Below are 57,671 nucleotides of genomic sequence, written 5' to 3' on the forward strand. Positions count from 1 at the left end.
TTGTGCATGGGGCAGTGAGAGATGTCGAATCAATTCGCTCAACAAACTATCCTGTTTTTTGTACGGGAATTTATATGTGCTCTGGTAAGAATCGCGTTTACAAAGCCAATGAACAATGCCCTTTATCCATTAATGGAGTTACAATAAATCCTGGCGACATTATCTTTGCTGATGACAATGGAGTCTTGGTGATCCCAAATGATCGCCTTCAGGAGGTAGTGAATAAAACAATTGCCATAAGATTAACTGAGGAACGCATTAAGACCGCTATTGCATCAGGTTCGACACTTGAGCAAGCTCGAGAAGATTATTGCTATGAACAACCCTGGTTAGGTATTAATAAAAAAAGAGAGTCGTAGTGTTTTCGCCTGAAAAATTGAAATTCATAGACATACACCACCATGCGGCCCCTGATCTTTATATTCGTCGCAGAAATGCAATTGAAGCGGGAAAATTGTATCACTCTTTATATGGTGCAGTCGTTTTAAAAAGTCATATTGGCAGTACTGGTGTTCAGGCAACTATTGCGCAAGAAATGGGTTTGCCCGTTTTTCCTTCCGTTGTGTTAAATCATATCAATGGAGGAATAAATTATAGAGTAGTCATTCGCGCCTTGAGTGAATATCAACCTCTTTTTTCAGGTAAAATGATTGTTGATTTCCCAACTATCACAGGTCGTAAACTTCAATCAAAACTATCAAGAGAATTAACTCATGATAATTTAAAACAAGATACTCAAAAGGGTGAAACACTGTTTGGATCAAAACAACAACTACGCAAAGAAGTGATTGATATTTTAAAAATGACCCGGGACTACCCTATTGTTTTAACTTCAGGACTTGCCTCGAGAGATGAGATTTATAGATTGATTGATGCCTGTAATCAATATGATGTTCCTTCATTATTATTAAGCCAACCATCTAATCCTTTAATCGGATTAAAATTCACCGAACTCAATGAGTTGATTAAAAATGAATGGTTATGGGTGGAACAGACTGCCTTAACTTTTATCCTTGGGTACCAGGAAAAACAAGATTTTTCTCAAATATTAACTCATCTCCCTCGAGTCATTTACAGCTCGGACTTAGGACAGCTCGGTCAAATGGATATTCCAGAGTGGCTGCATTTCTCAAAAAAAATATTTAATGAATTGGATTTATCTGCAAAGCGCATGGAGGAGCTGACTCTCTCCAATGCCATCAAATTACTCAACTTATAAAGTTCCAATCAATCTATTGCCTAAGCTGCCTCTTTCGTTTTATTGCTGCTTTGCAAACGTTTCTATGGTGCTCATTTTCTGCAGATAACCTCTTCTCCTCAAAACGTTTGCGTCTTGCTCCAAAACAAAATAACCAGCTGATGTAAAAGTCTAATATCAATAAATCATGCAAATAACTCTTGCAAAAACAATTGAGTGCTTTGCCAGGAACGTTGATCCGCTAATTTATTGTAATGCAGTCCCATTTCATCATCATTCGCACCAGGGTCAGTAAACGAATGAGCTGTTTGGCCATAAACATGGACCTGCCAGTCCACTTTCCTTTCTGTCATTTCAATAGCGAACTGGTTAACTTGCTCAATTGGTACTAAGGGATCATCATAACCATGTAATATCAATACTTTCGCATTTAATGACTTATTACTCTCACCCTCTAAAGGTAATAATACCCCATGAAAACTGACAACTCCTTTAAGCGGTGCCCCGGAACGTATCAAGTCCAATACGCACAAACCACCGAAACAATAACCAATAGCAGCCACTTTCTCACTATCCACTTCAGGCAACTGCACCACTTTGTTGAAGGCCGCATTTATACGAGTGATTAACTTCCCTCTATTTTCTCTGAAAGGAGTCATTAAAGCTCTTTTCTCTGCCTTATCCTTACCTAGCTTGGCATTTCCATACATGTCTATAGCGAATCCAATATACCCCATGCCAGCAAGCTGTCTCGCTTTGTTACAAGCTCCCTCTCCACGCCCCCCCCAATCATGAGCAACCATGACACAAGGTAATGGTTTTGAGGCACTGGAATGATAGGCAATAAAACCTTTGCATACAGTATCACCATCCTCATATTCCACTTCCTTCGTGACTAACATATTAATCCTCCTTTTTAAAAGGCTGTCCAAACAGCATTAATAGCTACCTGTCAAAGTTTTAATAAAATGAACTACCCATATATAATAAGAAGGGCTCCTGCGAGCCCTTCTTATTATATTGTTTTTGAATGTTATTCGGGAGGTGGGGTACTGGTTGGGGTACCACTATCAGAACCGCCCAGTTGTTGACCTGTATCAGGTTTCGAGCTTGGTCCAGTCTGGCTGCCTCCACTGTTCTTACCTTTCCCTGAAACATCACCCGCATTTTCCGAAATCTTTTTAGCTTGAGGCCCCAATTTGCCAAGCATCTCTTGCCCTTTAGCCCCCAATTTGTCACCAATAGCTTTCTCAGCCCCATAAGTAGCTTCGCCTGCTTTCTCTACTCTACCTTTGGCTTCCTCACCCCATTGCATTGTTTCTTGACCAAAAGATTCCGGACTACCACCTATCCATCTCAGCACTTTATCTGGCAGGTGAGCAATCAGTGTAAAGGCTTTTTGTACAATAATTAAATACATACTGGTATAAATTAAGATGGAGAAGAAGAAAGCATACACTCCTGCCCAGCCTGTATACCCACCTTCTAATGCAGTTGATTGATAATCACCTGTCAACTTATCCTTAAAATTATCCCATTGCGATGTATCCATCTTTGCTCCAGTCCAGTTCCCGGCGCTCTGGAAAAACCTCTTCGCATCATTCGAACTGGTGCCTTTTTCCCATGTTTCTATTCCTTGATCCGATTGGATGTAGGAAATGGCATGATCAAATCCGGCATTCAAAATCCACACGCCAACATAAGACAAGGCAATCGCTGCAATATATCCTATTATCATCAGAGAAGGTCTTAAAAAGACATTAACCAAAATCATAATGGCAAATTCACCTTTACCAAAAGCCTCATTACCTTCTGGATGCGTAACACCCAAGGCGACAATAGGTGCAGCCACCATAGCCTCGATAACGGCTATCAGCCAGGCAAATGATCCAAAAGTGAAAATCATATAAGGTAAAACAGGTATATAATATGCTGTAACAAATCCTATGGATACCATGGTCCCTATCCATGCCATCAACAAAGGCATAGCCATCATAATCAAGGCAAAGATAAAGATACCAAAAAGTGGTATTAGTGAACTGACCACTGCCATATTCAACAGCGTTAGCCACAAAGTACCAGAAAAATTAATATACATCGTTCCCATATTAGCCAATGCGACAATGGGGTTTATTCCAGGCTGTGTCAGCGTTTGCACTCCCACTATGAAAATATCTTTCATGCCTTGTAAAGGAATCATTAAAAAGGCCATGACGATGGAATTAATCATTTCTCCGAATATGGCTAAAAAGAAGTTGTACACATACCTGAAAACATAGTTATAAAATAAGTCACCCATCATACGGCCAAGGCAAAACGAGAAGAACAAAATCTTCACCCTGCCGCAATCAAAATCCTGGTGCTTCATATAATAAAGCGACGTATCTACTTTAAAATTAATCAGATTGGCAAAGGTCAACGGTTTTATTCCTGGTTGACCTGGCAATTGAACCATCATGGAATTGTTGACAAATCCATAGACTGTTGAGGACAATGGCCCACTCACAGACTGTCGTTGAGGATTATCACTAAGATCAGGTTGCTTGACGCCATCCTGACCTAAAGCAGGTACGCCATCGATTAGTGACTGGATTTGAATCAGCTTATCACTCTTGTTTTGAAACCAGGTACACAATAATGAATAGGGATCCTGACACGTTTTTCCAAAGGGTTTGGTAAGCTGTGTGGGATCAAAACTACTCTTATCTAGGCCTGTTCCCGTATCAAATTGGTCTGCAAACTCAGTTGCGCTTCCATTGAGTTTCACCAAATCAAAAAAGTAAGAGCCAGCCATGATCCATCCTTTGGCATTGGCTTCTGCAATAAAATCACGGGATTTCTTATCAAATTCTTTAGACGTAGCTTGTCTTATCAGATTGAGAGTTGGCATCATAATGCCATTATAATCATTAATTGCACCTAAAAATTCGGTGCCATTAAACAATACTCCTGTAGTAGATCCGGTGGAACTGGGTACCGACCCCCATGTTTGGCAAACTTGTTGATACTCAGTGCAAACCTCACCGGATGACTTATAAGGAACTCCAAACTGCTGTTTGGCAATAGCGGAAAAATCATTTTTTGAGTTTCCGGTAGACGTGGTTGTTGAAAACGCCGGATCATTATTAACCATGACCTGTGCCACAGTAGACAAAGTCACATACATTTGCTGTATGGCAATCGCGCGAGACAATCGGGCTGTTTGCAATTGAGAAGAAGTTATATTTAAGCTGTTAGCGCCCATGGATGAATTGGATCCAGCCCCTCCTACTGTCACAAGCCCTTTATTATCACTTTGATTCGTTGAGTTCAAAGCGGAAATATTATTCCATTTGACTGTGCCGCAAATCCCGTTTAAGAAATAAAATGGTGAACTTTTATCGAAATTTGGCATGTCCAGTTCAAAAGAAGCGGGCTGGTTTGCCGTTAGATCTTTAGGCGTATCATCATTTTGTTTCTTGACAAAATTTACCGTACTGATGAAATCAGGAATCGCTGTGCGGCAAAAAGTATTCATTTCAGGAGTAGGATTACCCCCACAAGGTGGACTCTTACTTTGACTCAAATAAAGATCTCTTTGTGCTTGTAATTGTTTTTGTAAACCCAACATGCAGATTTGGCCACCCAATATAGTTAACGCTCCCTTTGCAACACCGGAAGACGAAGATCCGGCTGCTTGCAAGCTCTTGGTTGGATCGGCCTGAGCCTGTATTATCACGCCACCCCGGTTGAGATAACTCAAGGCGGCTTCCCATATTTTATCGGCTGCACCAACGCCTTGCACGATAACCCACATAAAGAATACCTGCATCATACAATAACCAGATGCCTTGGGTATTAACAAAGCCAAGCCGAAGGTGGAGCGAAGAGGAATCCAGATTGAAGACCATTTTTGCCCGAGCATTTGCCCTTCATGGGCCGTGTTCATGGTGGAAACCATAAGGGTGTACATTATAATGATACCGCCCAGCGCAAGGACAGCGGAGTTAAAAACACCAAACATATTGCCCATTATCTGGCTTCCAGTGCCGTGCAATACACCATCGACTACACCAAATAGGTTACCTAAAAAAACAACGGACAAATCGCTTGCCGGAGGAGCGAAACTCAAGGCTCCATTTTCAGCCAGTGCAAGCGCAGGAAAAAAGCAAAGGAGGACCGTAATAGCTAATTTATTCATTCTTTCTCACCCAATAACCCTTGCCTGTACCATTCTTTAACAGTACATCCCAATTTACGTTGTTTAATTTGGTAGTACCAAAAATGATAACGAAAGGCTAGTACCAATGCGATCATAACCACAACCAAGCTTATTATTGTAGCTTTCCATGAACCATATAAAAATTGATAACCCGTATAAATAAGTATCATAAAAGCAGCGACAACCATAATTATGCTTAGTCTGAACAAGGCTTTTTGTTTGATTACCAAGTCAGCCTCACTCAATTTTAATTTCCTGGCTGCTTCATCAAATGATTCGATATGGGTTGGTTCCTGAGGTATGAATAACCGTTTAATGCCATTCACCAAATACAAGGTGAGTGACTTCATTCTGTCCCAATCGAACCATTTACGAACATTGATAATCCTTGTAAAAACTCTTACGATCCTTGATCCTGATTTCTTTTTCATATTTTTTACTTTTTCACAATTTTAAGTAATGGACTTTTATATATCATAATATACTATAGTATTAAGTAGTTGTTTCGTCTATCAACGTATCTCAGTAAAAAAAGAGTAAATAATGCCTGATTTAAGCCATGAAGCCTCCGCAAAGTACTGGTTTGAGTACCTTGACCCCATGATTTACAGGGTTATCACTTTTATGGAAAGTGTTGAAAACTGGACTCTTGATGGGAATCCTGAACTGGAAGAAGCAATGAAACAGCTAGGGCAAGAACTTGATGATATTGAAAAAATTGACTTAGGCTTATTAGCAGAAGAAGATAAATTTATTCGTATCGTTGGGAATATTAAATCAGGAAGAGGCTTACGTTTGCTCCAAGCAATAGACACAGTCCATCCTGGAAGCGCCTCCCGGGTGTTAATCCATGCGGAAGAAACCAGTTTAAGCAGCAGTGACCCGGCAGGTTTTTTTCTAAAACGCAATATTGTATTTGAAAGACTAAGGTTATTATCGCGAGTTTTTTGCCAATACCGTCTAAAACTCGTTTTACGAGCACTCGAAGGGGATGAATAATGAAAGTATTACCTAAACTGGCCTTGGCCAATCTGGTTTGTTTTACCACTTTATCTGTTTTTGCTCAACCTGCTGACCCATCTGGACAACAGACAAGCACCAACACCTCCAATCTGGTGACCTACCTGACGAACCTGGGAAAATATTTAGGCTATGATATCACTCAATCCAGCAAAGCCCCTAACCCGCCTTATTCGCAATTATTCAATTCCAATGTAGTTCAACTCGTTCAAAATTACGCCTATAATACCTTTTTGGGCGCTATTCCTGTCGATGCCATGTCGCAGAGCTTAATGAATTTTGTTACCGATAAGGTACAAGGAAATTCATTAATTAATAATTTGGCAAATACTACTTTTAAATATCAAAATTTCAGCGCCCCATCCTCCGGCGCAGATGGGAAAATTACAGCGAACGGCTTAATAGATCAATCAACAGCTAGTGCCCAAACACCCACAACACCTGGCATTTTTTCAGCGCCTCAAATCACAACCTCCGGGACATACTTAAATGACCCAGTCAGTCAGGCAGTATTCAATATTCTGGGCACCCCGGATTACAGTTTTTGTATGGACAATGAACAAAAGAACTGGTTACCCAATTGTAACCTCATGTATCAAAATCTGGTCATGCAAAATGTAATTGGCACTTTGCCGCCAGCACAAACCTCTGGTTCAACGCCTGCTTTTTATTCCTACAAATACAATCAACCGCTTATAAGTCAACTGAACAGTAACTCTTTGATTGCCCCCTTACTGATGGATACCTCTGCGTCACAATCTGGGCAAGATTCTGGATTAACGGCAAAAAGCCAAGCCCAGCAAGCGCTTAATTTTATCAGATACGCAAGCGCTCAAGTCACCCCTCCTTCCTTACCCAAGTTGAGTGCATACAGTGAGTTATGGAATCAAGCCACTGCAAAACCCAATTCTGCAGGCTATAATGAAGTCCAACAAAAACAAGCAGCCGCAACATTAAGCAGTTATTTTAATAATTTGCGTGTTTATGCAGCGCAAACTTCTGTTGGCGTGAGCAACCTCTACTATATTTTATCCAAAAGGTTACCTCAAAATATGAGTGCAGACCAAAGTAACGCTAATATCACAAGCCAAGCGCTGAATGAATTTAACATGGCTACTCGACGATTATTTGATCCTACCGCCTCCAACACTCCTGGACAACCAAACCAACAATGGATTAAACAAATTAATGACGCATCCCCTGCTACAGTTCAAAAAGAAATAGCGATATTGCTGGCTGAAATTAATTATCAAATGTATTTGGACAGACAAATACAAGAACGAATATTATTAACCAATAGCATTATGCTATTGCAAAATTTAAAAGCCGCTCAACCCACTGCTGATTTTTCAAGTCAAGGCTCTCCTTCTGAGCAATAATGGTCATCACTTTGGCTCCTGGGATTCTAATTCCAGGGGCTTATTGTACGCCCGCTTAAAAATTTGATAAACAAAATCAATCATCTTTTTCCCTTGCGGTTGATTTTGGTTTAAATAAAAGCCCGAGCTTAATGTACTAGCTAAATGATAGTTTTTAAAAAAATTTTTCGCATCTAACAAATCTGTCAAATAATCACCATGTGATTCCATAGGATAGTAATTGGTAATTACCCAGTCAGGCCTCACTTTAGAATTGAGATAATCGGCGTAAAGACTTAAATCGTTTTTAAATGGTTTTTGGGTTAAATCGCTATTATTCAAACATTGCGCGTCTATGAATCGAATGTCTTCTCGAGAAAAAAACGGAATAATCCCACAATCATCTAACAGAACGCTGTCGCCCTTTTTTGCTTTCCGGTTGAGTAAATCAGCAATAGTCATTCTATTTTGAGCACGTTCATTATATTCTATAACTGATTTTGATAAATGGTTTAAATCATTCCCCGGCACAAAAAACCAGGTAATAAACAACATTAATCCCGCAATTGGATATTCAGGATCCCATCTAAAGGGTTTAAAATATTGTATAAATTGATTAAGTCCTAAAACAGGTAATATGGAAAAAAGAGCGAATGGACTTAAAAACAATCTTAAACCATAGGTAACCACAGGATTTGCTTTCCAAAGCAACAGACTATACAAAACAGAGGGCAACCAAAGTAAAGAATGGCGACAATCTTTCTTAGCAGATAATAAATAGGGTACCGATAATATAAGTAAAGGTGTTATAAAAAGAAAATAATCCAAATCTACTGCCAAAAACTGCCCATAAGCTAACGCTTTGCAACGATAGCTATTAGGAATCCAATGACCGAAATAAATTAATCTCCAAATAAAATACACAAGATAAGGTAATGTAAAGCAAACAAAAGTAATTGAAACCCATAAGAACAATCTCTTATGATCTTTAAAAACCAGCTCCCTGTGATCTCTCAAATATTGACATCCTATAAAAACAGCCAAAGGAATTATCCAAATGATTCCCTCAAATCGTGTTAAGCTCAATAATAACAAGAGCACATTGGTTATTATCCAATGATTGGTTGAGTCAAGGGAAAATCGATTGATCCAGTGACTGTCATTAACAGTGTGATAACCGAATGCCAAGGTACATTGCCATATCAATGCCAAAGATAGGGCACAGTAAAATAAGGTTTCCAATCCACTGACCGTCCACCAAGCCACTCCTGTATAATGGCTAAATAAAAAAACGGGTAATATGGATAATAGAGGGCTACAAAAAAGTCTTGCCAATCGATATAAAAACAGTAATGACAATCCCAAGCTACAACAGGAAATAACCTTCATACTGCTAACCAGAGGTAATTGCAATTTAATGACCGATGCAGCAATGATGATCCATAAAAAATTGGAATACCCCTCTACTGGAGGCAGAGTCGCATGCCACAATAGTCCTTTCCCACTCGCTAACTGTCGCGCATAATACCAGCTGATATAAGCATCATCCGTTGTGAAATCCCAAGCTGTATACAATGCAACCATCAGGTCGTAAGCGCAATAAATGGCTATCAATAGCACGAGAATGGTTTTTCTTCTTGGCAATAGGAGGGCACGCAAAATGTGTTCTGCTCCAAAAATTATTTATAACCCAATTCACAATAGCAATATCACAAAATATCAACAAGCTCTAAAATCAAGATGCAAAAAAAATAATGGGTATGATATGATTTTAACCTAATTTAAAAATGCTGTATCCTCAATGGAATAATACGGGACTTACAACAAACACCAAAAGTCCAGGTTATTGGTATAAGGGAATATCACAATATCATTTCAATGACAGTGATGCACATCCTCTGGACTAAAAATGATAGACCTGGCATTAAAATGCAATTTTTGCTCGATGGTTGGTGTTGATTGATAAATCCGGTACAAAGTTCTCAGGATGAGTTAACCATTTAACTCAGCGAGCGATTATGTCCAAGCCTTATTTTTTTTATGTCAGCGGAATGAATTGCACCAGTTGCAGTAATGCCATAGAGTCCTTTTTAAGAAATTCCAATTTAATCAAAATCAATACATTTCATGCAGACATGAGCACCCCAGACCCCAAAAAAATTGTGATATCTCTTTCTGAAGAAAGAGAAAATGAACATGAAAGCAACTGGAAAATCATTAAAAAACTAATTGATGACACAGGGTTTACTTGTGAAAACCATGAATTCCCTCCAATTAAAGATGAGAAACCTACTCTCCTCCCCGAGAAAAAACAGACAGCAGCTCAACAAGAAGCCAGCACATTATCCACAATATTTAGCAGCGCAAAAAAAATAATCACTTCCCATTGGTTGCTTGGAGGGCTAGGTTGTGTCACTGGTGCTAGCTTAATGATCCTGACGATGGCTATAGGCGGTTTACCTCTTGCTGTAATGATTCCCCTAGCGGGTCTCAGCATTTTATTAACCATTGCGCTTGGTGCCCAATCTTATTACGAGGCTTGGAAAAAGTTAGTCCAATCTCGCACACTCACAATGGACACATTGTTTTCAATTAGCACTGTTTCTGTTCTTATTGTGTCGCTTGCTTCATTCTTTGTACCGTGGTTACCTATGATGTTTGAGGCAGGATTACTTATTTATGGATTCAGGCATATTGGTATCGCTATTGAGGACACTATCAAAGACAAAATAAGCTCAACCAAGTTTCAAGACAGAACCCCACAAAAAGTCAGATTATATCGCCATTCTGATTTTAAAAAAACGAGGATTGAAGAAATTCAACCCAATGACATTATACAAGTGAAACCAGGTGAGCTTATACCATTGGATAGCGTTTGTGAGCAAGACACCCTCATTTATCCCACCATCATTACCGGTGCTGTCATACCTAAACAATTTCGTAGTGGTGAAAAAATACTTGCCGGAATGCGTCTGGCAAATGATGCAAAACCACTCACCCTCCGCGTTCTAAAAACTGCAAAAGAGTCATACCTTGCCCGTCTTGATGAAAGCATAGCTCAATCTGTACTTGAAAAGGCACCGATAGAGATAAAAACAGGGCAGCTTCTTAGCTATTTTATCCCATCCATTATTGCTCTCTCCATCCTTTCAGGGATCATTGTCGGCTTGATTGCTACACCAGCACTTGCGATACAATGCGCTATTTCAGTATTGGTTTCTGCTTGCCCTTGTACTCTTGGTTTAATTATTCCTCTAGCAGTAAAAACTGGAATTCATAAAGGAGCCGAACACGGTGTGCAGTTTAAAAATTCCAGGGTATTACAATTAGCAGAACAAATTGATGTAGTCATTTTTGACTTGAATGGCACTTTAACAACCGGCGTTCCTGTGGTTAAAGAATATGCGGTATTAAATGATGCCGATCTTTCTTCTGAGCATTTTCTGAGTATTTGCAATGTATTGGAGGGGCAATCAAAACATCCTTTCGGAAAAGCAATACAATCGTTTACTCAAGGAATCAATAAACAAAAATTCAATATTGCTAATTTGGATCATTCAAACCATTCAGGCATTTCAGCAGAGATTAATGGTATTCAATATACTATTGGCAGTAAAACCTTAATGCAGGAAATAGGGATTTCTACATCTTCGCTTGAAAACCAAATGAATCTGGTTGCGGGCGATAGCCTGGTATTTCTAGCCAGAAACAAACAACTATTAGGTTATCTGGTCATCACCGACCCCTTACGAAAAGATGCAAAGCAAACAGTTGATGCATTAATTAAAATGGGAAAAGAAGTGCATCTATGCACTGGTGCAGATGAAAAAACCGCCTATCGCTATGCGCAAGCTCTTGGCATTAAGAAAGTACATGCTAATTGTGTCGCTACAACTATCAATACAGAAGATAGATCCAAACCAGTTTATATTAAATCATTACAAAATCAGGGACTAAAAGTAGCTATGATTGGAGATGCGGCTAATGACGCAAACGCTCTTGCTGCGAGCGACTTCGGTATAGCAGTACTGTCTCAAGACAGCGATGAAATCACCCAGCAACACGCCTCAGCCATTATACAAAGTGGAACTATATTGCCTATAGCCAATGCCTTTGCCATATCAAAACAAACAGTAAACAATATCAACCAGAATTTGTTAATTAGCTTAGGGTACAATTTGACAACAGTATTAATAGCCGGCGGTCTGCTAGTCGCCCTTGGTTTTGCGCTAAACCCTGCTATTGGTGTGGCATTAATGGTAACCCAGGCTTGTTTTGTCTTGCTCAATGTATACCGCTTTAAAGAGCAACCCTTGCAACATTTGCAAGACAAAGTTCAGGAAAAACCAGAACCGGCTCCTTCTTCTTATGAGGCCATGAAAAAGCATTCACCCAATTTCCATACAGCTCCCGAGATTAATCATAAACCAGCCATTCAATCTGGAAAGCAGCCGACCAATAAAAATAAATCACCTTCCTTTTGGAGTGATTATTTTCCTGAATTATTTGAGGAAGAAAAGGACACAAGCACCGAACACCTAATGAATAACAAAATAGGATAAGCCCTAAATAAAGCTTGGCTGAATTTGAAATGAGGAAGGCCAATCACCTTCCTCAATCATAACAATCAATTTTGATTTATTATGCTCTAAAGGATCAAGAATGTGATGTCTCTTACCAATATATGATGACTCATAAAAATCGCATGTGAAATGAGGTAATCAGCAGTATATACCGCATCATTATATAGACAATAAATAAATTATATGGTCAAATTGGCAAAATTAATTAACTTACATTTTAAGAAAACTCATGCCAACAACCTTTGAAGATAAATCATCCAAAGTCCCCAGTTTAAAATCCCTGGCTGCTAATGTCATTCAAAAAACCAATGCAAATCTCTTTTTCAGGTTGCACTCGCTTGAAACTCCCCCTGAGATAAAAAAAGGGTTTATTGACAAGGAGCTAGAGGCATTAACCCACGAATTAACTGAGGACTATCAAACCAAGGTGGAAGCCAGGAACGAAAAAATTGAGGAATGCAGTTCCAATCTTAGTTCTAATGAATGTTTTGTAAAATGCTCTGCTTTTACCCTCACTACATTGATGGCTGGAGTGCACGTTGGTATTTATTACATCCTGAAAGCAGCAGCTGTCGATCCATCAACGCAAATAGCATATATTTCGAGTATTCCCGCTACTATTTGTTTCTCTATGTGCGTTGGAGTCTGCTTGAATCGACAAATTACCAAATGCTTGAGTTCTTGTTTTACGCCCAGTGTCCCCGATAAAATTACTGTCGATTTGGATGAGTTGGGTAGACAATCCCATGTTAGTCCATAAGCGGTTTTCTGGATTCCTTGAAAGAAAAAAGCCGACTTATTCGCTAAAATATAATTTAATTACAATGATTCTTCACTCCCTGGTAATTGTTAAAAAATAGGGAGTGGTTTCATACACCCATTTTCCACCGTATTTTTTTTTGCAGTACTCATCAAAAAACTGCACCATGCCGTTTACAATATCTTGATACATTTTACCGGGGAGATCCTTGAATAATGGGGCACCGTGTATAAAGTTTTCAAATAACCCGAGATCAGGTAATTCCACTTGGCAATGTTCTACAACAAAAGAAATGCTTTTAAATGGCAAATTATCCAATGCCCTTCGGCATTGAACAGAATAATTCTCCCGCATCATTTTAGATTGCACGACATTTTTAGCGACATCAGGGTAAAGATTTTGAAATTGCAGGCTGTTTAACACTTCAAACAAAGTGCTTTGTTTGCCAGAAGAAAAAATTGCACAAATTTTACCTCCTGGTTTCAAGACATGATATAAATTGGATAATGATTTTTCCAAATCAGTCCAGTGAAGACACCAAAATGATAAAATATTATCAAATGGCCCGTAAATTATAGGTTCTTGAATGTCCCCTATATCAAAACGAACGTTGATACTCCTACAATGTTTGTTTGCATAATCAATCATTGTTTTTGATCGATCCAAGCCAAGAACATATCCATCAGGGACTAAATTGGCTAGCATTTGAGTGAAACTGCCATCACCACAACCAGCATCGAGTAAGTAATCATTACTATCGATAGATATCTTTGCAAGAAACTTGCTGGAGATTTCTCTTAGGATATAGTTACCTTTTGCATAATTGGTTGCAGACCAATTATTCAATATGGCAAGCAAACTTTCATTATCCATTCGGGATTTCTTCCAAAATGATTTACCAAGAGCCTCTTGTAAATTATAGAGTTCTCCAACACAATTTTCTAAAAATTGGAAGCTTTTGATGTTGTATTCTCTGAGATCTCTAAACTAGTGATGTTATAAACAAGGAATCCCATTAGGCCATTGCAACCAATTTTTCTCAGGATAAGGTAATGAAATATCAACCAAATGCAAAGTATAGGCATGTCTGGATTGATTAGAAAAATTAGCCTGGCTTTTATGTGGAACTCTGCCATGTAGTATAATTAAAGCGCCTTTTTTAACAGGTAAAGGGACACTGTTTTCTTCTGGCCAAGGACTTGAATCGAAATTTTCAAAATAAATTTCGTTTTCTCGACGAAACATCCTCTGCTTTAAGGGTGTGGTACACGGGCTTGGAATCACTTCCAAACAGCCATTTTCCAAAGTAGCATCTTCTATTGCAAACCAAAACCCTAAAGCATCACTATCCTCACCAAAAATATAGGTACTATCCTGATGGCAAAGTACTTCAGCCCCTATTCCCGGCTGTTTGAATATGTACATCGATTGGACCAATCCAAGTGTTTTCAACCCAAGCTGATGTGCTATCTTCTTAATTCGATCATCTCGGGAATATTGCCTAAAAACAGGATCCAATTCATGTAAAGCATGTCCAATTTTATTAATTGATTGATTAAAAGGACGTAGCCAATCACCGGCTTCATCAAAAGCACCCGGCTCAAAAAAATAATGAATTTTATCTCCAGAATCAAGGAAATATTGTTTTTTTGCATGTTCGTTGGTTTGCGTGGAAAAAATTGTTTTAGGTATCTCTGCCTGATTATTTTCAAGCAATGTTTCAATGCGTTGCTTTAATAGATCGCATACAGATTCTGAAAAGAAATTATTTATTACCAAATATCCATTTGTGAAAAAAAAATCACATTGCTCAGAAGAAAGTTGCATCCTATGCTCCTCAAAAATCAAAATCAGTACTTGGGGAAATCACCAGGGTAAGGGCAAACAGCTTTTAATGAGCATAAGCGAAATGCTCTCATTAAAAGCCTTTCCCGCACAAAGATTAGGTATTGTTCATAAGTCCTGAAAATATTTCAGTTAATTTTTCCATTACATCATCTACGGTAATTAATTTCATGGCTTCATATCCATGGACCTGCGTACCCCAAACACTCTTCTCTGGACTCACTCCTAATACAGTTTGGATAGCTTGCGAATACCTGTTAACTACCAAATGTTGAAAAGTATACGGGCCAGAAATAGAGGGATTGGTAACAGCATGCAAAGCCACAACAGGCGTGCCTACCGCTGCCGCCATATGAGAAGGTCCTGTATCAGGACACAAGACTGCTTTTGCTTTACTGATCACAGCCAACAATTGCTTAGGTTTTGTCTTTCCAACTAAATTAACCACTGGAATTTCTTTCGCTATTTCCTCTGCCAATGATTTATCATGATCGCCTGGCCCTCCGGTTAAAACAACTTTGACATCCCATTTAACTTGCGCCTGTTTCAGAACCTCAATGTATCGCTCCGCCAACCAACTGCGCTCAGGTTTGCTGGCTGCGGGATTAACAACTAAAATTGGCCTTTCTTGTTCCGGCAAATGATTTTGAGCCCATTCATAATCTGCCTTGGTAATCGGTAAATCCCAGTGGATTATTTTTTCAGTGACACCTAAAGGCTCAGCAAATTTTAAAAAGCCCTCAAGTGTGTGCTCCAATCCAGGAGAAATGCTTTCCCTTATAAACAGACGATGGCCATCATTCGCTCTGTGAGAATCATAGCCAACTTTGCGTTTAGCTTTAATAAATGGAATAAGCCAATTAGTTCTAAAACTGGCTTGAGGCGCTAACAACACATCAAACTGGCGAGGCAACATTTGTTTCCTAAACCGCCAATAGTCAGCAAGCGTTTTAGGTTTATCAATAACAATAAACTCCACGCCTTCCATTCCTTCCACCAAATAAAAGGCAGGTTTTGAAATAATCCAGGTCAATTGAGCATTAGGCAATTTATTTTGCAAGGTCCTTATCAGTGGGACCAACATCAAAACATCCCCTAAAGCTGAAAGCCTTATAACACAAACCGATTTAATCATTCTGCAATACAAAACGAGAGCCACAATAAGGGCAAACCTCCACCCCGGTTTTCTCTATAGGCAAATAAACCTTGGGATGAGCATTCCATAACTCCATCTCATCTGTTGGGCAACTCAATGGTAATTGATGTCTATGTACGACATAATTTTTTTTAGCACTTGCAGGTTCTTTTGTTGTTTTCCTCATGTTGTTCCTTTGCGGCATGATGTCAATTAGAGACAGTATTATCTAATATTTCCCTTATTTTCGCTATAATATCTGTATTAAATCCCACATTTTGCGAATCATAAAATAAAGCCCCCTCCCAATGCCTCAACCAGGTTAATTGCCGTTTGGCCAGCTGCCTTGTTGCTGCTATACCTTTTTCTCGCATAGTTTCATAATCATAGTGGCCTGCAAGGTGCTGGAGTATTTGCCTATATCCAACACATCGCATGGAGGGCAAGTTGATTTGAATAGGCCATTTTGCTTGCAATTGTTGAACTTCTTCTATGAATCCCTCACTAAGCATCGCATCAAACCGTTGCGCGATACGTTCATGCAACCAGGATCTTTGCTCAGGAAAAAGAGCAAGATTAACAAAATAATAATCAGGCCGTTCATGGGGTCCGGTCAAATAGGTTGATAACGTTGAACCAGTTAAGTAATAAACTTCCAGCGCTCTTTGAATTCTTTGCGTATCATGAGCATGAATGCGAGCTGCTGTTACCGGATCTAATTGACTTAGCTTTTGATAAAGAAAATCCCAACCCTGTGATAAGGCTTCCTCCTCCAGTCGTTTACGAACAGCTTCATCGGCTTCAGGCAAAGTGGCTAACCCTTTTTGCAGGGCATTAAAATACATCATAGTTCCACCTACTAACAAAGGAATATTCCCTCTTTTGATGATTTCAGCACACAAAGACAAAGCGTCTGTACAAAACTGAGCTGCCGAATAGGATTCAACCGGATCTTTAATATCAATTAAATAATGAGGCGCTCTCTGTAATTCGTGGATTGAAGGTTTTGCTGTCCCAATATTCATATCTCTATAAATCATGGCGGAATCAACACTAATAATTTCAAAAGGGAAATGAGTTAGCAACTCGCATGCTAATCCTGTCTTTCCTGAAGCAGTTGGTCCCATTAAACAAAACACTAGCTTATTCATGCAATAACATCCGACAATCATCAATGGTTAACGCTTTACATGTATTACATTTCTCTTCTTGAAGAGAGAGTTCCAGCAACAATTGATTCATTTCAATACGCTCTTCAACTGTTAATTGTTTTGGGTCAAACATTTGAGAACGGCTAATTAACGCTATCAATTGCTCAGTATCAAAAAAATCCAGTTCGCAGAGAACATTAAAAAAACGACGAACATCTAAATAGGGCGCATTCAAAGGGATGCTGCGAATTAACAAGTCATCAGCATTAGGGTACTCAATCTGTATTCCAACACGAGTCAACTCATGCTTTAAGTGATCCAGCTTATGTATCCATTGGTTTGGTAATGGATAACGAATTGAGATCAATAAAGGCCGGCTCTCCAAGGGCAATGCCTTTTGCATTAGCTGCTTTTCTATCCATTCTTGAAACAATGTTACGATGTCTACAAGGTAAGGCTGTTGCTTTATCAAAACCAAAATAAACCGCTCATTTAAGATAACCCACTGGAACTCTGTTTCTGGATGATATACAGAGCTGGTTTTTTTATACCCTTTGCAGGTTATAGATGATGATAATGAATTGTCACTCCAGCTTGGGGATAAAGCTCTTGCCCCTTCATAGGACTCTCTGTCATTGCAGATATGGGAAGGTTCCGAAACTGTATTTTGCTGCTCATTACAAGAGGAAGCAGCATATGCGTATTCCATTGTTTCTGAATGGTCAAGAGTCGATTGCAACGCTTTCGTCAATTGGGAAGTAAAAAAATCATGTACCAGGCGGGGCTGTTGGAATCTCACTTCATGCTTTGTAGGATGTACATTCACATCCACTTCAGAAGCAGGTAAAGTAAAATACAACAAACAAATTGGAAATCTGCCTGCATGCAATAAGCCATCATACGCTTGTTTCACTGCATGTTGGAGTAATTTATCCTTTACCATGCGTTGATTCACATAAATCCACTGCCTATCATTCTGGCTGCGTTGCAAGCGATGGTTGCTTATCCAGCCATAAAGACGCATACCACTGTGCTCCACATCAAGAAAAATAGCTTCTCTCATGAAAGTATTGCCCAAAATTCGACCCATACGAATGGCTTTGGCTTGCTCACTTAAGGCTGGCGGTAATGAAAAAATCAGTTTCTTATTATGCTTAAGCGTTAATGCAATCTGAGGAGCGCTTAATGCAAACCGTTTCACAACCATTTCAATAGCTTGAAATTCCAGTTTTTCATTTTTTAAAAACCGCTTACGAACTGGGGCATTATAGAACAAATCAGAAACATCAATGGTAGTGCCAATATTGCGCGCACAAGGAGAGAGAGTCCTGTTCTCCCCCTCTACTCGCAACATCATTGCATTGTCCTGCTCCTCAGGCTTTGAAATGATAGTCACTTTGGCAACAGAGGCAATACTTGCCAATGCCTCCCCTCTAAAGCCCATACTATCAATGGAATATAAATCATCAAGCGTTCTGATTTTACTGGTTGCATGAGCTGCAATAGCTAAAGGCAAGTCGTCTCCAACGATTCCTGAACCATTATCACTAACCGTAATCTGCAGCAATCCCCCATAATTGACATCGACACCAATCACACTGGCACCAGCATCCAAAGAGTTTTCCAGCAGCTCCTTGACTACCGAAGCAGGTCTTTCTATAACTTCTCCTGCTGCAATCTGATTGGCTATTGCTGGCGAAAGTTGATGTATCCTTAAGACCATGTGCCAGGTATCACTAATTTTTGCCCGGGCATAAGTCTTGCCCTTGCCTGAAGGCGGTTAATTGATTGTAATGCGTTCACAGATACCCTATATCGAGCAGCGATAGCAGGAAGAGTTTCACCCTTTTTAACGATATGAAAATTTGGAGAAATCATAGCCTCAATTCGAGTCCCATGAGGAGGATGATCCCAAAAATAATTTTTTAGTCCTTGAAATATTGCCTGACTCAATCGCTCCTGATAGGCAGGGTTGGTTAAATTTCTTTCCTCACGGGGATTTGAGATAAAACCGGTTTCAACCAAAATAGAAGGAATATCTGGAGATTTCAGAACAACAAAACGGGCTTGCTCCACTTTGTTATTATGCAAATTGGTAAAATTATCCAATTGACCTAATACTTTTCCCCCCATTTCCAAACCAGCATTTATTGTTGCAGTTTGTGATAAATCGATCAAAACAGAACGTACTACCCCATTACTATCATCCAATTCACCTAAATTCACTCCACCTAGTTCAGAGTAATTCTCCTTTTCTGCTAACCAGCGTGCTGCTTCACTGGTGGCCCCCCTTTGTGACAAGGCAAATACCGAGGCTCCATTAGAGTGAGGATTATTGAATGCATCGGCATGGATAGAAATGAATACATCACCATTATATTTTCTGGCAATATCCAGGCGTTGTCTAAGTCCAACGTAATAATCTCCCGAGCGTGTCAGGACTGCGCGCATACCTGGTTGTCTGTCTATCAATCGTTTAAGTTTTAAAGTAATGGCCAGCACAACATCCTTCTCGTTACTACGACGCGGACCTCTTGCACCAGGATCTTTGCCCCCATGCCCTGCATCCAACACTACAACAACATCACGCAAAGGTTTTTTTGATGGGTTATGAGGAACCTGAACAGGTGTTTTATGCACAGTTATTCGTTGTTCTGATGGCTGGCTGGATATTTTTGATTGGGTTTGCTGGACTGGAGCTTTAATCGTTTTAACAGGCGAACTCAACTGCCTGCGATTATTTATGACTAAAGGAGTATCATTAACAAGATCAATTCTGATCCCATTCAATTCTCCTTTCGGTTTCCATGAAGATGAGCGCACCTTGACTGGTTGTTTTACATCCATGACAAGCCTGAGCGTGTTTTTGGAGGGACTACCGCTTCTTACCTGCTGAATAAGCGAATTGATTAAACCCAATTGACTGATATTGACGGCTAATTGTGTATCACTTAAGTCTAAAACCACACGATTGGGCTGACTTAAGGTAAATAGCTTATGGGTAAATGAACCTTGTATAGAAAGATAAAGAGACGTCATGGTTGGTTGCTGAGAAACTGTAATATTCTTTAATTGTGCAGAAAATACAGCAAAAGAACTTGGTAGATATAATAACAGACTTAAGACCCACGCTCTCATCATCATTCACCCGCCAGGCAAGCTAAAATTCTTTTACCCGCGACACTTAATGCAGCTATTTGTATTAAGCGCCCAGTCCCTTTAATTATTAAATTAAACTGAATATCGACTGGAGGCAATGTTTTTCCACCATGTTCAGGCCATTCAATACAACAAACGCTCTGATTGGAAAAATAGTCTCTAAAACCTAAATACTCCAGTTCTTCTTCCTGGTGAATACGGTATAAATCAAAGTGATGAATATGAAATTGACCACAATTATAACTTTCAACTAATGAAAAAGTTGGACTCTTGATGGCTGAAATTACCCCGAGTGATTTTAGCATTGCGCGAATAATGGTTGTCTTTCCGGCCCCTATATCACCACTTAAAGTAATCACCAAAGGCGCTGAGATACAAAACGCCAATTTTTCTGCAAATCTTTTGCTCTCTTGTTCACTAACCAAATCCAAAGTTATGAAATTATCATTATCTTCAATAGCCATATCGAGAACACTACATAATGTATCTGTTTAGAAAAAGCCTGTCAGCCAAACCGTTATACACAAGTATTGAAACAGAGTTTGTTACCTCAGTAACACTCAGGTTACCTTCTTAATAAATCATCGCACTAGATACAATTCAAAATGCTTGGAATTTCATCAAGTAAGTCGCTCGCCAATACCCCAACTTCTCCTGATTTTTCAGCAACCTTGTCTCCAGCAACAGCATGGACCCACACCCCTAACTTTGCAGCATCGGATAAGGTAAAACCCTGGGCGCAAAAAGCGGCAATAATCCCACTCAAAATATCCCCCATGCCTGCGGTAGCCATACCTGGATTGCCTTGAGGGCAGACAAAAATATTCTTTTCCGCGGTCTGAATAACCGTGCCTGCTCCTTTCAATACCACAACACCACCATATTGTTTTTGTATAGCAGATGCCGCATGGTATCTATCCATTTGAACATCTCTTGCAGTACATGAAAGCAAACTGGCAGCTTCACCAGGATGAGGTGTTAAAATCCAATTGTCATCCATTTGGGGATGTTGAGAAAGTAATCTCAGCGCTGAAGCATCAATAATCATGGGTAATTGGGTTGTAATGGCAGTTAAAAACAAGGTTTTAGCCCAATCACTATCACCAAGCCCAGGCCCAATAACACAAACCGTAGCTTTTGCTAATAAAGGCATTAACTCCCCTGCTGTTTTGACACCCCAGATCATCGCTTCAGGAATTAAGGGTAAAGCGCTCTTCGCATAATCCGGCCAGGTTGCAACAGTAACTACTCCTGCTCCCGTCTTGAGTGCTGCCTTGGCTGCCAAGCTCACTGCTCCAGGCATTCCTGGGCCTCCGCCTATCACTAAAACATGTCCATAATCACCTTTATGAGAGTTCTTTTTTCTAGCTGCGAGAGGCAATGGCAAGGTAGAATCCCTCAGCAGGGAAGCAAATCGGGTTAATTTAGTTGTACATGCCTCCAGGTTTAAATGAGCACAATGAATCACACCACAATAATCTGGTCCATCCAAAGTATACATTCCTGTTTTAAGTCCGATAAAAGTAATTGTGGCAGTCGCATTGACGCAAATATTCTCTACTAATCCTGTATCCGCATTAAGACCAGATGGAATATCGATTGATAATACCGGTAACCCACTGGCATTGATTTGATGAATCGCGTTGGCTATTACCCCATACACGGCTCCTTGTAATCCAATACCCAATAATGCATCAACAATTAATTCGGCATCGCCATCTAAAGGTTCATCTGCGGATTGACAATGTACTCCAGATGCCAATGCCTGGCGTGCGGCATTCCTGGCAGCGGAAGGTAAATCTTCTATTGATTTACATTGATATACAGTAACTGAGAATCCTTGTTCATGAGCTAATCTGGCCAAGACATAACCATCACCTGCATTATTGCCAGCGCCGCAGAAGACGGCTATATGCCTTACATGCGGGTAGAGTTTCTGTAAGAAAGAAAATGCCTCTGCGCCAGCCAGAGCCATCAAGGCATTTTCGTCTTTTTGATACAAAGTTGCAGCTTGCTGCTCACAAGCTTTAATTTGATCACAACGATACAGAGCATTTTCTAGCTTGTTCACCTCTTGGCTCCAAATTAACGTAAATTTGATATAACGACCACAAAATATTTTTATATCGCTATGCCAAGATCATGCTGTAAAAATCAGTGCTTCTTGGCTACGATTCGCTTAAAAGAAACCATGCCGTCTACTTTACCAATTTTAGTGATGGCTTATTTTTTGTAGCACTTTCAGAGGAAGAAGAAGTTTTAGGTGGCGGCTCATCATCTTCGTCAACTGAAAAAGCAATCCCTCTGCCATTTTCTTTTGCATAAATCTCTAGTACAGCATTGGGAGCAACAAAAATTTGCTCTGTTTGCCCAGAAAAGCGTGCCGTAAACACAATGCGATCATTTTCCAATAAAAGTCCTCGGGTCGCTGAGGGAGAAATGTTTAATACAATTCTATCATGCTGGACATGCTCCCTTGGAACCTGCACATTGGGATTTGATGCATCTACGAGAATGTAGGGTGTTAAATCATTATCAACAATCCAATCGTAGAAAGCACGAATCAAGTAGGGTTTGTTTGATGTCATTGCCATAATTATGCTGCTCTTATTTGTCTCTCAGCGTCCGTCAAACTTGTTTGAAAAGAATCACGTTTAAACACACGCTGCATATAGGAAATTATTCCTTTAAAATTAGGCGCAATTTCCAAACCTAATTTAGGTAACCGCCATAATAAAGGAGCCAATGCACAATCCAAAAGCGAAAACTCATCACTTAAAAAATAAGGTTTATCTGCAAAGACAGGATCTAAACTGGTTAAACTTTCAAGTAAATTAGCTCTGGCTTGCTCTACAGATTCCTCCCGCAAAATAGCGTTCATTAAATAATACCAATCCTGTTCAATTCTATGCATCATTTTGCGAGCTTCCGCACGGGCTACTGGATAAACTGGTAATAATGGAGGATGAGGGAAACGTTCGTCCAAATATTCCATAATGATTCTTGCTTCATATAATACAAGTTCCCTATCAATTAATGTTGGAACGGTTCCATAAGGATTAATAGACAATAGGTCAGCTCCAGGCTCATCTTGCTTTACTGCAAGAATTTCAACATTAACTCCTTTTTCTGCCAGAACGATACGAACTTGGTGACTATAAACATCATCTACATCAGAAAATAAAGACATTATGGTGCGCTTTGCAACGATTGCCATTACCTTACTCCTATCAATTCATTTAAGCCTGTTAAAATGGCTTTTTATATTCTAGTGCACAAAGGTTGCTATTCTATCACATTTTTAATCTTCTGGGTTACTTTGAGCAAATCTTCTTATTTTAGCGTGAACTCGATACAAGAAACCAGATATATTTTCTGATTCTGAAGACAACCATTTGAGATTGAACTCTGTATAAAAGGCAAAAATGTAGTACTTTTTACAAAACTGAGGAGTAAGCAGCCTATTCCTATTTTAATTGTTTCCAATAAGCTTTCTTCAGTGAATAAGCTGCTATAAGGAAAATACAGAAGAACAAAAGAACAAAAACTCCTAATTTATAACGAATTAGCTTGGCAGGCTCACCTACATAAACCAAAAAATTGACTAAATCCCTTAATGCGCTGTCAAACTGGCCTTCAAACATCTCACCTCGTTTTACCACTAATAAACTATTTGCATGCGAATTTTTATCTTTGACTAAAATGACTTTTCCAATCAAGGGTTCCAAAACATTAGGCATAGCAACATCAGGCATTAGTAAATTATTAGCACCAAAAGGTCTGGAAGGGTCGCTGTAAAAACTTTTCAAATAATTATATATCCAAACAGGCCCTCTATCTCGCGCACTTAAAGACAAATCAGGAGGCACCATACCAAACCATTGCTTGGCATCTTCAGGTGACATAGCTATTTGAATGGGATCATAAATATTGGCCTGAGTAAAAATTAAGTTATTTTTTAATAAATCTTCAGCAATCTGACCATCAAAAGTAGTTAATCCAAGATCCTGAGCCATGCGGTTATAACGCATGTATTTGAGAGAATGGCATCCTGAGCAATAATTCATAAACATCTTTGCCCCTCTTTGCAAACTCTCTTTATCGTTTATATCAACCGGTACATAATCCATTGTTAAATTTTCTGTAAAAGCAGCGTTTGACATTAAAAATGCCAATGCAGCAACTAATAACACCTTTATTTTCATCATTTTTCACCTATCCGTGTAGGTACTGGCCGGGTTTTCTCAAAACGACTATAAATAGGCATCAAGATAAAGTAAGAAAAATAAATAACAGCGGCAATTCGAGCTAAAAACAACCTTACTGGTGTAACCGGAGTTGTGCCCAAATATCCTAAAAGTAGAAAGCTAAACGCAAACAAGGTAATGCTTATTCTGGAATACATTCCTTTATATCTTACAGAGCGCACATTGCTTTTATCGAGCCAGGGCAAAAAGAAAAGCAATAATATGGCAGCAGCCATGCACACCACCCCAATTAGCTTATCAGGAATAGCCCTTAAAATGGCATAAAAAGGCGCGAGATACCAAACAGGAGCAATATGATCTGGAGTCACCATTGGATTAGCGGGCACAAAATTAGCATGCTCTAAAAAATACCCCCCCATTTCAGGGGCAAAAAAGACAACCGCAAAAAATAAAATTGAAAAGACTATGATACCTACAAAATCTTTCACAGTGTAATAAGGATGGAAGGGTATTCCATCCAAAGGCTTTCCATCCTTATCCAGGGCCTTCTTGATATCAATCCCTTCCGGATTGTTTGAGCCTACTTTATGCAATGCAACAATATGCAAAAACACGAGGATGATCATTAAAATGGGTATTCCTATGACATGCAAGGCAAAAAATCGCTGCAACGTCGGATTTGCAACAGAGTAATCTCCCCTCAACCATACAGCAAGACCTTTGCCAATATAAGGTATCGCTCCAAATAAGGAAGTAATCACTTCAGCACCCCAGTAAGACATTTGTCCCCAGGGTAATAAATAACCAAAGAATGCTTCTGCCATTAACAAGAGGTATAAAAACATTCCCAGTAACCAAACTAACTCCCGTGGTTTCTGATAAGAACCATAAAGCAAGCCTCTAAACATATGCAAATAGATAACAACAAAAAAAGCAGAAGCTCCTGTGGAATGCATATAACGGAGTAGCCAGCCAAAATTGATGTCCCGCATAATGAATTCAACTGAAGAAAATGCCTGCTCCGCGTTTGGCGTATAAAACATGGTTAGCCATAAACCAGTAATGATTTGATTGACTAAAACTATCAGTGCTAAAGATCCAAAAAAATAAAGAAAATTAAAATTTTTAGGTGCATAATAATTACTGAAATGCGCTTTCCAAGTGCTAACAAGAGGGAAACGTTCATCTAACCAATTGACTAACCCATTCATGCCTTAATCCTTATTTTGCATCCTCACCTATCACAATGGTGTGTTCATCTAAAAAGTGATAAGGTGGTACTTCCAAATTGATAGGGGCAGGAACGCCCTTAAATACTCTGCCTGAAAGATCAAACATTGACCCATGACATGGGCAAAAAAAGCCACCTGGCCAATCGGGGCCTAACTCACCAAGACTAGGTTTGTATTTTGGAGAGCAACCCAAATGAGTACAAATCCCGATTAAAACCAAAAACTCGGGATTAATGGAGCGAAACTTGTTTTGCGCATACTCCGGCTGTTGATCCACCAAAGAATCGGGATCCCTCAGTTGAGACTCATCTTCTTTTTGTAACTGGTTAAGCATGTCCTTGCTTCGTTTAATTATCCATACTGGTTTGCCACGCCATTCAATAATAGCCTGTTCACCAGGCTCCATTCTACTGACATCAACTTTGACTGGAGCACCTGCTGCTTGTGCTTTAGAGCTTGGTAACCAGGAAGTAATAAAAGGAGTTAAGGCGCATGCAGCGCCTACCCCGCCTAAGACACAGGTAGTATGCAACAAAAAACGACGCCGCTCTTCATCCAATTGTTCGTCTTGATTATGATTACTTACATCCTGATTGAGATCAGTCATTTCGCTCACTGCTTAATCATCCTGATTATGGTCTATGAACTGGAGCCAGTTCGCCTAATATAACTCCCGTTAGTTATAACAAAGAATAACAATTTTTCAAACGGTTGGATAACTTATTTCTTAGAAAATAAAAAAGCCTCGTATAAAACGAGGCTTGGAAAAAAGTAATAGAATTAGCGCTTGGAGTACTGAGTAGCTCGGCGTGCTTTGTGCAGCCCCACTTTCTTTCGTTCCACACGTCTTGAATCGCGAGTTAATAACCCACGCGCTCTTAGCTTGCGACGGAACGAATCGGGACTTGGCTCAGCGCCTTCGGCCAAACCATCTTCATCATAAGCAACCAATGCTCTGGCTATTCCCAAACGAACAGCTCCTGCTTGGCCAGATATACCACCACCAGTTACAGTAATGTAGACATCAAACTTATTAAGAAGATCTACTGTTTCCAAAGGTTGCATTACAATCATGCATGATGTTTCTCGACAGAAATATTCCTGCAAAGTTCTGTCGTTTACTTTAATATCACCTTTCCCAGGACGTAAAAATACACGTGCAATTGAACTTTTTCTACGGCCGGTGCCATAATATTGCTTCATTTCAGCCATTATACTTATTCCTCAATCTCAAGTTGCTTCGGTTGCTGCGCAGTATGTGGATGTTCGCTGCCAGCATATACTTTCAACTTGCGATACATCTCTCTACCTAACGGGTTTTTGGGCAACATGCCTTTTACAGCAAGCTCAATAATTTTTGTTGGATTTTTATCCTGTAATTTTTCAAAGGATGCCGATTTGATCCCTCCAGGAAACCCTGTATGATGATGATACATTTTGTTTTTAAACTTGCGACCAGTCACAATAACCTTTTCTGCATTAGTGACTATAATGTAATCGCCTGTATCAACATGGGGAGTATACTCAGCTTTATGCTTGCCACGTAAACGACGAGCAATCTCTGTAGCTAAGCGACCCAAAACTTTTTCACTGGCATCGACAACAAACCAGTCACGCTTGACTTCATTGCCTTTTGCACTAAATGTCTTCATTAAATAAACTCCGAACCGCCTCAATTGGTAATCTTTCTATCATGGACGGGCGATTTTAACCAAAACAGAAACAACCTACAAGTAAAATGGATAAAAAAATATATACAATTAATCAAATCTCAATAAAAACATCAGATTAATGACTAAATGTGAAGTATTTTTTATCTTATTGACGTAAGTTCATACTGAATCAACAGAAAACCCCGATACTAATTTTCATCTCTTTGTTTCATTAGAAGAGACTGGGCCTGACTACTCGCTCAGAATTAACCAACGCTTAATTTTATCAAAAGCCTTTTCGTGCCAGGAAAGCACAAAAAGTTTATTTCCCTAAATAATTATCTGTCTAGCAGAAGTGGCGCTACTATCTTACCATCAATTAAGTGGTACTTGATGATTTGTTCAATATCTTCAAAGGAAGAATAAGTATACCAAACTCCTTCTGGATAAATAACGATGCAAGGACCAGAGCCACATCGTCCAAGGCATCCTGATTTGCTGACCCGGATTTTTCCAGGGCCATGCAAATCAAATTCTAACAATTTTGATTTCATAAAATCAAAAAATTCTTCTCCACCGGAATTAGCACAACATTGCTTACCCGGTGCTTTCTGATTTGTGCATATGAATACATGCTTGGTGTAATGAGACAACAAACTACTTTCCTATTTTTTCAATTTTCGTTTTTAATTTTAAACCTGGCTTAAAGGTAACAACCCTTCTGGCTTCCACAGGAATTTCTTCACCTGTTTTTGGATTGCGGCCTGGCCTTTGTGGTTTATCTCTCAAAGTAAAATTACCAAAACCGGATAATTTCACATGCTGACCATTTTCAAGAGCATGGCGTAATTCTTCAAAAAAATTTTCAACCATTTCTTTAGCAACTGGTTTATTTAATTTTAATTCGTCACACAACGTTTCTGCCATTATTGCTTTGCTTAGTGCGTTCACGATCATTCCCTCAAAAGGATTGAAAATTCATTTTCCAGTTTCTTGATTATAGCACTAATTGTTAAATTGATCTCGGCATCAACTAAAGTTCGAGTATCGTCTTGTAGTGTCATAGCCACAGCAATACTTTTTTTATCTTCTGGAATACCTTTACCCATATACACGTCAAAGACGTCAAACGATTTTAACCAATCCTCTTTAACTGTATTTCTGATTACTCGCTCAATCTGCATGGCACTTATCTGCCTATCAACCAGGAAAGACAAATCGCGCCTTATTTGTGGATATTTGGAAATAGGCTTATACAGAGGAATAGTCGGATTGATTAATGATTCAAGATTCAACTCAAACAAAACCACATCCTGGTCAAGATCAAAGGCATCCGACAAGCGAGGATGCAGCACACCGATCCAGCCTGAATGCTTGCCGTTAATCACAATCTGAGCTGACTGGCCGGGGTGAAGCGCATGATGAGATGATTGAATAAATTCAACATCATCCAGCTTCAATGAAGCAAACAAGGATTGTAAATCCCCTTTTAAATCATAAAAATCAAATAAACGGGCAGATTCACTCCAATTCAAATTGCCTTGCTCCCCCATTAACAAGCCAGCAATACATGAACGCTCCTTTAATTGCCCTCCGTCCAGATCAAAAACCACGCCTATTTCAAAAAATTTCACTGCGGTTTGTTGTCTGTGGCTATTATAAATCATAGATGCAATTAAGCCTGGCCACATTCCCGCACGCATTTGCGATAATTCAGAGGAAATTGGATTAAGCAGTTCCATAAACTCTTTTTGTGGGTAAAGCGCTTCCTGCAACTCAGGATCGACAAAACTATAACTGATGGTTTCATGGTAGCCTTTGGCACTAAACCACGATGAAACGTGTGTCGCAATTTTTTCCTTGGCACTGATTAAACCAGCTTGTACTGATGTTTGCATTGGCTGAGCTTGTAACTTGTCATAGCCATATAAACGAATAATTTCTTCAACCAAATCAGCATCTTGTTGCAAATCGACTCGATGAGAGGGAATGGTGACCTCAAAAAAATGATTAGTTTCTTTGATGATGACAACACCTAGACCTTCCAGTAAATTTTTCATTTCGTTTAGAGGGATAGACAGCCCGGTTAACTTTTTCACTTTTGTTGTATCAAATAAAAAGGAAACCGTACCTGGCAAAAACTTTTTGTCAAAAGACTCTATCACTGGCCCAGCTTCGCCACCTGAGATAGATAAAATCAATTCCGTCGCTCTTTCAAGAGCTTTTGATTGCAAACAAGGGTCCACTCCCCGCTCGAATCGTTGTGACGAATCACTGAATAAGCCATATTTTCTGGCAACTCCGGCAATTGTCACCGGATTAAAATAGGCGCTTTCCAGGAAAACATGCTGTGTCTGCTCTTGAACTGCGCTATTAGCTCCTCCCATTATTCCGGCCATAGCCAAAGGCTTTTCTTTATCGGCGATTACCAACACATTGTCGTTTAATACAACTTCTTGACCATCCAATAATTCTAATTGCTCGCCCGAAACGCCATAACGTACATTAATTTCACCATTAATTTTTGCTAAATCAAAAGCATGCATGGGTTGTCCAAGCTCGAGCATGACATAATTCATCACATCGACTACAGGGTGCAACGTTCTAATGCCGCCTCTACGTAAGCGCTCAGCCATCCATAATGGTGTTTTCGCTTCAAGATTTAAATTACGGATAATTCGACCGCAATATCGGGGGCATGCCTCGGAATGAATTAAATTCACTCGAAGACCATCATCGATGGCTGGCGGCACTGTAACTATGGGTTGCTCTATTAAGGGTAATTTATTGAGAACAGCCACTTCCCGCGCGACACCCAAAATACTAAAGCAATCTGCGCGATTCGGAGTCAAATCAATATCAAATACATGGTCATCAAGGGCAAGATACTCGCGTAAATCCATTCCAATTGGTGCCTCATCACTCAGTTCCATTATCCCCTCGGAATGTTCTGCCAGTCCCAGTTCTGTCGCAGAACACAACATGCCCTGAGACAATTCTCCACGCAATTTGGATTCCTTAATTTGCAAACCGCCAGGCAAGTGTGCCCCAATCATGGCCAGGGCAACTCTCAAACCAGGCCTCACATTAGCCGCACCACAAACAATTTTCAACGGCTTGTCTTTATTGATATTCACTTCACATAAGGTTAATTTATCAGCATCTGGATGAGGCTTGGTATCTAGGACTTCAGCAACAATGACATGAGTGAATTGGCCAGCTACAGGATTCACTGCGTCGACTTCCAAGCCAGCCATGGTCAATTGCTCAGCCAGTTCTTGTTCAGTTAATGAGAAGTTTACCCATTCTCGTAACCATAACTTACTTACTTTCATTTAAAGTCCTCATCTCTGTAACTGTTCATTTGGCTCAAAGTTTCCATCCGTTAATTTTGCTCTCTTTATGATAATAGAGATAAAATTACTGATAACTATTTGCCTGTATCAACTACATAATAAAATATTATTTTCAGTATTCATGGGAATTATCCCGGACTACAATTTGGTCTAATCTGTATCATTTATGTACCATATGAAAGACAATCATAAAGAAACATAAAAATAAAATCCGGGACTCATTATTTTTATAATGGTTAAAACTGCCGTAAAAAAGTTAAATCATTTTCAAATAACATACGCAAATCATCTATGCCATAATAAAGCATTGCCAATCTGTCCATACCCATGCCAAAAGCCCATCCATGATACTCATTCGGATCAATGTTCACTGCGATTAAAACGTTAGGGTGGACCATACCACAACCCAATACCTCAAGCCAGCCTGTAAACTTGCAAGAGCGGCAACCCTTACCATTACATTGAGTACATTCTATATCCACTTCTGCGGAAGGTTCGGTAAAAGGGAAATAGGAAGGTCTGAATCTTAATGCCAATTCCCGACCAAAAAAATAAGCGAAGAAATCTTGCAACAAACCCTTTAACCCGGCCAAAGTGGCTTGCTTATCAATGAGTAATCCCTCCACTTGATGAAACATAGGGGTATGGGTTACATCCGAATCACAACGATAAACTCGGCCAGGAGCAATTAAACGAAAAGGTGGCTTACGCTGCTCCATTGTCCTGATTTGTACAGGAGAGGTGTGTGTCCTCAACAAGCGTCCGTCTCCAAAATAAAACGTATCGTGCATCGCACGTGCAGGATGATGGCCAGGGATATTTAATGCTTCAAAATTATAAAATTCTGTTTCAATTTCAGGACCTTCAACAATATCAAATCCTAAACGACTAAAATAATCATTAATTCTATGCTTTACCTGAGTAACAGGATGTAGGGAACCTGTGGAATGATTGCGACCGGGAAGAGTAACGTCGATTTGCTCTGCTGCCAGCTTGGCTAATAATTGCTTTTCTTTCAACTCGATCATTTTTGTTTCAATCAAAGCACTAATTCCCTGCTTTGCTTGATTGACCAATTGACCTACCTTGGGTTTTTCCTCTGCAGACAAATTAGCAAGTCCTTTTAGCAATTCGGTGAGCTTGCCTTTCTTGCCCAAAAAATCAACACGAATTTGTTCAAGAGCAACTATATCCGTGGCTTGTTTGATTGCTTCTGAAGCTTGTTCTTGTATGGTGTTTATAAGTACCAACATAGTTCTACCCACAAGTAAAAAGGAGGCCTTAGCCTCCTCAATAATTTTTATTTTACAAACCGGCTTTTATTTAAGATTGCTATTCCGAATTGAGATTTATAAACGAAAGGCAATAACAAAAAAAGCAGGCTGAAAATTAACCAGCTAAAGCTGCTTTGGCTTGTTCTGCAATAGCAGCAAAGGCAACTTTATCATGAACTGCCATATCAGCCAGGATTTTCCTGTCCAGCTCAATGGAAGCTTTTTTCAAACCATCAATCAAGCGGCTGTAGGATAACCCACATTCACGAGCTTGAGCATTGATACGAGTAATCCATAAAGCACGGAATTGTCGCTTTTTCTGCCTTCTGTCTCGGTATGCGTATTGACCAGCTTTAATTACAGCCTGTTTAGCAACTCGATAGGTACGGCTACGGGCACCATAATAACCTTTGGCCTGGTCTAAAATTTTCTTGTGACGCGCTTTTGCTGTCACACCACGTTTTACTCTTGGCATTGTTCAATCTCCCCGTTAACTACCGTGCAACATACGTTCAGCCAAACGCGCATCGCATGGCTTCAAAGTACCTGCTTCTACACGCAAATGACGCTTTTGCTTAGTAGATTTTTTAGTGAGGATATGATTTCTGTAAGCGCCGCGACGTTTAATCGCTCCACTCGCTGTCTTTCGGAAGCGTTTAGCTGCTCCACGATGTGACTTTAACTTCGGCATAACAATATACTCCGCATTCGTTACTTGGTTTTTTTGGGTGATAATACCATCAGTAATTGTCTTCCTTCACGTTTTGCATGCTGCTCCACTATAGCTACATCAGCCGTGTCGGCTTGCAAACGTTCCAAAATCTTCATACCGAGTTCTTGATGAGCCATTTCACGACCGCGAAAACGCAATGTGATTTTGACCTTATCACCATGATTGAGGAAACGGATCAGGTTGCGTAGCTTGACCTGATAATCTCCATCTTCCGTCGTAGGACGGAATTTTAATTCTTTGACCTGAATTTGTTTTTGCTTCTTTCTTGCTTCAGCTTGTTTTTTACTCAGTTCAAAGAGAAACTTACCATAATCCATAATACGACAAACAGGGGGTTTGGCTGTTGGAGATATTTCCACCAAATCCAATCCGCTTTCTTCTGCTGCCCTTAACGCTTCTCGCGTTGATACAATTCCTGCCTGGTTACCATCGACATCAATTAAGCGTACCTCAGGTACAGTGATCTGTTCATTAATTCGTGCGCGATCATTTTCACGCTTAGTTGGTGCACTAATGGTTTAATCCTCCAGTTCGTTTATTTATATTGATCCTTTACGGATAATTTCTTGCGTTAAGGTATCACAAATTGTATCTATTGTCATCACACCCAGGTCAATGCCATCTCGAGTGCGAACAGCTACCTGACAATTTTCAACCTCTTTATCGCCAACAACCAATAAATAAGGAATTTTTTGTAAAGTATGCTCGCGAATTTTAAATCCAATCTTTTCATTTCTCAAGTCAAAATTGGCGCGAATCCCTCTTTTTTGCAAAGTTTTCCTCACTTTTTCGGCATACTCATTCTGCTTCTCACTAATAGTAAGCACAATCGCTTGCACTGGGGATAACCATAATGGCAATTTACCTGCATAATGTTCGATTAATATTCCCATAAATCGTTCGAAAGAACCCAAAATGGCTCTATGCAACATCACCGGTGTTTGCTTGCTTCCATCTTCAGCAACATAGCTTGCTTCAAGGCGTGCAGGCATAGAGAAATCCACTTGAATCGTTCCGCACTGCCAAATTCTACCTAAACAATCAGAGAGAGAGCATTCAATTTTAGGTCCATAAAATGCTCCTTCTCCAGGCGCATCCACCCACTCAATATTTCTTCCCTGCATAGCCAGTTTAAGGGCGGTTTCCGCCTTATCCCAAACGTCATCTGAACCGACTCGTTTTTCAGGGCGCAAAGCCAATCGGTATTTTATTTCAGTAAACCCAAAGTCCTTATATACGGATTGCACTAACTCCAGCATCATAGCCACTTCAGATTGAATCTGATCCTCAGTGCAAAAAATATGAGCATCATCCTGCACCATATTGCGTACCCGCATCAACCCATGCAGCGCGCCTGATGGCTCACAGCGATGACAATTTCCAAACTCAGATAGTCTGAGAGGAAGATCCCGGTAACTTTTCAAACCATGATTATAAATTTGAACGTGGCAGGGACAGCTCATAGGTTTTACTGCATAATGTCGATTCTCTGTTTCGGTAACAAACATTTCATCTCTAAAGTTCGCCCAATGACCTGATTTCTCCCATAACGATCTGTCTACTAATTGCGGTGTTCTAATTTCCTGATAGCCAAAATCGACCAGGCGATTTCGCATGTAATGCTCTAGCTCTTGATAAATAGTCCATCCTTTGGGGTGCCAAAAAACCATTCCCGGAGCAATATCCTGGAAATGAAACAAATCCAGTGCCTTGCCTAATTTACGATGATCACGTTTTTCTGCTTCTTCCAAACGAAACAAATATTCTTCCAGGGATTTTTTATCAGCCCAGGCAGTGCCGTAAATTCGCTGCAACATTTCGTTATTTGAGTCACCACGCCAATAAGCGCCAGCTACTTTTGTCAATTTAAATGCTTTTAAAAACCCAGTGGAGGGGACATGTGGACCTCGACACAAATCTTCAAAATCACCTTGCCTATATAGAGAGAGCGCTTCATTTTCGGGTATATCAGCAATAATTTTTGCCTTATATTCTTCGCCTAAATCCTTAAAATATTGTATTGCTTCATTTCTAGGTAATTCTCGACGAGTGATCGAAAGATTAGCCTTTGCCAGCTCATGCATCTTCGCTTCGATTAAACTCAAATCATCGGGAGTAAACGAGCGCTCAAAAGCAAAATCATAATAAAACCCGTCTTCTATTACAGGACCTATAGTCACTTGAGCGGATGGAAATAAGGCTTTTACAGCCTGAGCTAATAAATGAGCGGTAGAATGCCTGATTATTTCAAGACTGTCTTCATGTTTCTCGGTTACGATAATCAAAGAGCAGTCTTCTTTTATAAGATAGGATGTATCCACCAAGACGCCATCGACACGGCCTGCTATCGCTGCTTTAGCTAATCCAGGGCTAATGTGATGTGCCACATCATAAATAGTGAGTGGCGCTTCAAAATGTTTTACATTTCCATCTGGTAATTTAACATTTGGCATAATCTTATCCGTCTTTCCATCTTTCAGGTTCTTGTTAAAAAAAAACCCTGCATGGCAGGGTTCAAACCTTTAATAATTCAGTGCAGTAGTTTACCAATTTAGGGATTCTACTAGAAATCCAGGAATTATGGTAGGCACGAGTGGGATCGAACCACCGACCACCACCATGTCAAGGTGGTGCTCTACCACTGAGCTACGTGCCTATAATTCAACCTGAATGAAAATTGGCATGAATTATACACATAAGATTCATGGAAATGCAATCATCCAAATCATATCATTTTTATCTAATGAAAAAGCAAGATAACATGACATTAAAATTTTGGATGAGCATGGCCTATCAATCTTGCCTTTTAACTCTTTTGCAAATGCAACCCTTCTCAACTAAACCGCAAAACACTCTTGCTTTCCCCAAAATGCATTAGTGAAAGAATAAAGAGCACGAAAAGCTAATTCCAACTCTCTTGGGAACAAGGTAAAATGATAAAGCGTCCGTTAGCATTTAAAACATTATGTGGTTTAAAATCATACATTCCCATGTAGAAATAGCTATTTATGCCAAACCGAACGCCAAGAAATCAAAACTCATGGCCATTTCTGATGACAGGCTGCATATTGCGCTCCATGCCAAACCGCAAGAAGGGGAAGCGAATAATGAGCTTTTATTCTTTATATCCCAATTTTTCAAAATTCCAAAAACACAAATCGAGCTAATTAAAGGAAAAAGCAGCCGTCATAAGCTAATAAGATTACCCTTATCAGAATCTGTTTTCTGCTTTCTAAATAATCCAAAAATCTAGAACATATCACCCTTTAAAACTTAGAAATGGCCCGAATGAAGGGGTTCATTCAAGCCATGCAATGCGAGGTTAACCGCTATGGTTAAACCACTTGGACTACCCGGTGATACTTGTTCCTTCAAGTAACATCAGCGTCCGATATTTGGACTTAAAGAAACGTGTTATAACGTTTCAATACCCATTATAATCATTTAACACCAAAAATCAACCAATGATTTCCAGTAGAAACAATTTGTTTCCATTTAATGGATATATTTGCAGGTTTAACTACCCTTTGCTACACTTTTGTCACTTTTTAATATCTTAAAATTATTACTCCAATATGGAAAAAGTTAACTTGACAAAACAGTTTGCTTACCGCTTGCGTGATGCCATGATTGCAGCAGGGCATAATTCTCAACGCTCTCCATCAGGAGTATGTATTCATAAATTAGCTGAAATGACAGGTTACTCTTTGCAAATATGCAGAAAATACCTTCGTGGAGAGGTCATTCCCGATCCAGTCAAGCTGATAGAAATTGCATCGAAACTAAATGTTTCACCAGGATGGCTTCTGTTTGGTGAAACCCATAATGATCCTGGAACATCTAAGGAACACATCACGATAAGCAAAAGTTTACTCCATCATATTTTTACAAAAGCAGCTTGTCTATATAACCGTGAGCTTGTGGAAGATGATGTGTCTGACTTTTTGATGGATTTGATTAATGACATTAGTCTCATCAATGCCACCGAAGAACAGTCCAAAAAAATAATTGATTTGGCTATCTCTTCAGTGAGCCATTTTAGACACTCGCAAAGAACGTAGAGTAAGAAACTTTCATGGAAAATAGCCCAAAAGAGATAGTGCTCCACTCTCAACTTTTAGAGAACTTTTTCGCCTTTAAAAGTAAAGTATCCAATGTCTTTAGAGACGTATTGGGCATATATGACTTTCATTCATATTTCCTTAATGCGTATTACAGGACACAATCAATTGCTGCCCCTATCCTCTACTCCTGCCATGGAATGTAACTTATTTAACAGTTTTCTTTAGCAACATGAGCTAACCTATAATCCCAAGTGATTTAAATTATGTACTCAAGGCGATTGGCACACACTTTAATAATGTAAAACACTATGATGAGCTATATTATCTTGACCAAATTAAACATGGTTTTCCCATCGCTTTCTCCCTTGCTACCAAGATAAATGAAAATTATGTGATTTATTCAATAGCAAGCCACAAATCTTATGCCTTTACTCGTGAGTTATTTTCTACTCATCAAGAAGATTTTTAAAAAACAGGGCCATATTGCTCCAATTTGCTGCATCCATTTTTTAGTTATTATGAAGATTTTCCTTCTCAATATTTAATTTTAAACTCACACTGAATAATAAGAATCCACCCCGACTTTATAATGAATTACTTGATTTTTAAAGAGCTCGATAATCTACGTACGTACCTCAATTTTTTCGAAGCATTTTGTGCGCATTTTATGTCTATCTCTAAAACTCAGTGCTTCATAGAGAGTCGGTCATTTGCCCAGAGACGCCTGATTAGGAATAGAAATATTCTGGTCTACACTCAGCGAACCTGATACTGCTTTTGGTTTCCCGAGCAAGCTCAGTTTTATTAAACTCTCCTTAATTTTACAATCGAGAATATCTGTTGCCAATTCAAGTGACGTCTTAGGGATTTTGTGTTTTAAAGTGTATTCATCCGAATCCAGCACTTTATACCTTGATATATTGCGAAGAAGGCTTTCACTTGCTGTTTTATCCACATTGGTGTGTCTATTTTCAGTCAAAAACTGGAAGGCCTTGTTAATTTGCTCTTCCTCACCCACTCTTGAGTATTTTCCACACAGAGTATCCAGGTTATACACATAAGTTAATGGGCTTTGAAAAGGATCATGCCCATGAACATACGTGACAAAATAGCCATTGTATTTTCCTGGTCGAGCATTCTCTACTTCTTTGCTTTCATTCCAGCGATTCCATACTAAATAAATTAACGGCGATGCGTTTCTCTCTTCATCAGTCATATTGGTTGGATCGTTAATTTCATTATTCTCAAATAACAAATGCAGCATGTTGTTCTTCATATAAATTTGCAATTGGGCATTAAGTTGGTCTATGGTTTCAGCCAATGCTTCTTTGGTGGAATCATTATAAGTGACACCCAACTGAGACGCTGCCATTCGAATGCTATCAAAGCGTATGGGAGCATGGCTATACAAGGTAATACCATCCTCGCTTAGAGAGTAATCAATAATTTTTAAAGTTGGTTTATAAGCTCTCTCAACTAAACTTCTCAATTCCTCCTCAGTAATGACACTTTGCTCCAGTAATAATTGGAGACCCCAGAATGATTTAATTTGTATATCCCCAATATAACCTTTGGGTTTAAATGGTTGACCGACTACAAGTTTTTCATAAGCATGAATAAACTCGTACCCATGATTGGATAAAATGATCTTGATTGCAATCTGATTTTGATAAAGGAAGTCCAGTATTCTTAAAGTGAAATAATCACAACTCCCCCGATCGGCCACCTCATCACCCAGCAATCGAATAAGCGTTTTAATATCATTAATTTCTATCTGCGTCATGAACTTATTAAATCGCTCAATACATGATGGCAGCCTTGTTTTCAACCCACTTAATTTTTCTTCCAGGCCAGCTTTACTCTTTTCAGCCATTTGTAAATTGGCCTCTATTGGCTTCTTAAGTTGCAATAATGATTGAGAAAACTCTTTCTGATGGTCTGTCGCAAGTGATAATTTTTGCTCAATGTCTAAAATTCTTTGCTGTGCGTTAGTTATTTTTATTTGTATCAATTGAAGAAGCGTACGAATTTCCAAATATTCTTGAACCATATCGTCATATTGTTCATAAATTGTTACAAATTGCTGGTAAGCTTCGTGGAAATTGATAATTTCTGTTTTAAATTTAATTATTTTATGACGGAAAAGAAAATGGATAAGCTTGATTGCATTGCCATGCAAGTCGCCCAGTGAAATGGAACCTAAATTATCTTCGAATTCATTAGGATAATTGTATATATCGATATTCTTGTTAATGAGACGTTTTGGCATTCCCTAGTCCATGTAAAAAACTCCCCTTCAAAATAAGGGCATACTCAAAGTCGACAATAACAAATATTCACTTTTCATGTAATAACATGGAAGTATTAAATTCATACAATGAACTCCCACTTTAATTACCCTGGAATAGCAGCAAACAAGCTAAATTATTGAACAATTTTTATGGGTTTGGGGAAACATGAATCTTCATATCTATTCCCATTAAACAATCATCTAACCAAAAAACCTATCTGCTATACTTAAACAAGGAAAATAATAGTCAGAGAAAGGAATGAGATTATTATCTTTTAAAAAATCCAAAATTGTTTCAATTGGAACTGAATTGGAGTTTCAGATTATTGATTGCAGTTCATTGTCTCTGGTTTCTCGTTCAAAAGAATTGATGAGAGCCTTAAAAGACATGCGCTATCGCGACCAAATTAAGCCAGAAATTACGCAAAGCATGATTGAAATCAATTCATCAATTCATCAATCCGCTAAAGAAATGTATGACGAACTGTTAGAGCTACAAAAAATTTTAGTAGAAACTGCTGCAAGCATTGATATTGCTTTTTGCGGCGGAGGGACACACCCATTTCAACAATGGACCATGCAAAAAATTTTTCCATCGAAACGATTCAAAAAAAAATTTAACCAATACCGTTATCTCAGCAAGCGCGCTACTGTTTTTGGACAACATATTCATATCGGCTGCCCAACAGGAGACGATGCTATTTATTTAACTCATGCCTTGGCAAGATATGTCCCTCACTTTATTGCAATCAGCGCTTCATCGCCTTTCTATCTGGGTATTAATACAAATTATTGCTCATCACGCTCGACTATTTTTAATGCTTTTCCATTAAGTGGTGTCATTCCCTATCTGAGAAATTGGCAAGAATTCTCTGATTATTATCGCAAAATGTATCGTTGGAAAATCATTGAAAATATGAAAGACTTTTATTGGGACATTAGACCAAAACCAGAACTTGGTACAATAGAAATAAGAGTCTGCGACACCCCTTTAACTCTTAGAAAATCGATTCTTATTACTGCTTATATTCAAGCATTGGCACTCTATCTCCTCGAAGAAAAATCTGTCCAGCTGTCTCATGATTTATACTATGTCTATAATTACAACCGGTTCCAAGCCAGCAGACATGGTCTGGAAGGAGAATTAACTGTCACTGATAAAGACAGACCCATACCTATCATGGATGACATTCTTGAAACAATAAAAAAAATTGAACAATACATTAATGGACTTGGAAACAGCGAATATATTGAGGAACTGTATAGTGACGTCATCAATAAACAAAATGATAGCGTTCTCATAAATAAAATTTATAAACAAGATGGCTCATTTAGCAAGCTGGTAGCAGCACAATGCGAACTATGGTTAAGTGATTCAAAGGATAGGAAATGGATGACACAACCTTCTTAAGTACGAAAGAAAAAATCCTGGAAATCAAACCATTAATGGAAAGTGCTTTCGGCAATATTCTAGGGTATCAAGAACTGGAGAATATGTTGGCAATCTGTACACTTGTACCATTTTCCAACAATCAAATCTTGTTTCATCAAGGGGATAGAATAAAAGGCATTTACATCATTATAAAAGGAACTGTTGATCTTATTGCCAGAACCTTAGGCAAAGGAATAACCAAGATAGAAACTTGTCTTGCCAGTGATTTTTTGGGAGAAACCTCCTTTCTCCTCAATGAGCCCAGTGCCACATCAGCGGTTGCTAAGGACAATGTGACATGCTTATTTATCCCTTCTGCCTATTTTGAACTGATGCCGGCATTTTCACCTGAGGCCAAATACAAAATCATGAAAGCAATTGGTTATCAGGCCTGTGGTCGTTTAAAACAATTACACGACAAAATTATTGATTTTATTTCTCATTCTGATATGCAAAGCTTATCTTTTTTGGGGCGAGTCATTCAGACTTTCACACAACCTAAAATACACACCCTGGATGAGAGTGGAGTTGATAAAGACCAAATTTATAAAAAGACTTTATTTAACTCTTTTACTCAAGATGAAACCGATGAATTGCTTGAACACGCGATACCACTAACTGCCAATAAAAATTGCGTATTGATTCACGAGAATGAAACCATACCGGTATGTTATATAGTGATCTATGGGGCGGTTCAGTCCAATGTCATACAAAACAGTAAAATTGCCAAATTGTCTGTTATTGGTCCTGACTCGTTGTTTGCCAGTACGGCCTGTTTTCTGAGTGACACTAAATTTTCAATTACATTTATTACCTGCGAATCAGCAACTTTATTAAAAATATCTGAAGCCGAACTTCAATATTTCCAAAAAAATAAACCCATGATCTGGTACAAATTATTTAATTTGATATGTGGATCTATCATTTCCCTTGCTCGTTCCTTAAAAAAATTGGACGTGCGACTGAACATAGAAAAATATAATCAGTGAGGTACTATGTGCAGAATATTGTCTTACCTTGGGCAACCCACAGTAGTTGAAGAGTTACTTTATAAACCGGATAACTCCTTTATTAAACAGAGTTATCATCCCAAATATTTGCCTTATTTATTAAATCTGGCGGGTTTTGGGTATGGCTGCTTGGGATAGAAATTCAATTAACCCCTTACAAGCTTATGTCTATAAAACATCCAAACTTCCTTTTTACGATGAAAATTTACATAATTTAGCAGAAAAAATAGCACCTCACTGTCTTCTCGCCCATCTACGAGGGGTGTCCTATCATGATAAGCAAGTAGTTACTGATCAAAACGTGCATCCATTTCTCTATCCCGTAACCAGTATTGCTTTAGCACACAATGGTATGCTCCATAACTTTGAAACCATGCGCTATGATCTGCTGAAATATGTTAAAACGGAATACAGAAAATATATTAAAGGAACTACAGATAGTGAGTGGATCTATGCTGTTTTTCTTTCTCAATTAGAAAATCCCAAGGGTCATTTTGATGCCTCTGAAATCATAAATGCTGTAATTGCCACTTTAAAAATTTTAAAAACGGTACGCCAACAAAACAACATAGTCATTAACTCACCAGTTAATCTTTTTTTAACCAATGGTGATTTTATTGCCGCGACTCGATTTTGTTTGGATTACGGCTGGAAACCCAAAGACGCTACTCAATCGACACATTTCACCTATCATTCACTATGGTACACTTATGGAGAACGATATGGATTTTATGAAAATGAATATAAAATGAAAGGGGGAACCATTAATTCAAGCATTATTATTGCGTCTGAGCCATTAACTGAAAACACAACAACCTGGCTTGAGGTCCCCGAATATACTTTGATTTTTGCGAATCAAGTCGATGGTGAAATCAAAATTACTTCCCAGGATATTAACATTTGAAATGCTCCATATTTAGCATCCCAAGACGCTTTCTCATCATCTCCTTGTGCCTTTCTCATCACTTCATTCCAAAATTTTCCGGTAATACAGAAAGCAAGAAAGGTAATTGAATGCCCCGCTCAAGTGCCTAAAACAAGGTGTCCAACATTCTGTTTTCATAAGGTAGAAAATCGGCATTCCACTTGATACGATTCATTAAATCGGGATTAGCAATAAATGGCCTTCCCAAAGCAATTAAATCGTATTTTTTATTTTGAATATCTTTTCTTGCCTGGTGAAGCGTATAGCTACCGCTGGCAATTAAGGTTCCTTTAAAATGAGCTCTCATAAATTCTGTCATCGTTTTGAACCCTAATTCTTTGAATTGAATACCGTCATCAAAATTACCTGTATGCACATAAGCTATTCCATAGTGATTCAATTCTTCCAATACATATCGAAATACCATGGCATCTCGCTCATCTCCGACAATTTCATTAAGATAAGCTCCGGGAGAAAGGCGCAATCCTACAGATTGCCCACCTATTTCATTGATACAGGCTTTTACCACTTCCAGCGCAAATCGCCCCATATTCTCTGGATATTGTCCATACTGATCATGACGTTGATTGGTATGGTAATGTAAAAACTGATCAATCAAATAACCATTGGCACCATGAATCTCAATGCCATCAAACCCGGCTATCATCGCTCTTCTTGCAGCCAACGCATAGTTTTGGATTAACTCATTAATTTCCTCTAATGTAGCCGCCCTTGATTTTCCATAATAAAGATCATCGGCACGCCGGACCTTACCTGTCATCATCGTTTCTGAAGCAGAAATCGGTAAGTTACCATGTAAAAAAATCGGATGAGATACCCTGCCAACATGCCAAATTTGCAAAAATATTTTCCCTCCCCGTTCATGCACAGCATCAGTTACCATTTTCCAACCGTCAATATGGGTTTGCGTAAATATTCCTGGAGCATTGCTATAACCCTGACCATCAGGGCTAATAATAGTGCCTTCTGTAATAATCAACCCGGCATCAGCCCTTCGAGCATAATAATCTGCCATCTGCCTGGTTGGACTGAAATCATCGTTAGCCATATTACGAGTCATAGGAGCCATAATGACTCTGTTTTTTAGTGTAATTTTATCATTAAGCTGATAAGGACTTAAAATTAAATCGGAGTTAACCATGATAAATCTCCTGCATGTCATAACAATACATTGGAATATCGCAAATATTCGATTTATTCAAGCAAAATTTTTTAAATCATAACTTTCAATTCATTTATAAATTCATTAATTAGGCTTGCATTCGCCTTACAATAGGTCCACTGTCCTCTACGCTCAGTGAATATCAAACCAGCTTGCTGTAATTGTGATAAATATTGAGATACCGTGGATTGAGATAAGCCTGATTTTTTTTCTATTAAGCCAACACAAACACCATCTTTGCTCACATCACAGTGCGACGAACTGAAATGTTTATCTGGCTCTTTTAGCCATCTGATTATCTGTAGTCGCTTTTCATTAGAAAGCGCTTTTAATATATTTATTACGTTCATATTTTAATTATATCGTTTTATTGCGATATGTCAATTTAGTGATTACCCATGGTCATGTGTGTTGAAATTTCAAATAACCTGCCCGATACCAACACTAAAAATAAGACGAATGAGAGAGATAAATGCTCAATATGGGTATTTTGAATATTACCCCTGAAACAGTTCGTGCGACAAATAGTATTGCAGAAGAGCTTGTTGATTTAACTATTTTACACTCTCAAAATTTATTTTAAGAGCCTTTAAAATCTATTTTCATTCAGGCAATTTATCAAAACTTTTCATGACGGATTCATTAAACTCTTTCATTACATCACTTTCATAAAAATCTTTTTTAAATTCTTCATCCTGAATATCAACCATTTTAACCAATGCGTCCAAGCTCTTGATTGCTTCATTTATTTCTTCAGATAATTTTGATAATTTTTGAAAATAAACTTCTTTATCATCCCCATTATAAGATGAAGGATCATTTATTTTCATATCGACTTCGCTTTTCATTTCCCTGAGCTTTCTATCCAATTGAATGATACTCTGGGGCGTATTTGCATCAAAATGAGTTAATTCTTCTTGCGATTGATTATCGATCGTATTATTCATCAATTTGCTCCTGCCAAAATAATTAAAACCTTACTATTAAATTCTAGTCGAAGTACAGCATTTCTTCATTTGTACTATTAGTGCTATCATTGTCTTTTTAAATAGCAGCAAATCATATGTTACTTCATTATCTTTTTATTGTGGGGATTTGTGTAGAGGCGATTACAGGAGCCCTGGCAGCAGGACGTAAAAAAATGGATTTTTTTGGGGTGCTACTTATTGCGTCAATCACTGCACTGGGAGGAGGGACTGTAAGGGATACATTATTTAACACCTATCCACTGACCTGGGTAGCTCACCCGGAATATCTTTTATATACCTCAGTATGCGCTTTTCTAACTATTTTTATTGCTCATTCACTGGTTAGAATAATGAAAGTATTCTTAATTCTTGATGCCCTTGGTCTCTCAACTTTTGTTATTATTGGTACACAAAAAGTTCTCGCCCATGGTATGCCACCAAGTGTTGCAGTAATCAGTGGAATGATTACCGGGATTTGCGGGGGAATGTTGCGAGATATTTTATGTAATGACATTCCTCTGGTTTTAAGAAAAGAATTATATGCTGTTATTGCCCTGGCTGGTGCGCTTCTGTTTATAACATTAGACTATTTTCATATCCCTCATAATTTAAATATCATTATCACTTTGTTATGCATTTTTACCGCACGCTTATTGGCTATTTTTTTTCATATTGAAATTCCAATTTTTGATTACTCAGAGAGTATAAAGAGGAGAAAAAAATAACGTTTTTTTTCACTAAAACACTTAAATAATGATGTTAATCTCTTAGAGATACCCCATGATATTTTGCCTCTGAAAAATGGCACGCTGTTTTGCAAATGCGGCTTCCTGCATGTATAAGGAAGATCCCTCTTCCTACTGGGGATGAAATTAAAGAAAATATACTTTTGCCATGAAAAACCTATGCTATTTCAGCCATATATTTTCTCGCTAAGCCAATTCTCTAACCTCAATGATGCTTATTTCTTCTACAGGGACATCTGCATGACCATTTCGTTGGCCTGTTTTCACTTTAGCAATAGCATCAACCACATCCATCCCTTCAACTACTTCTCCAAATACGCAGTAACCGTAACCTTGAGGATGGTCGCCACTGTAATTCAGAAAACCATTATCTGCAACATTAATAAAAAATTGGGCTGTTGCAGAATGGGGATCCATTGTCCTCGCCATTGCGATGGTTCCACGTTTATTAGGTTTCGCTCCTTTTGCTTCATTTTGAATTGGAGAGGCAGTTGTTTTTTGCTCCATATTTGTATTCAAACCGCCGCCTTGAATCATAAAACCATCGATAACACGATGAAAAATCGTGTCATTATAAAAACCTTTACGCACATAATTTAGGAAGTTTTCTGCAGTTAATGGGGTATTTTCTGTATCTAATTTGATATGAATATCACCCATGGATGTAGAAATTAAAACCATTATTTCACCTCTTAATATTAAATAATTTAGGAATTTATTATCAAATGACGCATGTGATTACAAACATCATGCAAAACATGAACATTATGGATGCTTGCCAAAGCAGTAAATAAATTAGCTTTTTGTTTTGATAAATGATGCAAATAGGATCTTGAATAATTAAGACAAGTATAACAAGAACAACTCTCCATAACAGGTGCCAAATCATCAGCAAAACATGATTTCTTTATTTGAATTCGTCCATTTTCATGTTCGCTTTGAAATTTTAGCCAATTCCCTTCTCTTACCAATTTACCACAATATAAGGCACCATGTCGGGCATTACGTGTTGGTGCAACACAATCAAACATATCGATACCTTCCGCCACCACATCCAACAGATCTTGAGGTGACATTCCAACTCCCATAGTATAACGTGGCTTATTGCCCGGAAGATACTCATACACCCAACGAATGACTTCCACTGTAGTATCCATATCAAAGCCTACAGTTTCTCCACCTATTGCAATACCATCCGTATTCATTGCAGAAACAAAATCAGCACTTTCTCGACGTAAATCTTGAAAAACTCCTCCTTGCACAATGCCAAATAAAGCTTGTTTATATCCGTATCGAGAGTTGGGATATTGTTGATGGTAGTCAATCGATTGTTTTAGCCATCTGTGGGTCCGCAACATGATTTGACTTACTTCATCCTTGGAGCAGCTGTCAGGAGTACACTGATCAAATGCCATTATAATATCGGCACCAATTATTTTCTGGGTCTCCAGAGACATTTCCGGGGTCATATGGATAATCCCCTTACTGCCAGGCAATTTAAAATGAGCACCAGATTCATCTATAGAACAAATTTCCTTGTTCTTCGATAAACTAAAAACTTGAAAACCACCGCTGTCTGTTAGCATAGGTCCATGCCACCCCATAAAGCGATGCATCCCCCCTGCATTTTCTATCACCTTCATGCCAGGCGCACACAACATATGATAGGTATTACCGCCCAGAATAATTTGAGTACCCGCAGCAGACAGTTCTGACGGCATCATGTTATTGACCCCTGCACGGGTTCCAACTGGCATAAATACCGGAGTTATAAATTCACCATGAGGCGTAACCACACGTGTAACACGAGCTTTGGTACCCGAATGCTGGTACAGTACTTCACATGAAAAAGTGTTCATTCGCAGAAACGGCAAGATAAAACAAAGAATGATAACGAAAGCACGCGTTTAATGCCAGGAATTAATTGATCGTTCGGGTTCGAAAAAACAGAAAAAGCCCCATTATCGCCATAAACAGAAAATACATGGCAGCCCACCCAGGCATAGAAATTCCAAACATAGTCCAGGTCACTTCAGCACAATCCCCTGCTCCCCAAAATAGGGCTTTAGCAACAGTTTGCCATGGAAAATACTGAATTAATACATCAAGCCCAGGCATGCAAGCAGGAGCTTGATCTGACGGTAAAGATTGCAACCACAATTGCCTTAAAGAGAAATACAAACCGGCACACGCAACCAGAAACTGCATCAAGCTTACTATATGCGCTTTTTTCAAGGTTCCCAGAGACAACCCCATTAACCCTAACAAAATAAATACACAAATTCGCTGCATCAAGCACAAAGGACATGGTTGTAGTCCAACAGCATATTCAAGGTAAAACGAAGCGAATATTACCAATAAAGTAATAATTACCTGAAAAGATTGTATTTTTCTGTAAGTAAGCTTTTTCATGATTTCGGCAACATATATTGTATCGCGGCTTTTAATTCAGCATCAGAACAGTCCATACAAGTACCTTTTGCTGGCATGGCATTCAACCCCTTGATTGCAGAAGCGAGTAAATCATCTATTTTCTTACTTGCCAAACGAGGTTTCCAATCGGCCTCCGATTGAAACTTGGGCGCCCCTGCCAATCCATCTCTATGACATACGGAGCAATATTTATCATATATATCTTGGCCTGGTTCTTTTTTGCTCTTGGAATCAACAACAGTCGTTTTAGTCGCTCCAGCTTCTATGTTATTCCCCTGCTCCTCTTGAACTCGAACTTTCCCAACCGGTTGAATTCTTTGTAAAATTTGTTGCTCATCCACCTCGTCCATTGCAAAAAGCATGATTGAAAAAAAAGACAAGATCAGCGCAATATTCAACCTCATATTTATCCGTCCTCTAATAGTTAATTTAAAAATCATACCGACAAGTGACTTTTTTTTCCAGAAAGATTTCAATAGGCCCAATGATTTATAAAATCATTAGCTGAATACTTAGACTTTTACTGAAAAGATCCTTCCACTATCAGCCATTGTGCTAAACTGCACACAAGGGAAAAGAATCTGAGTTATGGATGAGCAATACAGAATACCAAACAATTGATAACAAGACTCAATATATCAATGGAAAAGAAAAACATCAAAACCATGCTTATCCTGAGTACATCAATCATTCCATGGAAAAATATTACGAGGGACGAGTCAATAAATCCTGGCAAGGGAAACACATACTTAAAGGCAAAACCCCGACTGCAAATTCACTGATTTTTTCGAGCAATGATTATTTAAACATCAGTCAACATCCGCAATTAATTAAAGCGCAAATTGCTGCGATGCAAAAATATGGTAATGGTCAAATGCAATCTGCTGTATTTTTAAATAACAGCTCTTTTTTGCTCAGCCAATGTGAAAAGAAATTCAGTTCCTTTTTAAATTATTCTGCGGCCCTGCTCACTCAATCAGGCTGGAGCGCTAACGTTGGTCTCATACAAACCCTGGCCAAGTACAATACACCAGTGTATCTGGATTTTTATGCCCATATGTCTTTTTGGTCTGGTGTAAAAGCAGCAAGAGCCAAATCTATACCGTTTCTACATAATTCAGTCGATTCACTAAAAAAACGAATTGAGCACCATGGGCCAGGAATAATTGCAGTAGATTCTATTTATAGTACGCTGGGTACGATTAGTCCATTGGCTGACTATGCTGACATTGCAAGAAAATTCAAATGTTTGCTCATCGTCGATGAATCTCATTCATTAGGTACGCATGGTTCGCAAGGCAAGGGGATGGTGGCTAAACTGGGATTATCAAGCCAAATAGACATCATAACAGCAAGCCTGGCTAAAGCCTTATCAGGACGGGGAGGCATCATTACAGGAGATAGGCAACTTATAGAATATATCAGATATTCATCTCTACCCTCTATTTTTAGTTCTGCTTTAATGCCTCATGATTTAGCAGGATTTAGCGCATCATTAGAAATTATTACTCAAGAAGAATGGAGAAGAGCAAAATTACAAACCAATGCTGATTTTTTACGAGAAGCCTTATCATGCGAAGGAATTAATATAGGAAGTAGTGGCTCTCAAATAGTCCCTTTAGTTACAGGCAGCGAGGCTAACACGCTTTGGTTAAGGGATGAGCTAGAAAAAGAAGACATCTTTGGAGCCGTGTTCTGTTCACCCGCCACTCCCAAAAATAAATGCCTGATTCGTTTATCCATCAGCGCGCATCACGAAAAATCGGACTTGCTCAGAGTGATTGAGTGCCTGGTCAGACTTGCAAGAAAAAGACCCGATATTCCTTTGTTTAAGGGTAATTAACACGACTTCTAATTATTGGCGGCTCATTTGAACAGTTAACATTTCAAATAAGAATTATGTGCTCTTTATATAGAATTCCTATTAATTCAGAAACATTTCCTCTGCATCTAACTCTTCCAGGTATTGGTGATAAGAAAGAATTTTATCCAGGCGCACATCGAACAAAACAGCCCCTTGCACATAAGCATAAAAATAGGTTTCATCAGAAACAAATCGGTTGGCAGGAACCAAACAATTCGACCATTCATTCCATTGAGGTGTCACTAAATTAGATTGCCAAAAACAAGGAATTTTTTCTCCATTATGCAATTGGTCCAATACATCTCCACTAGCTCCATTATCCAAAGCCAAATCATAGTGTAACTGCATATCCGCTTCGTTTTTCACGATTAAAAAACTGATGTTGGCATCATCATCCAGCATCAAAAAGCTACCTGAGTTATCGGCCAGATAAAATTCAACGATTCCCTTTTCCCTGCATAAACGCCAGAATAACTCAGCATATTTTTTGTCATGTAAACAATTTGGCGATGTCACCGAAAGCATGCGTACAATCATATCAGACATGCTTTGAAAATATTGTAACTGCAGGTCATGGATGCTTTGAGTAATGAGACTGGCGACATCCGGATCACTCTTTTTGATGTATCTATGAATTAATCCCTCATTAAAAGCAGCGATTGCCAGCTTCTCATCTGCTTGCCCAGTTAATAATATTTTTTTAATATTAGTATCTTCGATTCGCCTGCAAAACTCTAATCCATCCATACCCGGCATTGCATAATCAACAACGACTACTGAAATTTCAGAAAATCGTCGAGAGTTATAAACCTCGGCATGAATAGCAGCCAAATCAAGATTAATGGTATGATTAGTTAGTGGGCAATTTTTTGCTTCTGTGTATTCACTGAGACAACGTTCACTTAATAATTCCAGTTCACAGCGTTTTTGTTTAATACAATCTAAAGCTTCAAAAGGGGAATCAAATACACGGTACGCCAAACCCTCATCCAGCTGCAATACGAAATTGAGCAAGAAATCCCGACTGTCGTCGACAAAAACCGCAGTGCTTGGAAAGTAACAGGTAGGTATTGAGAAATGTTGCATGGCTCCTCCTGAGCAAAACGTTCCAAAGTTATATCCTTTCTATGAACTTCAAATAACCTGTGGCTCCATCATCAGAACCTGGCTAACTTGTGAATAAAGTAACATGATTGTTTATTATAACCAAATTATTTAGGTTTTATATTCACCGGGCTTTTTGGAGTAAGTATTCAAAATAAGCGCTCTTAAAATCAAAGCTCAAAATTAGACAAGTTATTGAATATAAGTCTATATTATTAAATAAGTACCTTATCTTAGCTAAGAAATCAAAAAAGGATATTGATATGGCTAATTCACAAGAATTTAACCAACCCCCAGTGGATGAGTTAAAACGAAACTGGGGATGGATTTTAGGATTTGGAATATTTTTCCTTATCCTTGGCTGTGTTGGTCTTGGAATGGTAGTTGGTCTAACCTTGGTAAGTATGTTCTTTTTCGGTGCCTTATTAATTGTTGGGGGAATAAGTCACATTATAGACGTATTTAAATACAAAGAGTGGAAAGGAATGATATGGCAGGCGCTTATTGCAGTGTTGTATATTGCAGCGGGATGCATTGTTTTGTATGACCCGTTTTTAGCATCTACTCTAATCACAGCTTTTCTGGCAGCGGTGCTTATTGTAATTGGTTTAACAAGAATGATTATGGCTTTTGCCTTAAAAGATTCCACAGGATGGGGATGGTTGTTATTGGCCGGAATCACCGCCATTATTCTTGGGATATTAATTCTAATGCAATGGCCAGTTAGCGGGCTGTGGATCATTGGGCTTTTTATCGCGATTGAATTGATCGTCACTGGTTGGACATATATTTTTATCGCTATCTCAGTAAAAACGGCCAAACTCTAGCAGAAGAGAATCACAGGAGCTCTCTAACTCAATACCATCCTTACGTCTTTTAAGACGAATGATGGTATGTTCAACAGAAAACCAATTTTAAACCGAGCCTGGAAAACTCAGTATAAACAAAGCGTATTCGCCCTCTTTAGATTCACAAACAATATCACCACCAAACGCATTCATAACTAATTTACAAAATGATAAACCAATGCCTGTTCCCATAAAGGTAGTAGTATAGAAATGATTAAATAATCGATTTAATTGTTGTTTGCTCATCCCTTTTGCTGTGTCTTTAAAATACAAATAATGATACTTATCGCCAGATTCAGTCCAAATATTAATCTCCCCACGCTGTGCCATTGCGATAACATAAAGTGCATTTTTTATTAAATTAAATAAAATATGCTGCATTAACAACTTAGAGCCTTTAAATTGAAAATCACCAGTCCATGTGATTAATGTTCTTTCTCTTGGTGACTGAAATGGGTATCTGGTAATAGCCTCAGACAAACATTCTGCTATAGAACAAGTCTCTAATATGCAATTTTGCAAAATATTATCGCGACTTGCCTTGACTAATAACATATCAATGATCGTATTAGCATAATCAATTTCACTAACAATTCGATTGCTGACTCCCCCAAGCTGTAATAACAATCTGTCACGTAAAGGTGAGGATATTAACTCTTGTTTTTTAGCCAATTGGTAACCATCAATCAATCTTGGCAAATATTGGACTAAAGCTTGAGCGCCGCTCTTTATTCCTAACAATGGTGAACGCAATTCATGGGCAATCATGCCTGCAGCAGCAGCCATGCCAGCCAATTTTTGTTGTTGCAACATGGCTGTTTTATAATTTAAAGTAGAACCTGCAATAATGGTAAATATGATCACCAATGTCATTTGTATATGCTCTTCTCCAAAATACATTTGCGGAGAAACAAGATAATAACTTACAAGGGCTAAACTAAACCCCAGTATCAACACAATGGATAAACTCAATAAATCAACGAGCAATACAAGTAAAAATACACCACACAACAAAGACATCGCAGAAATAACGCTTGCTTGATTCATTAAAAATAAAAAAGTAAAAAAATATGGCAAAGTAAACAAAAGAGTTAAAAACCAATACCAAGATAAATATTGCTTCCATTTTAATGGCCAATAAGGAGTAAGCATCAATCCCAAACCTAAAAGGCTTCCAATAAGACGGAGTGGCAGGTTTTCATAAGGCTGAGGCAACCAGAAAGCCCAAATAACATAAAATAAAGGAAATCCCACAAAAGCTATCGCGCCTACTGCAACCAATTGATGAGCAGAATTAGACAAACTACGCTGCATTGATTCATCTAAATGTTTCACTATTTTTTTTAGTTGTGACATTTCTTATCCTTAAATCCAGCTAAAAAACGCCCCTGATTTTCAGCGCTTTATCTACCAGAAAAGCCTATCATAAAATATAGGGATTGTGCATGGGATATGCTCTATAGGACTTACACAAAGCTCCAAGGTCGAGGCAAAAAAAATTTTTAATAAGGAGCTTAGATAAGCTATAGTTATTTGATTGTTAAATGACTATAAATGACAGGATTAAAAAATTTTTTAGCAAAGAAATTGGGGGTTGGCACTATAAACCAATTCTCAAACCGGTAGGAATGCTCATTTATAAATCAATTGCCCGACAAGATTTGCGTACCTATTATCTCAATGGGGTTCTTTTTAAATTAGAATCAATGTTATGATCTTTACCCAAAGAACATATACCGTCTATTCCATGAGCGCAAAAATTATACGAATCGCAACGAGGCAGAGCCCGCTTGCACTATGGCAGGCTAATCATGTACGGGAAATGCTTGTAAAGCAATGGCCAAATCTAAGCATTGAATTATTACCCATGATAACCTCTGGCGATCGGTTTCTTAAAGATAAATTATTATCCGCAGGAGGGAAAGGGTTATTTGTTAAAGAGTTAGAAGAAGCATTATTGGATAAAAGAGCGGACTTGGCTGTTCATTCGACTAAAGACATGCCAGCACAACTTCCGGATGGCCTCTTGTTGACCGCCATTTGCAAAAGAGATAACCCTTTTGACGCTTTAATAAGTCCCCAATTTAAAAGTCTTGCTGCTCTCCCCAAAAACGCGATTATTGGTACATCAAGCCTTAGACGTCAATCTCAACTATTGGCTTACAATCCCAATTTGCAAATCAAAACATTAAGAGGAAACATCCATACAAGACTCAGCAAACTGGAGTCAGGAGAGTATCAAGCCATTATTCTTGCTGCCGCAGGCTTGGAAAGAATGGGCTTGGCACATCACATCACCCAACTCATACCCGATGACATTATGCTGCCTACTTGTGCTCAGGGCGCTTTATGTATTGAGTGCCGAACTGACGATTTGGAAATCCAGGAGCTGGTTCATGGCTTAAATGATCCAATTTCTGCTCTTTGTGTCCATACTGAGCGACGCGTCAACGCAAAATTAGGAGGCAATTGCCATATACCCTTTGCTGTTTATTGTACCATTACTGAGGAGAAACTCCTCCTTTTGAGAGCAAAAGTACTTAATATGGATGGTTCTCAAATGATTGATGATGAGCAACAAGGGAAAATTGCAGAAGCTGAAGTCATTGCAGACAGGTGTACCGAGTCATTAATGACTAAAGGTGCAATGTCCTTATTAAGTACGATACCATCATGACCAAATCACTTAATGGTCTTCGCATATTAAACACCAGACCCAGGGAGCAAGCACAAGTGCTTAATAAAAAAATTATCGAGTCTGGCGGAATACCCATCGACTGCCCCACGATGGAAATAATGGCGTCTGAAACCAATTGGATAAATAATTTGCCTGATTTGACCTCAGTAAATCAGGCCATTTTTGTCAGTACAAATGCCGTTCGTTATTTCATGATGGAACTGGCTTCCAAAAACATCAATTGGCCAAATAGCATCCGGGTAACTGCTATAGGTAAAGGCACCTCCAGAGTACTCAATGAATTCAATATCCAGGTTAGTGATGTCCCCGAATTACCTGACAGCGAGCATTTACTGACTCTCAATTCGTTGCAACAAATAAGAAATCAGACGATTCTGCTTGTGAAAGGAGAAGGAGGCAGGCAACTGATTGAAGAATATTTAATGCTGAAGGGAGCGAAACTATGTCTTCTGTCAGTCTATAAACGAGTCATGCCAGCCATCGACCAAGAATTTATTAATTCTCTGTGGCGCGATGACCTGGTGGACATTATACTGTTAACAAGTGAGCAGTCCATACATAATCTTTTTAAAATGTTTAGCATAGAGGGGCAAATGTGGTTACAAAACAAACCTTGCCTGGTCATTAGTGACCGACTTGCAAAGGTAGCTTCTTTATTTGGAATTAAAAAGATTCTTATTAGCCATCCAGAAAGGATGATAGGTGCGTTATTTGACTATAAGGATTAATCCATGGCCAATAGCAATGAAGAACAGAAAAAAACAATTCAACCGCAACAACCATCTAAAGTTGAGCCCGACATCAACCAACAAATGAAAGCCTCTTTCTTCGGTAGTAAATACCTATCCTTAATAATCAGCTTGACATCGCTTTTGGCGTTCCTTGCTATCATCGTCTCTATTTATTCCATTCAATTGGAGAAACAATTTCAAAACCATCAGCTTGTTGAAAACAAAAATTTAACTGATGAATTGGAAAGAATAAAAGTAGAGCAAAATACAGTCCAAAAGCTCCTGGATAACAATGCCAATCATCTTCAGCAAATTCAGAGTGATTTAACAAGCAAAATGGATAGCTTAAATAAAGAATTACAAACAGCTATGAAGCAAAAATTGTATCAAAATAATGATTGGCTTCTTTTAAAGGCACGTTATTATCTTGAATTAGCGCAAATCAATGTTCATTGGAGTGATAATTTTAATACCTCTGTCGCCCTTTTACAGCAAGCTGATGCGCTACTGAAAGGTATGAATATCCCCAAAATATTTACCATTCGCCAGACAATCGCCAAAGAAATTGCCCAATTAAAGTCAATTTCTGTTGTTGATATCACAGGGATATTAAGTCAATTGGATGCGGCCCAAGCGGCTATCAATAATCTTTCTATTCAATCCGTAGTAGATCAACAGGAAGTGCTAAACCATATCACCAAGTCTGAAGAGTCTGGCAAAACTGGATGGCGAAATCGGTTGCAAGACAGTGTGAATTTTCTGGAGAAATTGGTTGTTATTCGTCGCCACAATGAAAATATTCAACCACTTATATCCCCTCTATATGAATCTGCAATAAAAGAGAATATCCGCCTTAACCTTCAGGAAGCGCAGTGGGCTATTTTAAATAATAACCCCGCAGTCTACCAGTTTGCTTTAAACCAGGCCATTGCAAATCTTAAAAGAGTATTTAATGAATCTTCCCAAAACACCGACGTTTTGATTAAGCAATTGTCCACTTTGCAAAATGTAAAATTAACTCAGGAAAAACCTGTCGTAGGACAAGCCATCCCGCTAATCAATCAAATGATTGACAATAAAGAGTTGCTGGTCGATCAAGCAAACAGCAAGAAAGGAGAAAATTAAGAATGATACGAGTTCTGTTTGCTTTTATTATTTTACTGCTCTCTGTGTTCCTTGGTATTCAACTCAATAAGGATCCAGGTTATGTCTTAATAGCTATTAATAACTGGACTATTGAAACTACCTTATGGGTCTCTGTTTTTGGCTTGTTTTTTCTGTTTTTTTTAATCTATGGCCTGGTTCAGTTTTGCAATAAAATTACAAGAATGCCAGGCATGGTCAATAAATGGCACTCACGACGCTTGGCACAAAAAGCTCAAGCCACGACTCGAAAGGGACTGATAGAATATAGCGAGGGCTATTGGCAAAAAGCAAAAAATCATTTAATACAAGCTCTGCCAAACACCGACACTCCTTTACTTAATTATTTAACAGCAGCGAGAGCTGCTCAAAAAATGGGGGATAGCAAGCTTCGCGATCATTATCTTAGGGAAGCACAGCAATCTATGCCCGAAGCGAAAATTGCTGTTGAATTAACCCAAGCGCAATTACAATTGGCCAATCACCAATGGGAACAGGCATTGGCCACATTAAAGCATCTTCAAGATTTAGCACCACGCCATCCTTATGTCTTGAAATTATTAATGAATCTTTATGAAGAAATAAAAGATTGGCAGCAGTTGATCGCTCTTTTACCTGATTTAAAAAAGAACCACATTATTTCAGATCAAGCTTTTGAACAATTACAAAAAAATACTTATTTGCAAGCAATGATTGATTTGGCAAAACACAATCAATCAGATGGCATTACCAAATTGTATCAGACGCTGCCAAAAACACTGGTTAACGATACTGCAATTACAGCAGAATATGCCCGCTTTCTGATTAGGAATCAGGATTACGATCAGGCAGAATATCATTTAAAGCGATGCCTTCGCAAAGAGTTGGATAATCGGTTAATTGAGCTTTATAGCCTGCTCCCTTGTGAAGAAAATCAATTGTTATTTGCTGAATCATTACTCAAAAAAAATCCTCACTCAGCCGCATTGTACCTATGTTTAGGGAGAATGTGCCTCTCGCGGCATTTATGGGGAAAAGCCAAACATTATCTTGAACAGTCTATTGAGCTAAACCCCACGCCCGTAGCATTTATCGAACTTGGCAAACTCCATGAAAAGCTAAATGACCCCTTATCCAGTGGCTCTTGTTATAAAAAAGGTCTGGAGTTGATAACAAAAGATGAATTATCCTAATTGATTAAAAACTGAAAGACACAGCTCGAAATGCAAAGCAAAAAATGTTTTTAATAAGGGCGTTTAGATACAATTAATGAATAAATTAAACCTTTTTTTAAACAAAGAAATTAGGGGTCGTAAATCCAGCCCCAATTAAATGATTATCCTGGGATTATGACATGCGTCATTGCATTCCGTTTCTGTTTTTTCAAC

58 protein-coding genes and 1 tRNA gene (2 of these 59 cut by a window edge) are annotated in these 57,671 nt (G+C 38.7%); 19 read left to right on the plus strand and 40 right to left on the minus strand.

What is annotated here, in order from left to right; all coding sequences use genetic code 11:
- Together LPG_RS13545 and LPG_RS13550 are read left to right on the plus strand one after the other, a co-directional pair.
- Positions 1-359, plus strand: the 3' end of a protein-coding gene (locus LPG_RS13545) for an isocitrate/isopropylmalate family dehydrogenase (RefSeq protein WP_010948383.1). It extends 1,489 nt beyond the left edge of the window; 359 of the gene's 1,848 nt are visible here — the last part of the coding sequence; its start codon lies beyond the left edge, outside the window; the stop codon is at positions 357-359.
- A complete protein-coding gene (locus LPG_RS13550) occupies positions 359-1,219 on the plus strand; it encodes a DUF6282 family protein (protein ID WP_010948384.1) in 861 nt (286 codons plus the stop codon). The genes LPG_RS13545 and LPG_RS13550 overlap by 1 nt, the downstream gene beginning before the upstream one ends.
- 164 nt (positions 1,220-1,383) lie before the next feature.
- Here LPG_RS13550 and LPG_RS13555 read toward each other — a convergent pair whose 3' ends face one another.
- The 3 genes from LPG_RS13555 to icmV all read right to left on the minus strand — a co-directional run bounded on the left by LPG_RS13555 (position 1,384) and on the right by icmV (position 5,830).
- On the minus strand, positions 1,384-2,100 hold the full coding sequence (locus LPG_RS13555) for a dienelactone hydrolase family protein (RefSeq protein ID WP_015443975.1): 717 nt from the start codon (positions 2,098-2,100) through the stop codon (positions 1,384-1,386).
- 131 nt (positions 2,101-2,231) lie between these two features.
- The gene (dotA, locus tag LPG_RS13560; protein WP_010948386.1) at positions 2,232-5,378 is read right to left on the minus strand and encodes a type IVB secretion system protein DotA; all 3,147 of its coding nucleotides are present in this window, start codon (positions 5,376-5,378) and stop codon (positions 2,232-2,234) included.
- Entirely contained in the window at positions 5,375-5,830 is a 456-nt protein-coding gene (icmV, locus tag LPG_RS13565) for a type IVB secretion system protein IcmV (protein ID WP_010948387.1), read from the minus strand. Before icmV ends, dotA begins: the two co-directional genes overlap by 4 nt.
- 112 nt (positions 5,831-5,942) lie before the next feature.
- Between icmV and icmW the strand changes: the two genes are divergently transcribed.
- Together icmW and icmX are read left to right on the plus strand one after the other, a co-directional pair.
- Positions 5,943-6,398 carry a type IVB secretion system protein IcmW gene (gene icmW / locus LPG_RS13570; protein WP_010948388.1) on the plus strand — a complete coding sequence of 152 codons (456 nt, stop codon included), beginning with the start codon at positions 5,943-5,945 and terminating at the stop codon, positions 6,396-6,398.
- Complete coding sequence (gene icmX, locus LPG_RS13575) at positions 6,398-7,798, plus strand: type IVB secretion system protein IcmX (protein WP_010948389.1); 1,401 nt, start codon at positions 6,398-6,400, stop codon at positions 7,796-7,798. Before icmW ends, icmX begins: the two co-directional genes overlap by 1 nt.
- A 6-nt stretch (positions 7,799-7,804) precedes the next feature.
- Here icmX and LPG_RS13580 read toward each other — a convergent pair whose 3' ends face one another.
- Positions 7,805-9,436 (minus strand): protein LphB, encoded by a 1,632-nt coding sequence (locus tag LPG_RS13580; RefSeq protein ID WP_010948390.1) that lies wholly within the window; start codon positions 9,434-9,436, stop codon positions 7,805-7,807.
- A gap of 359 nt (positions 9,437-9,795) precedes the next feature.
- Between LPG_RS13580 and LPG_RS13585 the strand changes: the two genes are divergently transcribed.
- Both LPG_RS13585 and LPG_RS13590 read left to right on the plus strand, forming a co-directional pair.
- A complete protein-coding gene (locus tag LPG_RS13585; protein WP_010948391.1) occupies positions 9,796-12,339 on the plus strand; it encodes a heavy metal translocating P-type ATPase in 2,544 nt (847 codons plus the stop codon).
- 250 nt (positions 12,340-12,589) lie between these two features.
- Positions 12,590-13,120, plus strand: coding sequence for a lpg2692 family Dot/Icm T4SS effector (locus LPG_RS13590; protein WP_010948392.1), 531 nt, complete (start codon positions 12,590-12,592; stop codon positions 13,118-13,120).
- A gap of 72 nt (positions 13,121-13,192) precedes the next feature.
- Here the strand turns inward: LPG_RS13590 and LPG_RS13595 are convergent, their stop codons facing one another.
- From LPG_RS13595 to LPG_RS13715, 25 genes are all read right to left on the minus strand, one after another.
- The gene (locus LPG_RS13595) at positions 13,193-13,993 is read right to left on the minus strand and encodes a class I SAM-dependent methyltransferase (RefSeq protein ID WP_010948393.1); all 801 of its coding nucleotides are present in this window, start codon (positions 13,991-13,993) and stop codon (positions 13,193-13,195) included.
- A 123-nt stretch (positions 13,994-14,116) separates the two neighbouring features.
- Complete coding sequence (gene legD1, locus LPG_RS13600) at positions 14,117-14,974, minus strand: Dot/Icm type IV secretion system effector LegD1 (RefSeq protein ID WP_010948394.1); 858 nt, start codon at positions 14,972-14,974, stop codon at positions 14,117-14,119.
- A gap of 88 nt (positions 14,975-15,062) precedes the next feature.
- Complete coding sequence (locus LPG_RS13605; RefSeq protein ID WP_015443968.1) at positions 15,063-16,049, minus strand: glycosyltransferase family 9 protein; 987 nt, start codon at positions 16,047-16,049, stop codon at positions 15,063-15,065.
- Positions 16,050-16,092: 43 nt separating this feature from the next.
- Entirely contained in the window at positions 16,093-16,287 is a 195-nt protein-coding gene (locus tag LPG_RS13610; RefSeq protein ID WP_011216566.1) for a zinc-finger domain-containing protein, read from the minus strand.
- A gap of 22 nt (positions 16,288-16,309) precedes the next feature.
- Complete coding sequence (gene miaA / locus LPG_RS13615) at positions 16,310-17,251, minus strand: tRNA (adenosine(37)-N6)-dimethylallyltransferase MiaA (protein WP_027225287.1); 942 nt, start codon at positions 17,249-17,251, stop codon at positions 16,310-16,312.
- The gene (gene mutL, locus LPG_RS13620) at positions 17,244-18,974 is read right to left on the minus strand and encodes a DNA mismatch repair endonuclease MutL (RefSeq protein WP_010948397.1); all 1,731 of its coding nucleotides are present in this window, start codon (positions 18,972-18,974) and stop codon (positions 17,244-17,246) included. Before mutL ends, miaA begins: the two co-directional genes overlap by 8 nt.
- The gene (locus LPG_RS13625) at positions 18,965-20,395 is read right to left on the minus strand and encodes an N-acetylmuramoyl-L-alanine amidase family protein (protein ID WP_010948398.1); all 1,431 of its coding nucleotides are present in this window, start codon (positions 20,393-20,395) and stop codon (positions 18,965-18,967) included. The genes mutL and LPG_RS13625 overlap by 10 nt, the downstream gene beginning before the upstream one ends.
- Positions 20,392-20,874 (minus strand): tRNA (adenosine(37)-N6)-threonylcarbamoyltransferase complex ATPase subunit type 1 TsaE, encoded by a 483-nt coding sequence (gene tsaE, locus LPG_RS13630; protein ID WP_010948399.1) that lies wholly within the window; start codon positions 20,872-20,874, stop codon positions 20,392-20,394. The genes LPG_RS13625 and tsaE overlap by 4 nt, the downstream gene beginning before the upstream one ends.
- Positions 20,875-20,999: 125 nt before the next feature.
- Positions 21,000-22,481 carry a bifunctional ADP-dependent NAD(P)H-hydrate dehydratase/NAD(P)H-hydrate epimerase gene (locus tag LPG_RS13635; RefSeq protein WP_010948400.1) on the minus strand — a complete coding sequence of 494 codons (1,482 nt, stop codon included), beginning with the start codon at positions 22,479-22,481 and terminating at the stop codon, positions 21,000-21,002.
- 127 nt (positions 22,482-22,608) lie between these two features.
- Complete coding sequence (locus LPG_RS13640) at positions 22,609-23,004, minus strand: ClpXP protease specificity-enhancing factor (RefSeq protein ID WP_010948401.1); 396 nt, start codon at positions 23,002-23,004, stop codon at positions 22,609-22,611.
- 2 nt (positions 23,005-23,006) lie between these two features.
- A complete protein-coding gene (gene sspA / locus LPG_RS13645) occupies positions 23,007-23,627 on the minus strand; it encodes a stringent starvation protein SspA (RefSeq protein WP_010948402.1) in 621 nt (206 codons plus the stop codon).
- A 250-nt stretch (positions 23,628-23,877) separates the two neighbouring features.
- Complete coding sequence (locus LPG_RS13650) at positions 23,878-24,618, minus strand: cytochrome c1 (RefSeq protein ID WP_010948403.1); 741 nt, start codon at positions 24,616-24,618, stop codon at positions 23,878-23,880.
- A complete protein-coding gene (locus LPG_RS13655; RefSeq protein ID WP_010948404.1) occupies positions 24,615-25,829 on the minus strand; it encodes a cytochrome b in 1,215 nt (404 codons plus the stop codon). Before LPG_RS13655 ends, LPG_RS13650 begins: the two co-directional genes overlap by 4 nt.
- Positions 25,830-25,839: 10 nt before the next feature.
- Complete coding sequence (gene petA, locus LPG_RS13660) at positions 25,840-26,457, minus strand: ubiquinol-cytochrome c reductase iron-sulfur subunit (protein ID WP_011216574.1); 618 nt, start codon at positions 26,455-26,457, stop codon at positions 25,840-25,842.
- Between the two features lie 173 nt (positions 26,458-26,630).
- Positions 26,631-27,062: a 30S ribosomal protein S9 gene (gene rpsI, locus LPG_RS13665; protein ID WP_010948406.1), complete on the minus strand. Its 432-nt coding sequence runs from the start codon at positions 27,060-27,062 to the stop codon at positions 26,631-26,633.
- A 5-nt stretch (positions 27,063-27,067) separates the two neighbouring features.
- Positions 27,068-27,502, minus strand: coding sequence for a 50S ribosomal protein L13 (gene rplM, locus LPG_RS13670; protein WP_010948407.1), 435 nt, complete (start codon positions 27,500-27,502; stop codon positions 27,068-27,070).
- A 338-nt stretch (positions 27,503-27,840) separates the two neighbouring features.
- Positions 27,841-28,158 (minus strand): (2Fe-2S) ferredoxin domain-containing protein, encoded by a 318-nt coding sequence (locus tag LPG_RS13675; protein ID WP_015443964.1) that lies wholly within the window; start codon positions 28,156-28,158, stop codon positions 27,841-27,843.
- Position 28,159: 1 nt separating this feature from the next.
- On the minus strand, positions 28,160-28,453 hold the full coding sequence (locus LPG_RS13680; protein ID WP_011216576.1) for an integration host factor subunit alpha: 294 nt from the start codon (positions 28,451-28,453) through the stop codon (positions 28,160-28,162).
- A gap of 2 nt (positions 28,454-28,455) precedes the next feature.
- Complete coding sequence (gene pheT / locus LPG_RS13685) at positions 28,456-30,837, minus strand: phenylalanine--tRNA ligase subunit beta (RefSeq protein ID WP_010948410.1); 2,382 nt, start codon at positions 30,835-30,837, stop codon at positions 28,456-28,458.
- A 257-nt stretch (positions 30,838-31,094) separates the two neighbouring features.
- Entirely contained in the window at positions 31,095-32,111 is a 1,017-nt protein-coding gene (gene pheS / locus LPG_RS13690) for a phenylalanine--tRNA ligase subunit alpha (RefSeq protein ID WP_014844798.1), read from the minus strand.
- A 136-nt stretch (positions 32,112-32,247) separates the two neighbouring features.
- Positions 32,248-32,607, minus strand: a complete 360-nt coding sequence (gene rplT / locus LPG_RS13695; protein WP_010948412.1) for a 50S ribosomal protein L20 — start codon at positions 32,605-32,607, stop codon at positions 32,248-32,250.
- 15 nt (positions 32,608-32,622) lie between these two features.
- The gene (gene rpmI / locus LPG_RS13700; protein ID WP_011216579.1) at positions 32,623-32,823 is read right to left on the minus strand and encodes a 50S ribosomal protein L35; all 201 of its coding nucleotides are present in this window, start codon (positions 32,821-32,823) and stop codon (positions 32,623-32,625) included.
- 20 nt (positions 32,824-32,843) lie between these two features.
- Positions 32,844-33,380 carry a translation initiation factor IF-3 gene (gene infC, locus LPG_RS13705; protein ID WP_011216580.1) on the minus strand — a complete coding sequence of 179 codons (537 nt, stop codon included), beginning with the start codon at positions 33,378-33,380 and terminating at the stop codon, positions 32,844-32,846.
- A 24-nt stretch (positions 33,381-33,404) separates the two neighbouring features.
- On the minus strand, positions 33,405-35,318 hold the full coding sequence (gene thrS / locus LPG_RS13710; protein ID WP_015443963.1) for a threonine--tRNA ligase: 1,914 nt from the start codon (positions 35,316-35,318) through the stop codon (positions 33,405-33,407).
- Between the two features lie 128 nt (positions 35,319-35,446).
- Positions 35,447-35,521: transfer RNA gene (locus LPG_RS13715), tRNA-Val, on the minus strand.
- Positions 35,522-35,830: 309 nt separating this feature from the next.
- Between LPG_RS13715 and LPG_RS13720 the strand changes: the two genes are divergently transcribed.
- Both LPG_RS13720 and LPG_RS13725 read left to right on the plus strand, forming a co-directional pair.
- Positions 35,831-36,118: a DUF167 domain-containing protein gene (locus tag LPG_RS13720; RefSeq protein WP_010948415.1), complete on the plus strand. Its 288-nt coding sequence runs from the start codon at positions 35,831-35,833 to the stop codon at positions 36,116-36,118.
- Between the two features lie 322 nt (positions 36,119-36,440).
- The gene (locus LPG_RS13725) at positions 36,441-36,926 is read left to right on the plus strand and encodes a helix-turn-helix domain-containing protein (RefSeq protein WP_010948416.1); all 486 of its coding nucleotides are present in this window, start codon (positions 36,441-36,443) and stop codon (positions 36,924-36,926) included.
- Between the two features lie 709 nt (positions 36,927-37,635).
- Here the strand turns inward: LPG_RS13725 and wipA are convergent.
- Positions 37,636-39,198 carry a Dot/Icm T4SS effector WipA gene (gene wipA / locus LPG_RS13730; protein ID WP_010948417.1) on the minus strand — a complete coding sequence of 521 codons (1,563 nt, stop codon included), beginning with the start codon at positions 39,196-39,198 and terminating at the stop codon, positions 37,636-37,638.
- Between the two features lie 280 nt (positions 39,199-39,478).
- Between wipA and LPG_RS13735 the strand changes: the two genes are divergently transcribed.
- Genes LPG_RS13735 through LPG_RS13745 form a run of 4 tightly spaced genes read left to right on the plus strand, consistent with a single transcriptional unit; the run spans position 39,479 to position 42,565 of the window.
- A complete protein-coding gene (locus LPG_RS13735) occupies positions 39,479-40,630 on the plus strand; it encodes a YbdK family carboxylate-amine ligase (RefSeq protein WP_010948418.1) in 1,152 nt (383 codons plus the stop codon).
- Complete coding sequence (gene legN / locus LPG_RS13740; RefSeq protein WP_010948419.1) at positions 40,609-41,640, plus strand: Dot/Icm type IV secretion system effector LegN; 1,032 nt, start codon at positions 40,609-40,611, stop codon at positions 41,638-41,640. Before LPG_RS13735 ends, legN begins: the two co-directional genes overlap by 22 nt.
- Before the next feature lie 6 nt (positions 41,641-41,646).
- On the plus strand, positions 41,647-41,799 hold the full coding sequence (locus tag LPG_RS15395) for a hypothetical protein (protein WP_244263749.1): 153 nt from the start codon (positions 41,647-41,649) through the stop codon (positions 41,797-41,799).
- Positions 41,783-42,565: a class II glutamine amidotransferase gene (locus LPG_RS13745; RefSeq protein WP_072364035.1), complete on the plus strand. Its 783-nt coding sequence runs from the start codon at positions 41,783-41,785 to the stop codon at positions 42,563-42,565. Before LPG_RS15395 ends, LPG_RS13745 begins: the two co-directional genes overlap by 17 nt.
- A gap of 127 nt (positions 42,566-42,692) precedes the next feature.
- Here LPG_RS13745 and LPG_RS13750 read toward each other — a convergent pair whose 3' ends face one another.
- From LPG_RS13750 to LPG_RS13760, 3 genes are all read right to left on the minus strand, one after another.
- The gene (locus LPG_RS13750; RefSeq protein WP_015443959.1) at positions 42,693-43,748 is read right to left on the minus strand and encodes an alkene reductase; all 1,056 of its coding nucleotides are present in this window, start codon (positions 43,746-43,748) and stop codon (positions 42,693-42,695) included.
- Positions 43,749-43,819: 71 nt separating this feature from the next.
- Entirely contained in the window at positions 43,820-44,119 is a 300-nt protein-coding gene (locus tag LPG_RS13755; RefSeq protein WP_010948422.1) for an ArsR/SmtB family transcription factor, read from the minus strand.
- A gap of 252 nt (positions 44,120-44,371) precedes the next feature.
- Positions 44,372-44,716 carry a hypothetical protein gene (locus tag LPG_RS13760; RefSeq protein ID WP_010948423.1) on the minus strand — a complete coding sequence of 115 codons (345 nt, stop codon included), beginning with the start codon at positions 44,714-44,716 and terminating at the stop codon, positions 44,372-44,374.
- A 116-nt stretch (positions 44,717-44,832) separates the two neighbouring features.
- Here LPG_RS13760 and LPG_RS13765 point away from each other — a divergent pair, with 116 nt between their 5' ends.
- Positions 44,833-45,462: a trimeric intracellular cation channel family protein gene (locus LPG_RS13765; RefSeq protein ID WP_010948424.1), complete on the plus strand. Its 630-nt coding sequence runs from the start codon at positions 44,833-44,835 to the stop codon at positions 45,460-45,462.
- Positions 45,463-45,669: 207 nt separating this feature from the next.
- On the opposite strand, the gene LPG_RS13770 is transcribed toward LPG_RS13765, so the two are convergent.
- From LPG_RS13770 to LPG_RS13785, 4 genes are all read right to left on the minus strand, one after another.
- Entirely contained in the window at positions 45,670-46,164 is a 495-nt protein-coding gene (locus LPG_RS13770; RefSeq protein ID WP_010948425.1) for a peptidylprolyl isomerase, read from the minus strand.
- A gap of 26 nt (positions 46,165-46,190) precedes the next feature.
- Positions 46,191-47,342 (minus strand): tRNA guanosine(34) transglycosylase Tgt, encoded by a 1,152-nt coding sequence (tgt, locus tag LPG_RS13775; protein WP_014842761.1) that lies wholly within the window; start codon positions 47,340-47,342, stop codon positions 46,191-46,193.
- A gap of 61 nt (positions 47,343-47,403) precedes the next feature.
- Positions 47,404-47,895: a disulfide bond formation protein B gene (locus LPG_RS13780; RefSeq protein ID WP_016357035.1), complete on the minus strand. Its 492-nt coding sequence runs from the start codon at positions 47,893-47,895 to the stop codon at positions 47,404-47,406.
- Positions 47,892-48,320 (minus strand): c-type cytochrome, encoded by a 429-nt coding sequence (locus tag LPG_RS13785; RefSeq protein ID WP_014842763.1) that lies wholly within the window; start codon positions 48,318-48,320, stop codon positions 47,892-47,894. Before LPG_RS13785 ends, LPG_RS13780 begins: the two co-directional genes overlap by 4 nt.
- A gap of 188 nt (positions 48,321-48,508) precedes the next feature.
- Here LPG_RS13785 and lqsA point away from each other — a divergent pair, with 188 nt between their 5' ends.
- The gene (gene lqsA / locus LPG_RS13790; RefSeq protein WP_010948429.1) at positions 48,509-49,759 is read left to right on the plus strand and encodes a quorum-sensing autoinducer LAI-1 synthase LqsA; all 1,251 of its coding nucleotides are present in this window, start codon (positions 48,509-48,511) and stop codon (positions 49,757-49,759) included.
- Between the two features lie 81 nt (positions 49,760-49,840).
- Here the strand turns inward: lqsA and LPG_RS13795 are convergent, their stop codons facing one another.
- Positions 49,841-50,866 carry a response regulator gene (locus LPG_RS13795; protein WP_010948430.1) on the minus strand — a complete coding sequence of 342 codons (1,026 nt, stop codon included), beginning with the start codon at positions 50,864-50,866 and terminating at the stop codon, positions 49,841-49,843.
- A gap of 281 nt (positions 50,867-51,147) precedes the next feature.
- On the opposite strand from LPG_RS13795, the gene LPG_RS13800 reads away from it, so the two are divergent.
- Complete coding sequence (locus LPG_RS13800; RefSeq protein ID WP_010948431.1) at positions 51,148-51,711, plus strand: HdeD family acid-resistance protein; 564 nt, start codon at positions 51,148-51,150, stop codon at positions 51,709-51,711.
- An 87-nt stretch (positions 51,712-51,798) separates the two neighbouring features.
- On the opposite strand, the gene LPG_RS13805 is transcribed toward LPG_RS13800, so the two are convergent.
- Entirely contained in the window at positions 51,799-53,088 is a 1,290-nt protein-coding gene (locus LPG_RS13805) for a sensor histidine kinase (protein WP_010948432.1), read from the minus strand.
- A gap of 391 nt (positions 53,089-53,479) precedes the next feature.
- Here LPG_RS13805 and hemC point away from each other — a divergent pair, with 391 nt between their 5' ends.
- The 4 genes from hemC to LPG_RS13825 are packed head-to-tail and all read left to right on the plus strand — an operon-like array spanning position 53,480 to position 57,476.
- Positions 53,480-54,409, plus strand: a complete 930-nt coding sequence (gene hemC, locus LPG_RS13810) for a hydroxymethylbilane synthase (RefSeq protein WP_027223811.1) — start codon at positions 53,480-53,482, stop codon at positions 54,407-54,409.
- Positions 54,406-55,158, plus strand: coding sequence for a uroporphyrinogen-III synthase (locus LPG_RS13815; RefSeq protein ID WP_010948434.1), 753 nt, complete (start codon positions 54,406-54,408; stop codon positions 55,156-55,158). The genes hemC and LPG_RS13815 overlap by 4 nt, the downstream gene beginning before the upstream one ends.
- Positions 55,159-55,161: 3 nt before the next feature.
- Positions 55,162-56,286 carry a uroporphyrinogen-III C-methyltransferase gene (locus tag LPG_RS13820; protein WP_010948435.1) on the plus strand — a complete coding sequence of 375 codons (1,125 nt, stop codon included), beginning with the start codon at positions 55,162-55,164 and terminating at the stop codon, positions 56,284-56,286.
- 2 nt (positions 56,287-56,288) lie between these two features.
- On the plus strand, positions 56,289-57,476 hold the full coding sequence (locus tag LPG_RS13825) for a heme biosynthesis HemY N-terminal domain-containing protein (protein ID WP_010948436.1): 1,188 nt from the start codon (positions 56,289-56,291) through the stop codon (positions 57,474-57,476).
- 135 nt (positions 57,477-57,611) lie between these two features.
- Here the strand turns inward: LPG_RS13825 and LPG_RS13830 are convergent, their stop codons facing one another.
- On the minus strand, positions 57,612-57,671 hold the 3' end of the coding sequence (locus LPG_RS13830) for a cation diffusion facilitator family transporter (RefSeq protein ID WP_010948437.1). The gene runs 864 nt beyond the window's last position; the window shows 60 of its 924 coding nt (coding positions 865-924); the start codon falls outside the window, past its right edge — the gene reads right to left on this strand; the stop codon is at positions 57,612-57,614.

Origin of the sequence: Legionella pneumophila subsp. pneumophila str. Philadelphia 1 (assembly GCF_000008485.1) — a bacterium.
GTDB lineage: Bacteria > Pseudomonadota > Gammaproteobacteria > Legionellales > Legionellaceae > Legionella > Legionella pneumophila.

Bases quoted from the DNA above. Each gene is read 5' to 3' on its own strand.
- LPG_RS13805 (WP_010948432.1), bottom strand. From the start codon at position 53,088: ATGTCACAACTAAAAAAAATAGTGAAACATTTAGATGAATCAATGCAG.
- petA (WP_011216574.1), bottom strand. From the start codon at position 26,457: ATGACTGATCTCAATCAGGATGTAAGTAATCATAATCAAGACGAACAA.
- rplT (WP_010948412.1), bottom strand. From the start codon at position 32,607: ATGCCAAGAGTAAAACGTGGTGTGACAGCAAAAGCGCGTCACAAGAAA.
- LPG_RS13750 (WP_015443959.1), bottom strand. From the start codon at position 43,748: ATGGTTAACTCCGATTTAATTTTAAGTCCTTATCAGCTTAATGATAAA.
- LPG_RS13770 (WP_010948425.1), bottom strand. From the start codon at position 46,164: ATGGTTTTAATTTCTACATCCATGGGTGATATTCATATCAAATTAGAT.
- icmX (WP_010948389.1), top strand. From the start codon at position 6,398: ATGAAAGTATTACCTAAACTGGCCTTGGCCAATCTGGTTTGTTTTACC.
- icmW (WP_010948388.1), top strand. From the start codon at position 5,943: ATGCCTGATTTAAGCCATGAAGCCTCCGCAAAGTACTGGTTTGAGTAC.
- miaA (WP_027225287.1), bottom strand. From the start codon at position 17,251: ATGAATAAGCTAGTGTTTTGTTTAATGGGACCAACTGCTTCAGGAAAG.
- LPG_RS13640 (WP_010948401.1), bottom strand. From the start codon at position 23,004: ATGGCAATGACATCAAACAAACCCTACTTGATTCGTGCTTTCTACGAT.
- LPG_RS13780 (WP_016357035.1), bottom strand. From the start codon at position 47,895: ATGAAAAAGCTTACTTACAGAAAAATACAATCTTTTCAGGTAATTATT.
- LPG_RS13785 (WP_014842763.1), bottom strand. From the start codon at position 48,320: ATGAGGTTGAATATTGCGCTGATCTTGTCTTTTTTTTCAATCATGCTT.
- rplM (WP_010948407.1), bottom strand. From the start codon at position 27,502: ATGAAGACATTTAGTGCAAAAGGCAATGAAGTCAAGCGTGACTGGTTT.
- LPG_RS13815 (WP_010948434.1), top strand. From the start codon at position 54,406: ATGACCAAATCACTTAATGGTCTTCGCATATTAAACACCAGACCCAGG.
- LPG_RS13820 (WP_010948435.1), top strand. From the start codon at position 55,162: ATGGCCAATAGCAATGAAGAACAGAAAAAAACAATTCAACCGCAACAA.
- LPG_RS13825 (WP_010948436.1), top strand. From the start codon at position 56,289: ATGATACGAGTTCTGTTTGCTTTTATTATTTTACTGCTCTCTGTGTTC.
- LPG_RS15395 (WP_244263749.1), top strand. From the start codon at position 41,647: ATGTGCAGAATATTGTCTTACCTTGGGCAACCCACAGTAGTTGAAGAG.
- LPG_RS13595 (WP_010948393.1), bottom strand. From the start codon at position 13,993: ATGGATAATGAAAGTTTGCTTGCCATATTGAATAATTGGTCTGCAACC.
- rpsI (WP_010948406.1), bottom strand. From the start codon at position 27,062: ATGGCTGAAATGAAGCAATATTATGGCACCGGCCGTAGAAAAAGTTCA.
- tgt (WP_014842761.1), bottom strand. From the start codon at position 47,342: ATGAACACTTTTTCATGTGAAGTACTGTACCAGCATTCGGGTACCAAA.
- LPG_RS13745 (WP_072364035.1), top strand. From the start codon at position 41,783: ATGGCTGCTTGGGATAGAAATTCAATTAACCCCTTACAAGCTTATGTC.
- LPG_RS13765 (WP_010948424.1), top strand. From the start codon at position 44,833: ATGTTACTTCATTATCTTTTTATTGTGGGGATTTGTGTAGAGGCGATT.
- tsaE (WP_010948399.1), bottom strand. From the start codon at position 20,874: ATGGCTATTGAAGATAATGATAATTTCATAACTTTGGATTTGGTTAGT.
- pheS (WP_014844798.1), bottom strand. From the start codon at position 32,111: ATGTTGGTACTTATAAACACCATACAAGAACAAGCTTCAGAAGCAATC.
- LPG_RS13800 (WP_010948431.1), top strand. From the start codon at position 51,148: ATGGCTAATTCACAAGAATTTAACCAACCCCCAGTGGATGAGTTAAAA.
- lqsA (WP_010948429.1), top strand. From the start codon at position 48,509: ATGAGCAATACAGAATACCAAACAATTGATAACAAGACTCAATATATC.
- icmV (WP_010948387.1), bottom strand. From the start codon at position 5,830: ATGAAAAAGAAATCAGGATCAAGGATCGTAAGAGTTTTTACAAGGATT.
- wipA (WP_010948417.1), bottom strand. From the start codon at position 39,198: ATGCCAAAACGTCTCATTAACAAGAATATCGATATATACAATTATCCT.
- LPG_RS13755 (WP_010948422.1), bottom strand. From the start codon at position 44,119: ATGAACGTAATAAATATATTAAAAGCGCTTTCTAATGAAAAGCGACTA.
- LPG_RS13650 (WP_010948403.1), bottom strand. From the start codon at position 24,618: ATGATGAAAATAAAGGTGTTATTAGTTGCTGCATTGGCATTTTTAATG.
- rpmI (WP_011216579.1), bottom strand. From the start codon at position 32,823: ATGCCGAAGTTAAAGTCACATCGTGGAGCAGCTAAACGCTTCCGAAAG.
- LPG_RS13605 (WP_015443968.1), bottom strand. From the start codon at position 16,049: ATGTTGGTCCCACTGATAAGGACCTTGCAAAATAAATTGCCTAATGCT.
- LPG_RS13610 (WP_011216566.1), bottom strand. From the start codon at position 16,287: ATGAGGAAAACAACAAAAGAACCTGCAAGTGCTAAAAAAAATTATGTC.
- thrS (WP_015443963.1), bottom strand. From the start codon at position 35,318: ATGCCAAATGTTAAATTACCAGATGGAAATGTAAAACATTTTGAAGCG.
- sspA (WP_010948402.1), bottom strand. From the start codon at position 23,627: ATGGCAATCGTTGCAAAGCGCACCATAATGTCTTTATTTTCTGATGTA.
- LPG_RS13760 (WP_010948423.1), bottom strand. From the start codon at position 44,716: ATGAATAATACGATCGATAATCAATCGCAAGAAGAATTAACTCATTTT.
- LPG_RS13555 (WP_015443975.1), bottom strand. From the start codon at position 2,100: ATGTTAGTCACGAAGGAAGTGGAATATGAGGATGGTGATACTGTATGC.
- mutL (WP_010948397.1), bottom strand. From the start codon at position 18,974: ATGGTCTTAAGGATACATCAACTTTCGCCAGCAATAGCCAATCAGATT.
- LPG_RS13725 (WP_010948416.1), top strand. From the start codon at position 36,441: ATGGAAAAAGTTAACTTGACAAAACAGTTTGCTTACCGCTTGCGTGAT.
- legN (WP_010948419.1), top strand. From the start codon at position 40,609: ATGGATGACACAACCTTCTTAAGTACGAAAGAAAAAATCCTGGAAATC.
- hemC (WP_027223811.1), top strand. From the start codon at position 53,480: ATGAGCGCAAAAATTATACGAATCGCAACGAGGCAGAGCCCGCTTGCA.
- LPG_RS13795 (WP_010948430.1), bottom strand. From the start codon at position 50,866: ATGCAACATTTCTCAATACCTACCTGTTACTTTCCAAGCACTGCGGTT.
- LPG_RS13585 (WP_010948391.1), top strand. From the start codon at position 9,796: ATGTCCAAGCCTTATTTTTTTTATGTCAGCGGAATGAATTGCACCAGT.
- LPG_RS13655 (WP_010948404.1), bottom strand. From the start codon at position 25,829: ATGAATGGGTTAGTCAATTGGTTAGATGAACGTTTCCCTCTTGTTAGC.
- LPG_RS13735 (WP_010948418.1), top strand. From the start codon at position 39,479: ATGAGATTATTATCTTTTAAAAAATCCAAAATTGTTTCAATTGGAACT.
- dotA (WP_010948386.1), bottom strand. From the start codon at position 5,378: ATGAATAAATTAGCTATTACGGTCCTCCTTTGCTTTTTTCCTGCGCTT.
- pheT (WP_010948410.1), bottom strand. From the start codon at position 30,837: ATGAAAGTAAGTAAGTTATGGTTACGAGAATGGGTAAACTTCTCATTA.
- LPG_RS13590 (WP_010948392.1), top strand. From the start codon at position 12,590: ATGCCAACAACCTTTGAAGATAAATCATCCAAAGTCCCCAGTTTAAAA.
- LPG_RS13625 (WP_010948398.1), bottom strand. From the start codon at position 20,395: ATGATGATGAGAGCGTGGGTCTTAAGTCTGTTATTATATCTACCAAGT.
- LPG_RS13720 (WP_010948415.1), top strand. From the start codon at position 35,831: ATGTGGTTTAAAATCATACATTCCCATGTAGAAATAGCTATTTATGCC.